Here is a 57,671-nt window from a genome sequence, read left to right on the forward strand (position 1 = left end):
CATCCCACCCGCTATATGTTACGACCTATGCTCGGTCGCTCCAGGAGTCTCCCCCTTCCCCACCACCCCTTGCCATACATTTCCATTAGAATGCACCGTTTACCGCTGCTTACCCTCCCTGTTAAAGTATGAGATATCTATTATAAACACGATTTAGCTTTGCCAGTACAGGTCAATAGTACTGGCAAAGCGGGTCAATTTTATATCCTGAGTGGATTCAATTTCAGATTTAAGAGAATAAGTACCAAATTAATCAAGATTTAGAGGGGGATCACCGATGTATAGTTGGTGATCTCCTTGTTTTATTCTTTGTACAGACTTGTTCAGTGCCTCCTTCATACAGATGACGAAACAGCCACACAATCTCGGAAGCAAGTCTTCAACAATACTGCTCTTTAATGGAGCAAATTCAACGCCTTAATGGTTTGTTATAACTCACCCATCGTCGCTCCTGTTATAAAGGTTGTCACAATCATGGGTGTGTATTTTCACCCTAGTGACGGTTCCGTTCATCTCAATGTTGTAAAAGGGCGTAGGGGAACGATGAGACTCCTGCGGAAAAACGCACAGGTCTAGACCCCGTAGCGCAGCGAGGAGGCTTGACCGTTCGTCCGCGGAAAGCGAATCGTTCCCCGAAGCCTGTTCTCTATTTCTAACGACGGAACCATGATGCTGTTCCTAACTTTTATTTCAGATCACTGCTTAATGGAGCAAATCCAACACCTTAATGGGTAGTTATAACTCACCCATCGTCGCTTCTTTTATAAAGTTTAGTATGAATTCGTTGTCACAATCATTGGTGTATATTTTCACCCATAGTGACGGTTCCGTTCATCTCAGTCTAGTAAAAGGGCGTAGGGGAACGATGAGACTCCTGCGGAAAAACGCACAGGTCCAGACCCCGCAGCGCAGCGAGGAGGCTTGACCGTTCCGTCCGCGGAAAGCGAATCGTTCCCCTACGCCCGTTCTCTATTTCTAACAACGGAACCATGGAAATGTGAATTTTCACGAACCTGCTATTTTTTATGGACGACACACCCCACTTCCATTCTCTTGTATCATTAAAATACGTTCCATCATTGTTGGATGACCATATCTTAACAACTTCACTAAAGCAGGTGGATTGACTTCACTAAGACCGTTAACTGTAAGCTCTTGAAACGATCCAATAGCCGCTTCACTGTCTGGCAACATTTCTAACGCATACTCATCTGCAGCAGTTTCTGCTTGGCGGGAAATGGCTAGTTCCACAGGGCTGGATGCTATCGATAAAACAGTCAGCAAAAGAAGTAACATAGGCAGCGAGGCAATATCCGATACCCGTGTCACCCCAAGGTTCTCACCCCATCTACGAACCACCACATGCATTAGACGATAAGTAACATAAAGACCGATAAAGCTCGAGGCGATTACACCTGCTAAATTCATGTACAAGTGATTCATCACATAGTGACCAATTTCATGCGCCATAATAAAGAGGGTTTCCTTTTCATCAAGTTTATTTAGTGTCGTATCCCATAAAACAATACGTAAATTATCACCAATCCCGTTAACATAAGCATTCATAGCATTCGTTTTTTCTGACATATCCACTTGGTACACACGATCAGCCGGAATATCTGCTTGATCGGCGAGCGCTAAAATTTCTGCCTCTAAGTCTGGGTCTTTTAATTCGGTAAATTCATTATAAAGAGGATCGATGAGTACAGGTTGAATATACATCATGAAAGTAAAAAATGGGATAAGCAGTGCCCAGGCGAGTAACCACCAGCGTTTTTGATATTTTTTCATTAAAAAGTAAAGCACAGTAATGAGGATTGCCATAATAATAAAGCCGATCCAAAAACTGAGGAGTTCATCACTCATCCAACTAGAAAAGGTTTGTGTGGAAATTCCATAATGGGCAGATAAGCGATATCCTACATAATCCAAAGGAAAACTGAAAATCCACACAACGGCTGATACTAATAAGACATAAATGGGAATACTGAGAAAAGATATTCGTTGCCCAAATCTTTTAAAAATTGGTGACCAACCGAAGACGAGTATCCCTATGTAAATAAGTGCTTCTAAGGGTATTCCTATAAAAAAAAGTAAGTTTCGATACCTTGAATATTCCTGGCTGAGTTCCACCTCTTGCGCTGTCATGAAGGTAACGGGGTCAGCTACGGTTCCCTGATAAGCTTCTGGTACGCCAGGAGTGGTCCAATGAAATAAATAGACATAGATAAGACACACATAAATTGGAAATAAAATGATTGTTCCAAGAACGAACCGCTTTTTCATTACTTTCCCTCCAGCCATTTTCTTCTCTATATTACTTGTACGAGTTCTTTTCTTATTTATACCATTTTCAAAAAAATCCATTAGATTATCTTTTTTAAAACCTAGTCTAAATGCCCTTCTACATATTCATGTTAAAATAGACATAAAGATAGTATGTGACCTTAACTTTAAGTGATCAGGCTCGATTTAACACATAATCTATATTAATAAAGGGGCACTAAACTCATGATAATAGTTAATACCGACTATATTCCCGGCTATGAGATCACTGAGGTGTTAGGGATAGCTCAAGGAAATATTGTACAATCTAAACATTTGGGTAGAGATTTTATGGCAGGGTTAAAAACAGTAGTCGGAGGCGAAATTAAAGGGTATACGGACATGCTGACAGAAGCTAGAAAGATAGCCGATGAACGACTCATTCAAGAAGCTGAAGAATTAAAAGCAGATGCCATTATTAATATAAGATATACCACTTCTCAAGTGATGCAAGGGAGTTCAGAACTTTTAGCATACGGGACGGCTGTAAAGATTAAAAAAGTATAATAAAAAAAATAAACGTAATGATAAGGAATAGCTCAGTATAGAACTGAGCTATTTTCGTACGCATTAAGCGGCCTCGTGAGCTCTTTGCTCCTTCTTACGACTTCGGACCACGTTCACCTCCGCTCCGACCATCAAAATAATACCTGTGATGAAGAACCATAACATCAAGATAATAATTCCTCCTAAGCTTCCATACGTAGCTGAATAATTGGCAAAGTTGCTAACGTAGAACGAAAACGCAAGAGAAATTAACTGCCACAGAATAGCTGTGATTATCGCGCCTGGCAGGATTTCTTTAAACGGAAATTTTTTATTTGGTGCAAAGTGATATAAAGCCATTAAAATCGTACTCATAACGACAATACTTATAACCCAGCGTAACACTTGGAACAAAACAACCGTTTGACTAGGTAAATTGAATGCATCGCTAACCATAGTAATAATCGCGTCACCAAAGATTGGCAGTACGAGCGCTATACCAATGGCTATAATCATCCCTATTGTAAGTAAAATAGACATGATGCGAACCTTGATAAACGACCGTGTCTCTTCAACGTTATAAGCAATATTGGACGCTTGAATAAAGGCATTCACCCCGTTAGAAGCTGACCATAGTGTACCAATAATACCAATCGTCAATAGTCCGCCTTTTGGCCGCTCGACAAGATCAATAATATTATTTTGAAACACTTCAGCCGTACCACCTGGAAGCACATTTTGCATAAAGCTCATCGCTTCTTCTGCAGTAATATTTAAATAAGGTAAAATAGATAATAGCAAAATTACTAAAGGAAAGATCGCCAGTAAATAATAGTAAGCTTGTGCAGCACCTAATAACGGCACATTATCTTTTTTGAATTCAGAGAAAATTTCCTTTGTGTAGTTGATGATTTTTTTCATAAAAGGGATCCTCCTCTAACCATTTCTATTGGTCTATCCCCTTTTCCTGTACTTTTCTAACCTATCATTCGACTTTAATCGTTTCCTTAAATGCAATTTCTTTCTGATTATAAGTTAGAGGCTGATGATTGTTCGCATATAATGCAACTTTCACAGTATGATTGCCTCGATCAAGCTCATCCAAATTATAGTATTCTCCATACAGACGATTAAGTTTTTCACCATCAATACAAATATGGGCGTGGCCTTCATTCACATTCGTTGGCTTTTCACCGGCCTTTTCTGGAGCAAATTGGAAGTTAGTCAGTTCTACTTGTAATAACCAGCTTCCTGATGGATCCTCCTTCACCGACTAACAATTTGTCCAGCACGATCCGTTTGCATAATAACACTATGCCACTGTAAGATTTGGTGAAAAACAATCCCGTCCATAGCCCCTAAGAAGCCAAACCCTAATGTAAAACTCCCAATAGTAATTAGTTTTTTTCTCATAGGATTACTCATACTAATCTTCCTTTCATCCAACCATCTATGAACAATTATATCCAAACTCTAGTAGTACTAACCTTTCAATGCTTTCAAAAGTTTACTAGATATCTGAAGCATCAATCTTTATTCCGAGTAATATAATCCGTATAATGGGTTATATATGAGAAGGAGGTTTCCATATGAGTATTCCAAAACCACTTGTGCAATTAAATCAAACATTTATCGTTGTCACTGTTTTAATGGGCATTTTTATTAACGATTTGATTCTGTTTTTTCCATTTTTTATAGGTGCATATACATTACAGACAAGGCAAAATCCTGTCATTTTATTCGGTAAACGATTTTTGAAAAAACCACTTGACCGATATACTCCTAAAGATCACGAACAACAACTTTTCAACCAATGGATTGCTACGATTTGCTTAGGTCTTTCGATCATCTTTTTCTTCACAGGTTGGTCGGAACTGCTTGGCTATGTATTTAGTATCATGGTCGTTGCTTCCGCTAGTATGGCTCTTACAGGCTTTTGCATTGGCTGTGTGATTCGCTATCGATATATGATGTGGAAACACAAACGTGTGCATTCCTAAAAAAAGAAGCAACAGCCTCCAAAGTTCCTGTGACAGAAGCTTTTTGGGCTGTTGCTTTTTTAGGTTGAAAAGTCGTTGGCTAAATTCTACACCCTAACAGTTTGTGAAACATAAGCAGTGCTGACCATTATTTGCGCTTAAATTTACTTCCTTTGCTGCGTTTCTTTAATCTTTCCCGTTTGCTTCTCACTTTTTCTTTCTGTATTGCCGTTGTTTTGTGATCGGGAATGATCTTAGCAATCTCATTATTCTCAATCGTCACTTCAAACCAATCATGTGTCTTACTGCCTTCAGGAAGTTGATCTTTTGTAAGAATAAATTCCTTTCCCACTTCTTCCACGAGCAATACACCATATTGATTCTCTTCAATTCGATCTAAAACAGCCTTCATGAATTACCCTCCTACACAAGCAATACCTTGTGCTTTAATATCATCAATCCGAGCAGGACCAATTCCGCTTATATCTGTTAAATCATCTATCGAATTGAATGGTCGTAAATCAATAAGGTCCTCGGCTCTTGCTGGACCAATTTGCGTGATTTCCTGAACTTTTTCAACTGAAGCGCTGTTAATATCAATGCAGGCTCCTGACGCTTCTTCTCGTTCAGGTTCAGAATCTGTTTCTTGAGATGAATCTTTTTCATTTGATGAGCTGGACGGGGTAATGGTACCATCTTCCCTCGTCGCAATTTGATAGCTTTCTCCGTTGGTCGTTACTTCAATCGTGCCATGGACGTCTGTTCCATACAGGTCAATACCAGCATCCTGGACGCGGTTAACAACTTCGGCATTCGGGTGGCCGTACTGGTTATCTGCCCCAGCGCTATAGATGGCGACTTCCGGATTTACACGTTCAAGAAAAGCTGAGCTCGTAGATGTGGAAGAACCGTGGTGACCTAGCTGGAGGATTTCCGTATCTAGATTGGTTTCTCCATTAATCATCTGAGACTCGTCTCCCGTTTCCGCATCTCCCGTAAAAATAAAATCTACTTCTCCGTAGGACATTTTTAATGAAATCGATTCCTGATTTGTTTGCCCCGTTACTGCCTCTGGATACAGCACATCAACTTCTAAAGCACCAATGTCAAAAGTATCTCCTGCACGAGGTTCTTCAAGCTCCGCTCCAGATACTTCAATCATATCCATGACACGAGCATAGGTGTCCGATGTGCTTTCGTTACCTGACATCCAAACTTCATCGACATTAAACTGTTTAATGACCTGATCGAGTTGGCCAATATGATCAGCATCCGGATGGGTTCCCACAGCAATATCAATTTGATCAATGTCCTGACTATCTAGATAGTTAACTACATTATCACTATTCCAATCCCCCGCATCCACTAATATATGAAACGGCTGCCCGTTGTCCTGGAATTCTAGTAGCGTAGCATCTGCTTGCCCTACGTTAATATAATGGGCAGTAAGTTCAGAAGTAAGCTCTGTTTCTTCCGTCTGTTCCTCCTCTGAACTAGCCGATTGATCGTCTACATCCTCTTCATTTTCTATTGACTCCTCTTTGGCTTCCAGCTCAGCATCGCCATCTGAGTCACTAGAATTTGTGGAGTTCTCCGCTTGTTTCTCCGTCTCTACTTGTTCTGTTTGCTCTTCCTGTTGCGCTTGTTCGTCAGTTGATCCTGGAGAACCCTCTCCACATCCTCCTGATAGCACAATAGCTACAACGCTGAAAAATACTAAAAATGGATGTTTGAACATACCGCACCTCCTATTTCATCTATTTTATCATAGGAAAAGTGGGATTTTCGCGGGGGATGTAGGATGAATTTTTCAAAATCTAATGGTACAAACATAAAAAAGTATTTGGCATATACTATAAAGAAAGGAGGTCATTATATGGAGTGGGAAAAGAAAAGTAGAAAAAGAGTAGCAGAAGATATACTAGATTCATTTTCTCAACGATGTTGTGTTCGCAGAAAACCTAAACGAAAACATCATCATCATCACTGTGGTGGCTGTCGTCGTCATAAACACCATTGTTATGATTGATCGTCTGGTAGAAATGCTGATTAAATCCCGCGAGTCTATCGGGGGATTCTTATTTTTCTCTTTGCTATTTTGATTTTGCGAGCGATTATCAAAAAAACACCACCTCCTGCATAACACAACAGGAGATGGCAACTAACTTATTACGCTTTTGTTTTATACGATGTAATATGGGGTTGTAAAGATTTATCTGTTCCAAATAAAAAGTGTTTTTCCATATTTGGAGAATACGTCGAGTTAACAGTAGTCCGTCCAACCGTTTCAGCCACTTCACGCAACATGCTTGGCGAAGCACCACAGCATAACCCTAAGAAGTTTACACCGATATCATGTGATGCTTTTGCCCATTCTGCCAATTCATAGCGATTGCAATATAAGGGATCAAGGGCTGTAGGGAATGTCGTCTCTGTCGGTAAATTACAGGAACACCCTCCATCTGGCAAGTTAAAGAATGTTGGATGCTCTTCAGATGTACGATAAGGAATAGGTAAGGCTCCTACATATCCATCGACCTCAGCACGAATTTTTTCAATGTATGGTTGCATTGTCGCAGGCCCACGGAAACAGTTCATACCTACGACTAATGCACCTTGTTCTTGTAAAAGTCGACAGGCCTCTTCGACCGTATATCCATCTCTCAATACATTTTCACCCATCATTCCAAAAGTAATGACAGCAGGCAAATCATGCTTTTGAATTTCTTCTAAGGCAATTTTTGCTTCTTCATAATAGTAGTAGGTTTCCCCGTTTATAAAATCAACACCTTCTTCTTTACACCATCCCACCATTTCAGCAAACATATTGCGTACGCTTTTAACTGCTTCAGGGTCGTCTGGATTAAACAAGTTCGTATTTGATATATTGCCAGCTACCAACGCCTCTTCCTCAGGATGCTCTTGGGCGACTTCTTTTGCCAAACGAATGGCCTGTCGATTCAAAGGCTCCAGAAGATCTTCCTTTCCAATAATACGCATTTTCTCACGATGTGCGTTATACGTAAAAGCTAAAACAACGTCCGATCCGGCGAGCATATAATCACGGTACGTCTGTTTTAATGCTTGAGGATTATCGAGCGCAACTTCAGGTACGAAGGAGCCAGCTTGTAAGTAACCCCTCCGCTCTAATTCAAATAGGTATCCTTCCCCACAAATCACCGGTCCATCTTGTAAACGTTGTTCCAAACTTCTTTTCATTGCCTAACACCCTCTCCTAGTTTATTCACATATAAAAAGATCCCCATTCGATAAGAAGGGGGATCCGTAAGTACGTTATCCTCTTCTTATCTTCCAGATCATTGACCTGTAGGAATTGGCACCATCTTCAAGTGATTACTTGAAAGGTTGCCGGGCATCAAAGGGCCTAATCCCTCCGCCTCTCTAAATAAGAGTGATTTCATATGTAATTATCTACGCATTATAGCGAATTTTCAAATGGAAAGTCAACCTTTTTTCGAATAATTCTGAAATATGAAATCATATACTTGTCAAAAGGGGGACAAACCGTGACGCATTCCTTTTCAACTTTAAAAACGATCAAGTTTATCATCGCTTTTGTGTTTATTACTTCTGGGATTATGAAACTCATCAATGCTGACCTAGCTGATTTCTTCGTCAGTCTCGGCCTGCCTTATCCGCTAGAAGTCATGTATATAGTCGCTTGGGCAGAAATTGGCTGTGGCATTTTACTATTACTAAATAAGTACATTCGGCAAGCCACATTAGCTCTGCTTCTTATTATAATTGCAGCTATCCTGCTTACTAAAATTCCTGCCTTACATGATGGGTTAATTCCGGCTTTATTTAATGCCAGATTAGACATTGTCATACTCGCATTGCTTATTGTTCTATATAGACAAAGGGGGGTTAGCCATTAAAGAAAAAAAGTGCAAGTCTCCGTTTATTAAACATGCTCGTCTACAAAAAAAGGTAAGGTTGTTCGACTACGAACGGCAGATCCTATGCCAACACCGAACGATCTTGCAGCGCTTCAGAAACCACCCTACAAGACAGGCGTACTACTAGTCATCGTTTATCTTTCAATTCATTTAAGTTTTTTTCAGGCGAAAAAAACCACCTCAAGTACGATGGATACAGTCCGTTTGAGGTGGTTTCTTCATTATAAATTTTCAAAAAATAAACGTAACACATCAGCACCGCCAATGGCTGTTCCTAGAGAACTACCAAGGTTTGCTAAAACAATGATTAGTAGGATACGAGTTACTTTGTTGTTCCAAAATCCTTTGAGACTTGAAACATCTTCAGAAAGCGTTTCAAAATCTTTAACATTTGGACGTCGGAAGTAAGCTTGGACAAACCCTGCAAACCACCCGGCCGCAATCAGCGGATTCAAAGAAGTGATTGGGGCGGCAATAAATGCCGTCAGAATGGCTAGTGGATGGCCTAAAGCCACAGCTGTTCCTATTGCTGAGAACGACCCATTCCATAAAACCCAGCTGATTGTCTGCTGAGTTCCTGCAGCTGGATTCGTATAGAATGTATAGGCAATGATGGAAATAATCAACACGGGAATGGACCAGCCAATCAACTTAGGAACCTTGGACTTTGAAGGCTTTTTATTCAGTTTCTCTAAGTCATGTTCCTTATGTATCTCCTCTTTAATTCCAGGAACGTGAGCAGCACCTAACACGGCAACAATTTTGTTACCAGGAGCTTCTTTAATTTTTTGAGATAAGTACTGGTCTCTTTCATCAATTAAAGGCTTCTTCAGTCTCGGAAAGCTTTTCGTAAAATCCTGAAGCATAGCATCCAGCATATCTTTAGATTTGAGTTTCTCTAGCTCCTCTTCCGACATTTTCTCGTTACTGAAAATACTGAAGATAATTTGCATAAGAAGTTTTGCTTTTCCCTTAAATCCAAGATTACCCCAGATTCGTGCAAAGGTGATTTGAATATTACGATCTGCCAGAACAAGCGTTGCACCTGTGTCATTAGCTGATTCAATACCTTGGATCATTTCTTGCCCTGGTTTAATTCCCATCTGTTTCGCCATTCGCTTTTGAAATGAGGATATTACCATATTCATTAAAAGCAATGTCGCTTTTTTTTGCTTGATGACTTTAAAAATATCGGTTTCCTGCCATTTATTACCGTCTTTAATTGACTGGTATCGTTGTTCATCCAATTCTACACATACAGCGTCCGGCTGTTCAAATTCAATTACTTCTTTTACTTGTTCTGCACTCTTTCTAGATACGTGGGCTGTCCCTATTAGGATCAACTCTTTATTATCTAGATGAATTCTTGTGATATTCTCATCATTGATAGACATAAGGACCTTCCTTTTTTGAACGTTCTTTAAAAAACTACCTCTCTCCATATTAAACTACAATCGAGCAAATGAGAATTATTTTTGTTTGTTTTCCTCATCACACTTCCTCACCAATTGTAAAACAACGTTATTCTTTCCAAAAATTTGGGCAAGCTATCACTACAAGAAAAACTTGTGAACATTATGTGTCTTTTTAAAGAATTTTTTGTTACAATGAATACAATAAAAGTATGCGCTTACAAACTAAATTTAATTGTCCGATAAAGGAGTTGTTTTAAATGGGGATCATAATGATTTTTCTAATGCTTTCAACCGTTACACCTTTTCTCTTTATGAAATTGAGAAAAATGCCGTTGGCTATTGTTCAGTCCGCTTTACTTGTCGGTATGTGGATCTACTATTTTGAGGCGGTTTTCAACGTGGCACCTGCTACATTTTCTCCATTATGGGTTATTTTCTATGGAGGTTTAATTGTTTCCCAAGCCGCTTGGATCATGTTTATCATTTACGTTGTAAACACACAAGACAAGTATCAAAAAAGTTATCAATAAAACAATAACAGGTAAAAATCTCAGTTCACTGAACTGAGATTTTTTAAATGTATTTTCAATTGCTTATTCAACTAAAGCCCCAGATTGTGGAATACTCAGATTCGAGACATTCTGGTGGTTTCCGTTAACAAGGATGGCGTTAGAAGGTCCGGGAAATCACTCGCTTTCCGTGGGCATGAGGTGAGCTTCCTCAGGCTACGCCTTGCGGGATCTCACCGATCATGTTCATCCCACAGGAGTCTTGCGATTTCCCGGACCTTCTTGCTTTTATGAGGAGAACGGAAGCATCAGATGTGGTGATTCAAGTGAAAAGCACTCCCTATGAGTGAGAATTGTGCTAGAAGGTGCTTTCTTGCATATCGCTTAAAGCCTCGGATTATTCAATAAAGGAATGGCGGTTCCGTTGCTTTTCATCGGAGCATGGGGGATGGGAAACCACTCGCTTTCCACTGGGAAGACGGCAAGCCTCCTCGCTCTAAAGCTGAGGCCACTGAAAAAGTGAATTTAATAAGAGAATTAACTCAACCAACAACTATATACGCGAGTGATTTCTTCTTTAACACCAACATGTTGACTGTGATTCTCTGCCTGTGTTAAATGTAAACACTTTTTCAGTAACCTCCTAAAGCTCTGCGGGGTCTCGCCAGTCTATCCTTTCCCGCAGGAGTCTCATGGTTTCCCATCCCCCATGACTATGAAGAGTGGAACGGAACCCTTTTTATGAAAATTGGGGTGTTGTGTGAATATTGCCATTGAAATGATCTACTTATGCCATGAAATTGATCCACTTCTGCCATTAATAGATCCTGTACTATTGATCTGTACTATAAATTCAGAAACGGTTTTCACAAGGAGAGATGGTGATGGTAGGCATACATACCGGGTAAGCTCCTTCTCTTCATATAAACAGGCTATCACACCCGATTTTTAACTTATCTAATGGCGCAATCTGTAATGGCCATATTCCCTGACTGTATCAGTCTTCAATTGGCGTTATATCAGATATCTCATTCTTTAACAGGGACTGTAGAACAGCATGATTCCGATAGAAACATACGGGGTAAATTGGACTTAATCCTCCACTTTGACAGGAAAAAACAATGTGATTTTGGGTAAATAGTTCGGTTTTGGAGTACAAAAACATATGTAGAGGGAAAAATAGTAACAGAATTATCGAACCAATTAACATACTAAATAACATGACAATTGGTAAAGAAAAACGCTTGGACATTTTAATATCCAAGCGTTTTTCTTTATATTTTCTTCTTCAACTAAAGCATCATTTACTTGAAGACTCAGCTTCGAGAAATGTAGGCTATTCATAGATGGGAGTTTGCAACTGGCACACTTGTTCCATATGGTGTAGCGAACACGAAGGCGACTTATGGCAGTAGGGCCGTTCATTAAAAGCAAAGGATGGGTGGCTAGGAAACGGGGAGATTCCCAATCCCCCCATTCGATGTGTGAGAAGCGAATCCCTTTCCCAGAAGGGACTATCTTCCACTATCCGTGTTCTATTGCAATGAACCTCTCTATATAAAGGATTTTAATAGGACCGCCCGCTTTCAAGATTTGCATGCAAACTTAGGAATGGCTGCCTTTTCTTGAAGGGGTATCGAGACACTTATATGGCAAAGGGGCGGAGGGAAACGGTGAGACTCCTATGGGATGTGCGGGACAGATGAGACCCCACAGGACGAAGTCCGAGGAGGCTCAGCGCCCGCCCCATGGAAAGCGAGCCGTTTCCCGCAGCCACAAAATTCACACAAACATATCGAATTCAAGTCTTCAACAATCCTTCTGGGTTTAAGTGCATTTCTTCACAAACTTTAATTATTATTTGCAATAGGTAAGAACTTGTTAATAAAAAATGCCCTCTTCCCCGTTTTCAACCGGAAAGAGGGCATTTGTTTTATTTTATAGCCTTTTTAGGGGCTGATTGAACACAAAGCAACTGCATCATCGCTTGAGAAAAAGCAAAGGCTGCTAGGACAAATAACAATGGTCTCGGTGTATAACTTGAATATAAAGCTCCCCATAAGGAAAAAGATGTCAACATAATGCAAAGTATAAAACCGATCATGTGTTTCCTAGACAAAATCTCGGCCGCATCATCATTCTCTTGGTTGTATAGATTTTCATTAATTTTCAACTACATCACCCACCAAATTTATTAAAAAAGCTTAATGCCCAACAGTTAATGACTTTCGTGTTCTCCCTGTTCTTCTTGTTGCTCATGCTGTTCATGTTCGCCATCATCATGATCATGTGTGAACCCAAACGACATCGTAAAGAGAGAACCGGCAACAACAATGGCCGCTAGAACGGCTCCGTGAAACATCATATTCCATGGAACATGACCGTTATGGCTGTCGGACTCGACGACATGCATAAACATAAACAGCTGGATCCCTGCCTGAATAACTGCAAGAATCATGATTCCAGAGATCACCCACATCTGAGATAGATTAGATTCTAAGGCCACCCAGGCAGCCAAAAGCGTTAAAGCAATCGATAAAATAAAGCCTATGACGTGTTTAGCAGGAATTCGTTTATTATGATCTGTCATATTAAACCACCATCCCAATCAAATAAACACTTGTAAAAATAAAGATCCATACGACGTCTAAAAAGTGCCAGTATAGGCCGATAATAAAGAACTTCCGACTCGTCCTTGGTGTAAGGCCTCGTTTTGTTAATTGGATGAGTAACAGGATCACCCAGCCTATACCAAGCGTTACGTGTAGCCCGTGAGTACCAGCTAATGTGAAGAAAGCAGACCAATAAGCACTGGACTGAAGAGTCGCTCCTTCGTGAACATAATGGACAAATTCATAGATTTCAAAGCCAAGGAAGCCAAGACCAAGAACTAATGTAACGATCATCCAGTTCCTTAGTGCTTTCACCGATCCTCTGCGCATTTCGTGAATCGCAAGACCACAAGTGAAACTACTCGTTAACAGAAGGAATGTCATCATCAGCACAATACCAGGTTCAAATAATTCCCCTGGAGGTGTAGCATCAGCTGTTCTTCCGAATAATACGGCATAAGTGGCAAAGAGCGTTGCGAACAATACAATTTCAGCCCCTAGGAATATCCAGAAACCAAGAATACTCATTTGACCTTCCTGTGTTCTATATTCCAATGGGCCAGTTTTCAGCTCATGAGAACTCATATTATAACCTCCTTGCCGAGCGTTCGGTACGCTTAATTTCGTCGACTTCTACATGGAAGCCTTCATCATAATCAAAGGAACGGATAACCATCATGACAATGACGGCAGCTAAACCTGCAATCGCCATCCACATCCATTCAAATACAAGTCCAAAGCTTGCAACGAACATAAAGGACATCATAATGAATGGTTGACCTGTATTACTAGGCATATGAATCGGTTCAAGTTGATCCTCTTCATAAGTTGTTTTTCCTTCATCTTTCAATTTTACATAAACATCATGACTATCAATATGCGGAAGCGTTGCAAAATTGTAAAAAGGTACGGGAGTTGGCGTGGCCCACTCAAGGGTACGTCCTTCATCCCAACTATCACCAGTTTTCTCGCGTTCACTGTAGCGATAACTATAAACAATCGTGAATACAAATATGGCAAAACCAACACCCATTCCTAAAGCACCTACAGTAGAAATGATGTTAAGCGGCATCCATTCCGGAATAATTGTAAACACACGACGTGGCATACCATTTAGCCCCGCAAAATATTGAGGGAAGAAGCAAACATGGAAGCCAATGACAAAGAACCAAAAGCTGTACTTCCCAAGTCTTTCATTAAGTTTGTGGCCAAACATTTTCGGATACCAAAACACAAGTCCTGAGAAACAAGCAAATACCGTACCGGCAATTAGTACATAGTGGAAGTGTGCCACTAAGAAATAGGAGTTGTGGAACTGATAATCGGCAGAAGCCATTCCGAGCATTACACCTGTAACGCCACCGATAACAAAACTCGGAATAAACGCAAGTGCCCACATCATTGCTACTGTGTTTTTTATTCGCGATTTATACAATGTCCCTAGCCAGTTGAATATCTTCACACCAGTAGGAACTGCGATTAACATTGTCGAAATAGAGAATACTGAGTTAACAAATGCGCCGGCACCCATGGTAAAGAAATGGTGTACCCATACGAGGAAGCTTAACCCAGCAATCAAGATAATCGCCCATACCATCGCTTTATAACCAAACAACTGCTTACGCGCGAAAGTTGAAATCACTTCAGAGAAAATACCAAACGCAGGCAAAATAACGATATATACTTCAGGGTGTCCCCACATCCAGAATAGGTTCGCCCACATCATTGGCATCCCTTCACCTGTTAACGTAAAGAACTGCGCACCAAAGATTCGGTCAAGCGTCATAAGGGCTAGAGCTACAGTTAAAATTGGAAAAGCAAAAACAATAATAAATGAAGTAATCAGAGTTGACCAAGTGAAAATTGGCATCTGAAACATTTTCATTTTAGGAGCTCTCATTTTAAGAATCGTCACCATAAAATTAATCCCTGTGGCCAAGGTTCCAATCCCGGAAAGTTGCAATCCGAGTAAATAGAAGTTCTGCCCGGGCCCGGGGCTCATCGCAGCACCGGCGAGTGGCGTATAACTTGTCCAGCCTGCATCTGGTGAGCCACCAATAACAAACGAAATATTGAACAACATCGCACCAAATAAAAACGACCAGAAACTAAGCGCGTTTAAATAAGGAAACGCCACATCCCTTGCTCCAATTTGAAGAGGGATAATAAAGTTCATCAAACCGATAAGAAAAGGCATCGCCATAAAAATAATCATGACCGTACCATGTGTTGTAAAAATTTCATCATAGTGTTGCGCATTCAAAAAATTCATATTTGGAAACGCTAGTTGTACACGCATCATGAGCGCATCTGCTCCACCGCGGAATAACATCGCAAGCGCACTTAATATATACATAATTCCTATTTTTTTATGATCAACAGTCGTTAGCCACTCACGCCATAACCATCCCCATTTTTTAAAATAAGTTAAAATAAAGAGAATAGCTATTGTAACAAGGGCAATTGAAACCATTCCCCCATAGATAAGTGGTTCACCAGTTACAAAAAATTCATCTAGTTGCATAGTTGCTCACCTGCTTTCTCTTCTATCTTAATGATTTTCATGGTCTTCATCATTCTCTTCATATATAAAATCTTCAGCATCTTGATGACTTTCTAAGTGCATCAAATCACCATACAAATCATAGTGTCGATTAACAGCGTAATCGCGTCCATCATTTGTACCATGGTCTACCCATGCTAAGTGAGTGGAAGAGTATTCAGCCTCTGTAGTCAGTCCTGGTTCTAACAATTCATCGTACTCTTCTTGAGTCAACTCAGGAGCTTGAGCTTTCGTCTCTTCAACCCAGCTATCGTAATCTTCTTCACTTTCGGCATAGACTTCAAATGTATGCTTCGTAAACCCTTCACCGTTGAAATTGGAATTTCTTCCGTCATAAACACCTTCTTCATCGGCTTGTAAGTACAGAGTGTTTTCCATCCCGGCCATATTATATTTCTGACCACCGAGACGCGGAATCCAAAGAGCTGCCATTGAATCAGCAGAAGATAATTTAAACTCAATCGGTCGATCCGTTGGAATGTGTAAATAATTGACGGTTTCTATGTCTTCTTCAGGATAACTGAAGAACCATTTCCAATCGGCAGCCGTTGCATAAATAACTAAAGGTTCCTGTTGTTCTCCATCCGAAGCTTCTGGAGGTTTTTCTAATTCATACAGTGAGTCAACGGTTGGAACACTCAAGGCAATAACAATAACCAACGGGATAACCGTCCAAATGATTTCGATCTTGTTATTTCCATGCATATCAGGGTCATAATCACTATTCTTACGACCTGGTCTATTTTCTCTGTATTTAATGACTACGTAGGCGAAGGCACCGAACACTACGACCACAATAAACAACATAAATATGAGGGAGTACAATATAAGATCATTTTGCGTTTGAGCGACTGGGCCTTTAGGGTCAAAGACGGCGAGTTCACTACATCCGCTCAAAAATAAAACAAGGCTGAGTGGCATTAAGAGCAGCCCTTTTATCAAAAGTTGTTTCATATTTTTCACTAGGGTTCACACTCCTTTATTCCTTTATATTTAAAGGCGTTAAGCCGAATATCATATTAACTCAACGTAGTATAGCAAAAAAAATCCGATCATAGATGACGTTAATAAAATTGTCATTTAACCATCACACTTTATTAAAAAATTAGACGCAAAATATTCACGAATTTGTAAAATCGTCATAAATTACATAGAGGTGCTTGTGAAAGGCCCATCGTTCTCTGAACCTTTTATGTTTCACATGAAACAATACCTTCCCCCTTATAAAAATCAAGAAAAATAATCACCCATGGCTTGTATCAGACGAGAATTTCTGTTATAGTTCAGTCAATTAAATACTTTCTTCCTTCATTTAATTGAAGAGAGGATAGAGGTGCAAACACCATCAGTATACAATAAGAGGATAATGAGATCCGTTGATTATTGTAAAAAGGGGTATTTGCCGAAGTTTCAAGAATCTCATATTCTTGAAATTGGTTCTGCTATTGAATAAAAACAGGACTGTCATATAGGAGACTATATGGAGGGCTATCTTACGGTGAAACAATGCAATAATTATTTGTTTCTACTGCAACAGCGAACCCTCGTTGTTGTTTTTTTTGTGTTTACTAGAGAATGGCCTTATCACCTCTATATTTAAAAATTTTACAAAAGGGTGTGAAGTTATGAATTTCGGCCAAGTCTTAACTGCCATGGTCACTCCATTTGACCAGAAGGGCGAAATTGATTTTAACGCTACGAGGACTTTAGTCAATCATTTAATCACGAACGGTTCGGACGGCTTAGTTATTGGTGGGACGACAGGTGAATCCCCTACCTTAACGACAGATGAAAAAATAGAGCTATACAAATTCGTTGTAACCATCGTTAATCGGAGAGTTCCCGTCATTGTCGGAACAGGGTCCAACAATACAAAGGCTTCTATTAGCTTAACGAAACAAGCTGAGGAAGCTGGAGTCGATGCCGTCATGCTCGTTACTCCATACTATAACAAGCCTTCTCAGGAAGGTTTATACCAACATTTCCAAGCAATTGCACAAGCCACACCCCTCCCTGTTATGCTTTACAACATACCTGGAAGAAGTGCGGTTAATATGGCTCCAGAGACGATCATTCGTCTTTCAGAGATTCATAATATCGTTTCTGTTAAGGAGTCAAGTGGTGATCTAGATGCAGTGTCAAAAATCATTGACCAAACACCAGAGGACTTCTCCGTTTACAGCGGAGATGATAGTATGACCTTGCCGATCCTATCGATTGGTGGAACAGGTGTTGTTTCTGTTGCTTCCCATATCATTGGGAATGACATGCAGCAAATGGTTCACAGCTATTTAGAGGGAGATGTCCAATTTGCAGCGACAACTCACCGTAAATTACTGCCAATTATGAAAGCATTGTTTGCTCAACCAAGCCCTAGCCCTGTAAAAGCAGCGCTTAATATGAAAGGGATCGTTGTAGGTGATGTTCGTTTGCCGATGCTGCCTTTGAACGCTGAGGAGAAAAATGAGTTAGAAAAATTTATACCTTTTGATCCGATAAAAAGTGTAGGTTAAATGTAGTTGATATTTATATGCAAAAACAAGGAACTTCCTAATTGTGTAAGTAGTTCCGATACCGTTTAGCACCATAAATAATAGTTGAATAGTAGGAAAAAACGCTTGGATTAAAATCCAAGCGTTTTTTATGGCTCTACAATATTTAATTAAATTGTGTGGTACCAGGTACCACACAATTTGGATTTTAATCTATCGGGTTCAGTTTTCGAGTACAAAATATGAAATAACATACGATTATCGGTATTTAACATATAAATCAGCATACAAAATCAGAGATAGTGCTTGAATTCGAGATGTTTGTGTGAATGTAGGGGCTGCGGGAAACGGTTCGCCCCTTTACCATATAAGTGTCTCGATACCACTTCAAGGCAGCCATTCCTAAGTTTGCATGCAAATCTTGATAGCGGGCGGTCCTATTGAAATCCTTGATATAGAGAGGTTCATTGCAATAGAATACGGATAGTGGAAGATAGTCCTTCTGGGAAAAGGATTCGTTTCTCACACATCGAAGGGGGACTTGGGAATCTCCCCGTTTCCTAGCCACCCACTCCCATCTATGAATAGCCTACAATTTGAAGAACTGAGGTTTCCGTCTGCCTCACAATGGCAAGGAGGGCCGGGAAATCGCGAGACTCCTATGGGATGAACATGATCGGTGAGATCCCGCAGGGCGCTAGCCCGAGGAAGCTCGCCACATGCCCATGGAAAGCGAGTGATTTCCCGGACCTCCAAACGCTTTCAACCATAACGGAAACAATATCTCTCGAAGCTAAGTCTTCAAGTAAAAGATGCTTTATTTGAAGAAGAAAATAGTCAGTTCTCTTTCCTGTCTTCCATCAGTGCGGAAGCTAAGCCATACAAAATTCCAAACACAGCACCTCCAATTACTTCAGTTGGCTGATGTCCAAGGAGCTCCTTTAAGTCTTTGTCTCGCTTTACATATTCCAAACTAGGAAAGTCACCTGAGATTGTTTCAATATTATCTTCAAGATCGTTCACGAGTCGAGCAATCTCACCAGTATGACGTCTAATCCCCTGTGCATCATACATCACAATGGAACCGAATACGACGGCTAATGCGGTCTCGATATGCCTTGTCCCACGGTTAGCAGCTACATAGGTGGCAAGGGAAGCAACCCCGGCAGAGTGTGAACTTGGCATCCCACCGGTTTGAAAAAGGGGTTTCCAATCCCAATCACCTGTGTCTTTTTTATGTGTAAGTATTTTTAGTCCCTGTGCAATTCCGATTGCTGATAATGCTGTGACGATTCCTCGGTTCATAAAAACATTCCTCCGTTTGACCTTTTTATGAAAGGACTTTCTACTATGTTTTAGTGTCTCGCTTTTAAAGAAATTTATTACAAGAGAGGGCGTTGAGAATTGTGTGGTACCTGGTACCACACAATTTTTAGGGCAATATATCCAAAAAGGACTTCCATAGAATTGGAAGTCCTTTTTTGTGGGTATATCAACACTAAACTTTAACAAATCCTTAAAAATAAATCTTAACCATTGTTATATTATTTGACCTCCTTTTATATACTTTATTGTTAAAACTTTTTTATAGAGGGAGGTGATTACTATGAGAATGGGAATCCTTTTTCTTAAACTTGCAGCCCTTTACTTCCTAGTTGGGGTAGGTATGGGGATTGCAATGGAAATTATGCAAGACCACAGATTAGCTGGCGCGCACGCTCATATCAACTTAATTGGTTGGGCTTCCATGGCCTTATTCGGTGTCATTTATGTACTTTTTCCAAATGCGGGGGATACAGTTTTAGCAAAGCTTCACTTCTGGCTTTATAACATTTCTTTACCTTTCTTTATGCTTGGGTTGTGTTTCTTGCTTGTCGGCAATACATCCTTCATGTTTCTGCTTACAATTTTCCCTAATATACTCGTTCTAAGTGTCGTGTTTTTTGTTATTAACGTATTTAGGAATGTGAAGTTGGGTAATATCAATTCCTTTATTCAAAAGGGGGACTAAGCGTAATAGTTCCGTTTCGATGGAGAAACATACGAAATAGCATAGTAATTAGCGGACAAATCGCAAGTCAAATAACATAATGACACTTGCGGTTGTCAACGTGCTAATTACTATGTTAATTGGTATGCTATTTGCTATGTTGATTTTTATAGACCAAGTAGATAATTGTTGAATACTCGATTCCGAGTTCATGGGGGTTCGTTACCGTATAAGGGATAGGGGTGGCTTTGAAACAACTCGCTTTCCTGCGGGGGACTAGGCAAGCCTCCTCGGTCGTTGGCACTCCCCCCGCCATAGGAGAATGCGTCTTATCTATGCTATAGAATAAAGCCTCACCCCATACGATTCTCGAGTCCACTGAAGAAGTTTAATAAGAGAATTAGCTCAACCAACAACTATATACGCGAGTAATTCCTTCTTTAACATCAACATGTTGACTGTGATTCTCTGCCCGTGTTAAATTTAAACACTTTTTCAGCGGCCTCCACGATTCTAGCGCATGAGGTATTCTGCTCACGTGAAGTAGCTTATTCGATGCTTCCGTTCTCCTCACAAAAGCAAGAAGGTCCGGGAAATTGCGAGACTCCACCTTTAAAAGCGGAGGCGCCTTGGTCAGCGGCGTATGGACTGGACTGAGCTGTCGGAGATAAAGGAAACACGAAGAACATCGTGATTCGATGTTGACTTATCGTACAGAAGCGAGGGAAGTCTCACTAGCCGCTAGGCGCCGGAGCTGGATAACGCCCGATAGGATTGATGAACTAGATTTTGCCTTCGTCCTTATAAAACGTAAGAGCTGGGATGAACATGGTCGGTGAGATCCCGCAAGGCGTAGCCTGAGGAAGCTCACCACATGCCCACGGAAAGCGAGTGATTTCCCGGACCTTCTAACGCCATCCTTGGTAACGGAAACCAACGGAATGTCTCGAAGCTGTCTTCCACATAAGGGCAGAAGTGGATCATATCAATGGCAATATTCACACAGCACCCCTATTTTCATAAAATGGGTTCCGTTCCACTCTTCATAGTCATGGGGGATGAAAAGCAACGGAACCGTCATTCTTTTTATTAAACAATCTGGGGCTTTAATTTAATAAAAAAATCTAAACAAGTACGGGAAATGGAAAACGTTACCGATGACTACGTTACAATGGGATACCAAGTATTGTCTCGTGGTGAAACATCAATAAGTTTACGGCAAAATGGAGGATGGGGCGCAGTAGGTCCTCATATTCTTATTGCTGTGCTAACTATATGGTGGACTTTTGGCATAGGAAATCTTTTGTATGCATTATATAAACGTTACAGCGGTGAAAAGATCCTTATTAAATTAGAAGATCTTAAGGAAGAAGGTTAGTATGCTGATCGAGATTATTATTCATTAATTGTACATGTCCCTCTCCATAAAAAAACCTTTATTTCAGACGAAAACGTCCAAAATAAAGGTCTTTTTTATAACCTATACGATCAATCACTACCCGTGATCAGTAAGTCATCTCTTAAAACAGTAAGTACAGATTCGGGCGTAACTTCTTGTCCAGGCACCAAGTCTACTTGCATGATTGTACCACTAACGCCTATACAAACTTCAACGACCTCTTGATCTTCTGCTTCAATTAAAAACAACGGCTCCCATTCGTATACATAGGATTCGTTATCAATCAAAACCTCCTTAACAAAGCCAAAACAAGGGCTATACACCGTTTCGAGTACTTCTTTCATGGTTTCCCTCCTTTTCATTTTCTAGCTCAGTTCAAGTGAAATTCATTCACTTAACCTACTATATTCACTTATCGACCAACTATCACCTGAATTTCGTAAAAATGGTCATTAGCCAAGACATATTATTTGGCAACCATTGTACAACCCACGTGTTGAGTTCTTATACACTTTTCCAAGGTAGAGTTGTCACATATCAGGGATGGAGTAGTTAATTAATATTACAAATAAGACATCCTCAAAAGGTCAGGAACAAATAAAACGATTAGAAAATCAATCTTTCTTCCTTACAAGCTTTACATTATAAAATCTCATTCCTTTTAAAACACCTTCGATCTCAAAAATCTCATTCATTACCAAATTCCTCACTCGATATTCAATAAATTGATCACCTATATACTCATTTAAATGACCAATAACTTCACCGATTATTGCCGCTGATTTGATGAAACTTTGGTCTTCACACTCCTTTTCCAAGGATCGAGCTGCATTTATGATAGCCTCATCAAAATAATCCTCAGTTACGCTAATAATTTGCTGATCCTTCCATATTCTCAGAACACTTTTAGAATTAGCTATTTCCCTCCACTCTTCTTCCCACTGCATTCGTTCATTTTTCGATACTGCTTTATGATTCTCTTTATTTTTATAAATCGCCATCAATTTTTCTGGGATCAATTCGCCCGTATGACTGGCAACATAAGGGCAGTCACGGCCATGATCCAGCTCTGGTTGCATAAGATAGATGTCATGATCTTGCTCATTTAACAGATACATAACTAATCGTAATCCGACCTGCTCATGAGCATTATTTCCAGTCCATATGTAAATAGGAAGATGACTAGGAATTGATTGAGTATTTAATAAGCTGGCATGTAGTTTATCTTTAAGATCTCCTACATCTTCACCTTCAAAAATAAGATGGTCCTCCAACCATTGATACCGTTCATTTAAGCCTTCTTTTTCGCTTAATCTCCATGTGGGACCAATAGAAAAGGTGTCTGGTAGAGCAATTACTTCCTCTTCGTCTCGTAATTCCATTTCTGATAATGCGTTCTTTAAGCTACCTGAAGTTGAATCACTAAAGACAATATGTACAGCTTGATAGTCTTGATCAACCGTTTTTTGCGTCGCTTTATAATAATGAAGGAACTCCCGGTACATCAGTTGAAGTTCACTCACGAACCGTTCCTCTTGATGCCCCTGCTTTTCAAAAGTTTCTATTCTTAGAAGTAGTTGAAATAGTAACGATTTGGCGTCTTCCTCCTCCAAGTGATTGACCATTCTTTTTAACTCATCGATTAACATACCCATCCCCCGTTTCGCAATTTCTGTTTTAAAATTGAAATACCTCTATGTACTCTCCCTTATGCTCTTTATCATTATTTCTATTTTTCAACATTAAAACCCTTCTTTTCTCAGTTGTTTCCCCTAAGAGACCCCTTATGCTTTCGTTCACAATTATGCTAGCAACCTTCAGAAAGTAGGGAATATTTTTTATTTACAAGTAATAAGCCGTATTTATTATATTACAAAAACATTACAATTTGATTTATTGGTAATTTATAGGTTTATCTACCAATAAAAAGGTGGTATTGAATAGTAAATCATTTTAAGGAGGTTGATGACATTGGCTAAAAACAACAATCAGATCAACAAACAAAAAATGAGTTATGAAGAAGCAGGTCGTAAAGGTGGAGAAACAACTAGTCAGAAGTATAGCCAGGAACACTTTGAAAACATTGGACAAAAAGGTGGCAGCAACTCCGGTAATGGTTCTATGACAAATAAACAATATAAGACAGGAGAAAAAGCTCCTGAATCCGGTAAATATAAAGTGTATCAATTGGCTAATAGAAACAATACGAAGGATAATACTGAAATCAACTTGAACGAAGGAGACCAATTCCCGCCTTCTCCATCTGAAAATGAAGCCGCTTATTGGGTGAAATCCTCATAACGAATAAAAACCCCTTGAACTCAAGGGGTTTTTATTCGTTAACATTTAATATTCTATCATTCTAAAGAGGAAGTAATGAGGTTTTGTTAAAAAAACCTCCATATAAACAGTTCCTAAAAGAATGCGGGTTTTCAGATTCAGTCACAGTAATGACCGCTTCTGCTAATTTTTCTGGATCTCCGGCCTCTTGGCCACTTGATTGTTCTATTCTTTTCCAAATATACCTACAGGAATGCTCCTCGCACATTCCTCCCTCATGCACCATTCATAGCATTGAAGAATACTAGTTTGATAACAAAGTTACATATAAAACATCCAAACAAATAATGGCCCTAGTACCGAACCCAAAATGGCACTTAAACTCATAGAAACGGAACTCATGGAGGCCGTCTCTTCACCATACTCTAGAGCTTTAGAAGTACCAAGCGCATGTGAAGCACTACCAAAGGCAAGACCTCTTCCTAATGACGTTCGAATACGTAATGATTTTAATAGAATTGGTCCTAAAATGATTCCAGTAAATCCAGCAACCATCGTAAATACGACGGTCATAGAAGGGATTCCCCCGATTCCCGATGAAACGGGAATCGCTACAGGTGCTGTTAAAGACTTAGGTACCATGGAAAGAATAATCGTTCGATCGATCCCCAAAAATCTGGCAAGGAACAAACCACTTCCTAGAGCCGTACACAACCCAGCTAAAACTCCTGTAATAATCGGAAGCATATAACTCACTATCACTTGTCTTTGTTTATACATCGGATAAGCTAAAGCCACGACGGCCGGTCCTAAAAATGAATCAATCCACTGGCCACCAGTCATATAACTTTCATAGGAAATATCGAAAACTAATAATAGGACAACAATGAGTATAGTAGAAGTTAAAACAGGGACTAGAAAGGGATATTGAAAGCGAGCGTATAATCGACTCATCATTAAGAAAGTGCCGATCGTTACTAGGATAATCAAGATGACATAGACTTTTTGTTCCACTCCCCTTCCCCCTTTCTTTTAATCTGAAATAACTGACTGACTGTTCCAGCTGCAGCCATCGTTATCAACGAGCTTAACACCACTACTAGAACGATTAGCGCGCCGCTCCACGAAAGCAAAGAGGGATAATTTATCACTCCAACTGTTGCTGGAATAAAAAACAATGGTAAATAGGCTAATATAAAACCTGCTCCCTCTTGAATCCATCGAACTGGAATAATATTCAGCGTTAAACCAACAAATAACAGGATAAGCCCTAGAATGCTCCCTGGAATTGGCAAATGTAAGAGATCCCGTAGAGCTACTCCGATATAGTAAATAATAAATATAATAGCTATTTGTAACATAATTCTTAAAAATTTCATCTAATATCGTCGTCCTTCTCAAGGAGAAGACATCTTCCCCCTTTCTATTCTGTACTTAGTTTTCATACGAATTACTGTAATAATGGTTATATAACATGTCCACCCTCTCCACCTACAAGTGACGGTTCAGTTCATCTCAATATGGTAAGAGGACAAAGGGTAACGATGAGACTCCTGCGGAACAGCGAATCGTTCCCTTGAATCCCATACTCTTGTTCTAACAACGGAACCATGGTTATTTTCGGACTTTCACTCCAGATAACTAAGTTTTAATGGAATAAACTCGACTCCTAATTTGGTAACAATAACCCCTCTTTTTTTAATATAGTATTTCTATTTACATTAGCATAGAAAAAGATAAAGAACGAGAGGATCTCAAGTCGACATTTCATCAAAGCCAACGGTAGATACATTCATTAAACTATTCCTTCGGTTTTGCGGTATCTTTCGAGTTCAGTCTTTTTTGAGAAAACAACCTTAATCTTTGGCGTTTTATAATTAGAATGGCCAAGAGTGTGCTTACGATTGTCAGAATTAAAGATATTTTAAAAAACGGTGGATAATATTGTAGTTGAATATCATTCATCCCTTTTTTTATCGGGAATCCCACAAACGCATAATTCACCTTTTCTAATGGTTGTTTTTTATTGTTTATACGTACTTGCCATCCTCTCTCATAAGGAATCGGCAACATCATATAACGATTGTTATCTTGGTTATTATAGTTAATGGTTAATTTATTGTTTTTCCAGTTTAGCTGGTCTGTTCTAGTAGCATTTTTTTTCGCCGTTTCTAATGTGGTATAGCTTTCGCTGAACAATTTGAGGTCTTTTAAAATGTACTCACCTTTTGGGACACGAATTGAAATTTTATCTGCTTTTGGCACACGAATGGTAAGGTCGTCTACATTGGTTTTGTAAAGAGATTGATTATGCTTTCGTGTTGCTCTGTAGTCATTCACTTTCAATGCAAACCCTTGACTTTTAGCTAAATTTTCAAGATGAAAACTAACATAGTAGTCCTTCGTATCTTTATCGGGTGCGTTGATAACTAGATCAATCCCTCCCTTTTTTCCACTGACAGACAATTTATTATTTTCAAAGGAGGCATCGACCATTTCCATCGATGTCTTATCTAAGATATTAGGAGCATCTGGTATTTCATTGGCTGTTGGGTTCATATTTTCTACAATGACTCCTTCTAGCATCGCCTGCTCTCTTTCTAGAGCATTAGCGTCTTCCATATCTTCCTCAGCATAAACTTGATTTGTCGTGCGGACGAATGGTAATACATTTGTATTTTTATAGACGACATAGTTTTCTAATTTCAAAATTTCCTTAAATCCATACGGTATTTTTGCTGTATCATCCTTTTCTTTCATCATATATTTACCTTGCAACAGGCTGTATAAATTCGCACGACTGCCAAGGGTTGCGTATCGACTGACACTTTCCCGTCCCGTGTTAATATTTAAGTCATATAAATAAAAGAACAGTAGATGTCGATTTAAGATACTAGAATATACACTCATACCATTAAAGTCTTGAACGATTGGCGTATTATTTAAGTAGCCAATTTTCCAATCGATCCGGTAAAAGGGACTAGATTCTCGATCTTCAATTTTTTGCAATAAATTACGTTGTTCCTCTCCATTATAGTCATCACTTTGCAAATAACTTTGAGACACTTTATGAACGTTACCCATTTCCGAAATCACATATTGCGTAAGGTTTGCGATCACTATACAAGTTAGTAAAACCCCTGCATGCAAGCAGAAATACCAAGTTTTATTACCTCTCCAAATAAAACCTATCACTAACGTTAGAATTAAAATCATAATAAGAAACGTTCCAATGCTTTCGGTAGAAATGAATTCAATCGTCCTGTCCGTGAAAAAAAAGACAAGATATGTAGCAATCACCATAATACAAGCTATTATGACGTTCTTTTTACTTATCTTGTTGACATATTGTAAACCTATCGATACAACTCCACCAATCGTAAAAGACAATAAGTATTCCCAACGGTACTGAGGTGCAGAGAAACCATTAAAGGCACTTGCCACAAGCGGACTAAAATGCAGAAGAATAAAAAAAACACTAAGCAAAGCAAATAAGCCAAATGTCACAATTTTATATAAAGAGAATGTGAAAATAAATAATAGAAATAGTGCAGGCACAATAACTAAGCGACTGGTAAACAAAATGTTATCCGAAAAGTCAACGATTTCAATAGGGAATGAATAAGCTGGCCTGTGGTTATTTAAGAAACTGTAAATAGCCGGAATAAATCCTACAGCACTTATACCTGATCCAGTTAGACCACTAATAACAACTAATTTAAATTGTCTCCATCTGCTTACTTCATTAGCATCCAAACGGATCATTAAGCGGAAAGCGAAGTAAATTAAAATGAAAATGAAACTAACATAAGCAAAGTAAAAATTGTTAAATAGCGTCAACGCCACAGCAAAAATAAACCATCCGACTTTTGCTTCCCGCATGATTTTTTCTATTCCTAAAACTAGTAGTGGTACCCAAATCATAGCATCAGCAAAAAATTCCCAATAGGTTACATGTCGATAATATATGACCGATAAACTATAAACACTCGCCCCTACAAAAGCAGCTAACCAGCGACTTTTCATATAACGAAAAACATAGGTTGTTAAACATAGAATAAGAGTCATCCGGCACACGCTTATTAACACTGCCGCCTTCGCCCAAAACACGATATCTGGCCTTCCTATTAAATGAAGTGATTCTAATAAAAAAGTAACAGCTGTTGTGAGAATGAAAACTAATGAGGTAGAGAAATAAAAAGCTAATTGACTATACGTCCCTCCTCCTAAACCAAATGAATAGGAGTAGAAGAAACTCCCACTTGTATATTGCTCGTAAAGCAGTTTTTTAAATGTGACCATTTGCTGTAAGCCGTCGTTTGGTCCTACCATGTATTGCCCCTCGATCCATTCTTTTAAAAAGAACAAGTGGGCAAGGACAGCAAGAGTAAGGCTGGCTATAATAAGGATTAAAAAATCACGCTTTTTATTCATATTAAATCCCCGCTACTTTTTTAAGATTTTTCCGGTTATTATAAAAGTTAGTGGAACGGTTATGAACACAGATAAGATCGGGGCTGTTGTACTATCCATGCTGAAATGTTCAACAAACAAATACACAAATAATGAGGATACGGCGATGTTAAACAGCTGTGTTAACGGAAATTGCAAAAACTTTGATAACGTAGGTTTCACCTTAAACGTAAAATAAGCATTTAAGAAAAACGAAATAATGAAACTGATTAAAAACCCAATGATATGAGCCACCATATAATTAATTTCCATAGTTACATGTAAAAGTAAATACATAATGTAATAATTAAATGTATTAATAATCCCCACTACGATAAATCTTATAAATTCCTGACTGTTTGTTTTCATCACTTTCTCCACTTTTTATATTCGTCTCCTGTATTAGATAATGAGGTCGCTTTTTGGTTTCATAGTAAATTCTTCCGATATATTCACCGATTACACCAAGGCTAAGCAATTGAATACCACCTAGTAAAAGAACAGCGGAAATTGTTGTGAAATAACCATGTGCCACGATACCGTTGTTCATAATCAAAAATAAATGAACAAATATATAAATAAGGGATAATAATAAAATTAAGCTTCCCGTATAAAAACACATTCTGAGCGGACTATTATTAAAAGAAATAGCACCATCAATACCATAATTCAATAATTTGGAAAAAGCCCATTTTGTTTTTCCATTTTTCCGTGCGACATTATCATAATTAATAATTTTCTGGCTCAAACCAATCCAAGAAAACAATCCTTTAGAAAATCGACTACCTTCATTCAATGTTAATAACGAATCGACGGCTTTTCGGCTCAGAAGTCTAAAATCACCCACACCATTCCTTATGTCCACATCGACAAATTTATTAACCAGGCAATAATACAGGGAGGAAAAGCACGAACGCAGCCAACCATCCCCTTTTCGATTACGCTGAGCAATAACTTGATGATACCCTTCTTCGAATCCCTCAATAAAAGGTTTGATTAAGGAACAGGGATGCTGTAAATCTGCATCCATTACAATTACGGCTTCCCCTTTAACATGTTGAAAGCCAGCTAAAAGCGCTACTTCTTTTCCAAAATTTCTAGTGAACGAAATATATTTCACTTTTGAACTAGAGAATACGAGTTTCTTTATACGAAATAATGTATCGTCCGTGCTGCCATCATTAATAAAAAGAATTTCATAATCATAATTGAGATCTTCAAACTCCCTATCCAACGCTTTATAAATGAGTTCAATATTACCTGCTTCATTAAAAGATGGAATGATAAAAGAAATAAGTCGAGCTGTCATTTTTGCACCTACTTTATGTTATCTGGATAAAGACTAAAATAATAACTTTAATACTTATGCTCGACCTAATGAACAAATATTATACAATGTCCTTTCACTTTATAATTTATTCTATCAATTTAGAAATTTGCCACACCTCACCGCTGAATTTCGGCCAATAAAAAACACCCATCCTCCGCTATTTTATCAATACAGCAAAGGCAAGGTGCTTATCTCATTCCGTTAAATCCCCAGATTGTTGAAGACTAAACTTTGAGACATTCCGGTGGTTTCCGTTACAAAGGATGGTGTTTGAAGGTCCGGGAAATCACTCGCTTTCCTGAGGAGAACGAAAACATCTTCACGTGAGCAGAAGCTTCATACGTGAGAATCGTGTGGGGTGGTGATGCTCTCTATAGCATAGGTAAGACACATTCTCCTATGCCGGGGGGTTCGTTCATTTCCACCCCTATCCCTATAATGAACCACCATGATCTCGGAATGAGCCTTCCTTCCAGATAACTTACCCGCTAGTACAAGCGATAGCAACAGTGCAGCTATAGCCCCAGATTATGAAAGACTCAACTTCAGATATTCCGTTGGTTTCCATTACAAAGGATGGCGTTTGAAGGTCCGGGAAATCACTCGCTTTCCGTGGGCATGAGGTGAGCTTCCTCAGGCTACTCCTTGCGGGATCTCACCAATCATGTTCATCCCACTGGAGTCTTGCAATTTCCCGGACCTTTTTGCTTTTGTAGGGAGAACGGAAGTATCAGATGTGGTGCTTCAAATGAAAAGCATTCCTTATGAGTGAGAATTGTGTTGGAGGGTGATTTCTACCATCGCTTAAAGCCCCCGATTATTCAATAAAAGAGTGGCGATTCCGTTGCTTTTTATCGGAGCATGGGGGAAGGGGACCCTTTTTATGAAAATCGGGGGTGCTGTGTGAATATTGCCATTGAAATGATCCACTTCTGCCATTAATAGATCCTGTACTATTGATCATGTAATATAAAATCAGAAGAGGTGGTGATGGAAGGCATACACACTAGGTAAGCTCCTGACTGCTCTTTATGGACTGAAATTATTACCACAGAGGCTTTAATTAAATAGACCATCACACCCATTTTTAACAACTTACCTAAGTGCTCATAGATATAACAGATCCCTCATACTTTAGCAAAAACGGAGAACAGTATGATTCCATAGAAACATTCGGCAAGGGGCGGTGGGGAAGGGGGAGACTCCAGTGGGATACGCGGGTTAGATGAGACCCCGGAAGGCGCCAGCCTGAGGAGGCTCAGCGCACGCCCACGGAAAGCGACTCCTTCCCCACCGCCCCTTTCTCCACACCATGCTTCAACAATCCTGCTGAGTTAGAATCTAATTGGGTACTTTTTCAAACTCTGAGAGAATACGAGATTCCTAATTGTTACATTAGTTTTCTATATCACGCTTCTTAAAACCAATAAAGCCTGCAGCAATCAGAGCAACAGCAAGTACGCTTAATAGAAACATTGGCATAAACGTCACTTCCTCAATAGGCGCATCAGGAACATAACCAAACGGGGAAAGTTTCCCTACCCATTCTGGAAATTGAAACATACCTCCCAAATATAGAACAATAAATGAATAGAAAACATATAACCAAATAAGGTTTGTAAGTTTTGGCAAGAAACCGAAAAGTAATACTGTAATACCAATCATCACAAGGGTTGCTGGATAATAAGCTAGTGCAGCACTATAGATCGTACCGAAACCCAGACCTTCCTCCATTACTGCTGCACCAGCAGACCAAAGCCCAATTGCGGCAAGGGAGAGCATCACAAAACCATTGAGAACCGATAAGATTAAATATCCACCTAAAAGCTTATGACGTGACACAGCCCTCCCCAGCAAATGATCAATCCGTTCCTTTTTCTCTTCCCCTCGCAATTTATTAATTGCCACAAGAGGAGGAATCGTTGCCATCAGCGCGATCACTAACATTAACATTGGAATAAACTGCTCGGTTAGTGAAACACCTTCAACAGGTTTGAGCATTTGTGCCATCATTTCATTACTATTAAAAAATGATTCCATATCACCTAAAACAGAACCATAAGAAGCACCCAGCACATACATACCAATAGCCCAGGCTATCAATCCCGTACGTTGTAATCTAATAGCAAGACCTAGTGGACTTTGCAAAAAGCGCGAGGCATACTTCCTTCCTGGTTTCGAAGGTAAAAAGCCACTTTCGAGATCACGAATGGCGTTCAAATAATTGGCAATACAAAACAGAAGAAACGAAACACCAATCAATAACACAATAGGCCACCAATTGTTGGAGGAATATACTTCCGCCTTCGTAACCCAGCCTAACGGAGAAATCCAGGATAGCGCTTCATTACTCACGTCTCCAACAGCACGGATAAGATAACTAAAAAGTAATACTGTAATGGATAATCCAAGCGTCCCACGTGAACTTTCTGATAGCTGAGCGAAAATCGCCGTCACACCCGCAAAAAACAAACTCGTTGCACCTAAAGTCGTGCCATAAAGTAATGATCCCGTAAGATCTAAACTTTCTATTCCCAGTGCATATAAACCTATACCTGTTATTAGTGCTAAAGCCACACTTGTACCGCCTACTACAATTAAGGTTGCATTGAGATAGGAAAGCCGACCGACTGGCAAGGAACGGACCATCTCAATGCGTCCATCTTCCTCATCTGCTCTTGTATGACGAATCACAAGGAAAATACTCATTAATCCGACAACAACAGCCGTTATAAGTAACATTTGATGAGCTGTCATCGCCCCGATGGTGTAATTATCTAAATCACCGGGACCAACCATAGCCGTCATCGCTGGGTTAACCATTGTTTCTGCCATACCATCTCTTTCCTGCTGTGTTCCATATAAGTTCATAAAAGAATTGGGTACGATTAACGTAAAGAACGTTAAACCAATTAACCATAACGAAATTCGAATGCGATCGAGTCGGATAATGAATCGGGATAACTGACCTGTTTTTGCAACTGCATCCTTAGCCATTAGTTTACACCCCCAGCTCCTGTATCCGTGGATTTCTCGGTTCCCTCATAATGACGCATAAATAAATCTTCCAATGCAGGTGGAGCACTTTCCAATTTAACAATGCCAAACTGACTAATATGTCGGAGGACATGCTCCATTTCATTCGAATCCACTTGGAAGGATAGTGCTTGATCTTTTTCTATTATTTCATGAATCCCATTTAATTCATGTAGCTTTGTTATGGGCTGCTTTGTCTGCACAAGCATTTGAGTTCGGGTTAAATGACGAAGCTCATTCAAGGAACCCGTTTCAATGATCTTACCTTGGCGAATGATACCAACCCTATCGCATAATTTTTCTACTTCAGATAAAATATGGCTGGACAGCAACACACTTTTCCCTTGCTTTTTCACGTCCATAACACAATCCTGAAAAACCTGTTCCATTAATGGATCGAGACCTGAAGTTGGTTCATCTAATATATATAAATCTGCATCCGAGGAAAAAGCAGCAATTAAGGCGACTTTTTGCCGGTTTCCTTTTGAGTAAGTTCGACACTTTTTGGTTGGATCCAAATCAAATTTCTTAATCAATTCTTCTCTTCTGCTTTTATTATTGGATCCACGTAATTTCACAAATAAATCTATGACTTCCCCACCTGTTAAATTAGGCCATAAATTCACATCTCCTGGGACATAGGCCACTCGTTTGTGGATTTCCACCGCATCATCCCATGCATCCTTCCCAAAAATCTTCACTTCTCCATTTGTTGGCTTTAAAATACCGAGCAACACACGGATTGTCGTTGATTTCCCCGCTCCATTAGGACCAATAAATCCAAATACTTCTCCACTTTTCACTTCAAAATTAACTCCATCCAAAGCAGTAAATTTCCCAAATTCTTTCGATAGATTGTTTATTTTTAATAAGCTCATTTCAATCCTCCCCTTTGGTTGGAAATTCAAATTATGAAATTTATACACCATCATAGTTCATAATATATAAAAATTAACAAAATTACAATATGTTTTGAAATGGATTATTTGTTTTATTTCATATTTTTTATTAAACTAAAGAACGAGGTGAAAGATATATGGACGGATTCCAACGTCGTAGAGAACTCAAAAAAACTGAAATATTAAAAGCAGCCTTAGATTTATTTATGAGTCACGGTGTCCAAAAGGTTTCGATTGCGGAGATCGCCAAAAAGGCAAATGTATCCCAAGTAACCATTTATAATTACTTTGAAAGTAAAGATAATTTAATCCATGAGACAATTATTTTTTATGTAGATCAAGCATGGTTGGAAGCAAAAGAGGTCATTAATAGCGATATGCCTTTCCCAGATAAAATAAAACAGCTTATCTTTAATAAAAAAGAAACAGCCAATAATATACATGAAGATTTTTATCTTTATTTTATGAAGGAATATACATCTGGCTTTAGTTATATAGAAGAATTTTACGAGAAAAAGGCAATCCCACAGCTTACTGAATTATTTAATGAAGGAAGAGAGAAAGGTTTCATAGATCCTGAACTCTCGAACGAATCTATTTTATTTTATGTTCATATGATCCAAGAATATATGCAGCGAGAGGATGTTTATGAGAAGGTTTTACCATATACCGAGGATATTACTAAGCTTTTATTTTATGGAATCACCGGAAAAAGTAATAATTAGTTAGGAACAACATTATGGTTCCTTTGTTGAATCGAATAGGCCACCGAAAATTCAAGTGATTTAGTCAAATGAAAGAAACCTTGTAAGGAAGAAGGATTGAATTCTAATCGTTTCATTTGTTTCCCGGCTGTTTGAAGGTCTCCTGTACTATTTTGATATTAGGGGTGAATTCCACAGCTCTCAGAGTATTGACTATATACACACTGCTAGGATAAAGATAACGCGCCGATATATAAGCCCTTCTGTTATTTACTTTATCTTCATGGCGTTGACACTATCTAATTACATCATGGCTTCTTTCTAAACCCGAATATGTTTCACGTGAAACGTTTTCATTTATATATTTATAACTTTATTCAAAATATTTTCGCATTAAGAGATGAAGTTGTTATCTTCCTTTGAAATCCTATACTATTGAATTAACACGTTATGAAAAGCAGGTGCTGATGATGACAAAAGTAAAAGAAGTCTATAACAATGAACTTATTGAAAAACTAGCTAGTTCTCTTCACGGTCAAAGTTGCGAATTTAATAAAGAACTTTTCATAAAACTTGTTTATTCCAATGATTGGGATCAGCTTGAATTTAAACAGAGAGTACGCCGTTTATCTACGTCCATTCATGAGGCCCTTCCCCTACCTTACATAAAGTCCTTAGAGGTTATTAAAAGCGCGGCACCTGAGTTTAAAGGGCTGTCTAGTATTATTTTTCCTGATTACATTGAGCAATATGGTTTGCATGATTGGGAGGAATCCATGGTGGCTTTAAAGCAAGTCACACAGTTTTCAACTTCAGAATTTGCTGTACGTGCTTTTTTACTAAAGGATCAAGATCGGATGCTTCAGCAAATGTACAAGTGGTCGGAAAGTAATAATGAACACGTAAGGCGCCTGGCGAGTGAAGGTTCCCGTCCCAGACTTCCTTGGGGACAATCTGTTCCGTCACTTAAGAAGAACCCTGAGCTACTCCTCCCTCTATTAAGGAAATTAATGGAAGATCAATCGCTTTATGTTCGAAAAAGTGTAGCCAATCACTTAAACGACATCTCGAAGACCCACCCTGAACTTGTGATCACCATGTTAAAACAGTGGCAAGGGCATAATGAACGATCAGACTGGATCCTCCGCCACGCAAGCCGCACACTTTTAAAGCAGGGAAATCACCAAGTCTTAAAACTATTCGGCTATGATTCAAGTGAATTCCTTCATGTAGACCAACTTATTCTTAAGAACCATTCTATATCAATTGGGGAGAGTCTATCTTTCTCTTTTCATGTTGAATCCGAGGCCAAAACAAAACTTCGGGTTGAATATGCGATCGATTATGTAAAAAAGAATGGAAACCGAAATCGTAAAGTTTTCCAAGCAAGTGATACTAAGGTTAGTAAAGGTGATAGAAAATACTACAGCCGACATCAATCATTTAGAAATATGACGACTCGCAAACACTACCCTGGAACCCACACACTGTCGATTATAATCAACGGTGTGGAAAAGGCCAGCTGTGATTTTGAACTGAATGACTCTTAAACTAAAATATAAATAAGACGATCGTTGCCTCTGTTCTAAAAAGCAACTTGATTAAACACTATGCCTTAACAAACACTGAAGTTTGTTAAGGCATATTTTATTTATTCATGCATTCCTGTATTTGGATTTAATCCATGTATGAAATGGCAGTATATTTTTTGTATAAAAAGACCTTCAATATATCACAAATGTATTAAATTGTGTATGATGAAGATCTTTTGATGACGTTTGTTAAAGTAAAGCCCAAGATTTGTTTAATAAAAAAGAATGGCCGTTCCGTTGCTTTTCATCGGAGAATGGGGGAAGGGAAACCTTTTTGTTAATATTGCCATTGAAATGATCTACTTGTGCCCAGAAATTGATCCACTTCTGCCATTAATAGATCCTGAAAATAAATTCAGAAACAGTCTTCACAAGGAGAAGTGGTGATAAGCTCCTAACTGCTGTTTATATACTGTAATTATTACCACAATGGCTTTATGTCAAGGCCCTTAATAGGCAGGTTTATTTTAAATAGACCATCATACCCGTTTTTTAATTACTTATCTAAGTAGCTCAATAGATATAACAGATCTCTCATACTTTAGCAAAAACGGAGAACAGTATGATTCCGATGGAAATATACGGCAAGGGGCGGTGGGGAAGGGGGAGACTCCTGTGGGATACGCGGGTTAGATGAGACCCCGGAAGGCGCCAGCCTGAGGAGACTCAGCGCACGCCCACGGAAAGCGACTCCTTCCCCACCGCCCCTTTCTCCACACAATCATCTCGGAATCGAATCTTCAACAATCCTGCCCTTATATGGTTACCTCTCCATTCATTTAAATACTCATTTATTTATAACACTTATCTAATAAACATGCTGCCAAAACCTGCAAAGAATAAATACCATATTCATGCATTCCTATCTTTTGTTTATTTTTCTATTAAACAGTGCAGTATTAAGGTAACAGGTTATCAATAATAGTGGAGGGGTTTCACATGGATACGGATTCAAAACAAGATATCATGATTGGTATTTTAACTGGGATCATGCTAGTTGCTGGATTTCGGTTAGGATTGGATCTCACTAATCATACGATGATCAGCATTGTCATTGCTTTAATTTTTGGTTTAGGGACTCGGTTTGTTTCTCAATTTTTGTTAAGAAGGTTAAGTTCACAATAATTATTCATGCAATGAGGATGACAATCGCTTAGGCTATTGTCATCCTCATTGCATGATCAGAATCTATTAAATTTACTTCGCATACCTCCTTTCCATAAATCCATTTCTTTCTTGACGAATCACACATTTAGTATTATGGTTATATACATAACTATATAACCATATAACAGAGGATTAAGGTGGTGATTTCCTGTTGCGGCCATTTGATGATAAAAAACCAATTTTTTTACAGATTAAAGACCGAATTGAAGACCAAATCGTGAACGATCAGCTTAAGGAACAAGACCAAGTTCCCTCAACCACCCAGTTAGTCAATTTTTATAAAATTAACCACGTGACTGTGGCAAAAGGTATGAACTTACTCGTAGATGCTGGGATTATTTATAAAAAACGAGGCGTAGGTATGTTTGTTGCTGATGGCGCAAAAGAAAAGTTAGTAGAGCAACGTAAGGAAGCTTTTGTAGACGAATATGTCGTACCTATGCTGCAAGAAGCCGAAAAATTAGGGATAACCGAACGTGAGTTGACCGCATTTATGAAAAAGGTAAAAGGATGTGATCAGTAATGACGCTAAATGTAGAATTTAATAACGTCTCGGTAGATTATAAAAAGTTTAGTGCACTTCATGATATTACATGCAGACTTGAAGGTGGCAAGATTTATGGATTAATTGGAAGAAATGGCGCTGGAAAATCAACACTTCTTTCTTTATTAGCATCCTATCGTGAGCCAACAGGGGGTAATTTGAGAGTTGCCGGCGAAGATCCGTTTGAAAATACATCAATTATGGCACAGGTCAGTTTTATTTATGAATTTGATTACAGTGATGAAAGTGAAAAGGTAAAAGGAATGCTAGAGGCCGCTTCACGTTATCGTCCACACTTTGATATCGATTATGCCATGGAGTTAGTTGAACGATTTAATCTTCCGCTAGATAAGCCAATCAAAAATTTATCCAACGGTATGCAGTCCTCCCTTAATGTGACTCTCGGTTTAGCAGATCGCTCTCCTATTACCATTTTTGATGAAGCTTATTTAGGAATGGATGCACCAACGAGAGAAATTTTTTATAAAGAGGTGTTGGAGGATCATGCAAGACACCCGCGTACGATGATTCTATCTACTCACCTTGTGTCGGAAATGGATTATTTGTTTGAAGAAGTGATCATGATTCATAAAGGCAAACTATTGCTTCATAAACCGTACGATGAATTAATTGAACGTGGAGCCTCGATCACTGGAGCGTCTTTGCAGGTTGATGAATTTGTCCGTAATTTAACTCAACTGAATAATCAACAACTTGGCGACACAAAATCAGTTATGGTTTACGGAGATTTATCTGAAGAAAAGCGGGATGAAGCCAAGAAAAAAGGGTTAGACGTTGGACCTGTATCGTTGCAAGATTTATTTATTCATTTAACTAGTGAGGAGGTTTAAGATGAAATCAATTTCAAATATTCCTAAAATCACACTTGATATGTATTGGTTTAATATGAGATCTGCCCTCTGGTTCAGCATATCCGTATTTATAGTCTATATCTCATTGCGTTATTTTCTAGGTCATGAGATAGGGAATGAGTTTCAACAGAACTTCTTTAGCTTTGCTTATCAACCATCAAAAATTTATATGCTTATTATGGGCATTCTTTCGGTTTTTGCGTTTCTAACTTTTTATATACGACATGGTGTTACTCGGAAAGATTACTTCATTGGGACGGCCCTATCTTCTCTAGGTATTTCAATTACGTTATTAATCATTATGGGGGGAATGGCAGCTGTCCACCAAATGTTTGCAACTACAGATACAATTATGCTCTTTGGTGAAGATACTTCCTGGCTCACTGCCGTTCTTGCTTTTGGCTTGAATGTTTTTATGTACTATATCGCAGGTTGGCTGATTGGGGCTGGATTTTATCGTCTTGGAGGTTTAGGTGGAACAGCATTTATCCTTCTGGCAATTGGTTTTGTAGCAATGGTTGATAATCTTTGGGAATATGAATTGGGAACACCTGTAAAAATTTTAACAGGGATTAATTTAGATGAAATGCCCCTTTATATTTCGTTCATAGGGACTTTACTTCTCATCGGACTTGCATTGTGGATTGTTCGTGTATCGACGAAAAGAATAGTTATTAAGATGAAATGAGAGACGGGTTCAATAGCACTTGTTTTAACAAGATGATATAAAAACTTGTCCTCCGCATAATGGATAGGTTAAAGCAAACACCTGTAAAAATAAGTATAGAGGTTGTGAAGCAATATAATTAAGCTAACGGGCAGGATTATGTAATAACACGCTTTCAATAGCTAGCCGTTCCGTCATTAATATGAGAAGAAGGGGTCGGGGAAATAGCTCGCTTTCCGAACCACCTTTCTCTAATGAAATAACGGAACCGCCATTTTTTTATTCCACAATCGGGAGGCTTTCGTTGAATAAGATAAGAAAAAGAAACGCTCTGAGCTTTTTCCCCTCAGAGCATTTTTGCTAATTATAATGTTTTTTACCTTGTCAATTAAGTTGGTGATTCTGTTGTTGTCTTACAATCTAATTGCAACTTTGCACTTCAAAACCGAACACGTTACCTCAGTAGAGAACACCCATGTCTTAGACTTTAAACTGACTGACCTGTTTAGTTAACTGTTCGGATAGCTGTGCTAATTCATCTGCACTGTGAGATACTTCTTCCATCGAACTATTGGACTGTTGAGCAGATGCAGCAGCTTGCTCGACCCCTGCGGCTGACTCCTCAGAAACGGATGCAATCTCTTCTATTGAAGCATTCATATCGTTACTATTTCCTACAATGGTTTCTAAGTTAGTTGAAATGCTTTGTACCTTATTGACCACCTCAGATACGGATGCATTAATCGTTTCAAAAGTTTCACCTGTAACTTCAATTTGTTTTGTACCTTCGCCCACTTCTTTGTATCCGTGCTCAAGGGAATCAACCATAGTACCTGATTGAGACTGAATGTTCTGTACAATTTCGGTAATATCTCCAACAGAGTGAGTCACCTGTTCAGCAAGTTTTCTAACTTCATCAGCAACTACCGCAAATCCTTTACCGTGTTCTCCGGCTCTTGCCGCTTCGATCGCTGCATTTAGTGCTAATAAATTTGTTTGTTCAGCAATACCCTCAATCACCTGTACAAGTTTTGAAATTTCTTTGGATTGTTGATCTAATCCTTTTACTTTTTCAACTGCATCTTTAACGATTTCATCAATGTTATGCATTTGTCCTATCGATGTTTTCATCAATTGTCTTCCTTCTTCTGTCATGGAAAGAACTTCAGTTGTCGTTTCGGAAACAGATTTCCCATTTCGATTTGCTTCTACAATTTGCTGAACAAATTCACTCATTTTATCCGTTAAGTCGGTTGCCCCATTTGCCTGGGATTCTGCGCCTGCAGAAAGTTCCTGCATGGTGGAAGCAATTTGATCACTGCCTTCTTTTACTTCATTCGCCGACTGAGTCAACTCTTCACTCTGGCTAGAAACACGATCAGACGTATAAGATACGTGATGAATCACTTCATTTAGTGATCGCTGCATTTCGTTAATCGCTTCAGCAAGCTGGCTAACTTCATCCTTAGATTTTACGATAATTTCATCTTGGCTTATATCGCCTTCTGCAATTTCCTTCATACGATCAACAACTCTTTTGATAGGCTTCGTTATGCTATTAGCCATGAGAAGAGCTGAAACAATGCCAACTATAACAACAGCAATAGAGATTATTATACCGATCGTCACCATATTCTCACCACTTTGAAGAACAGTCTCTCCCTCTTCCTGAATCATATCCTCTCTTGTTAATGCCATCTCTTCAAATCCATCCATCACTTCACGACCTAATGGCGTGACAGTATCTTCTAAAGCAGCTAATGCCGCCTCTTCATTACCGTTGTCGTAATTTGTAAATACTTCACTTTCTACAATCTCTCTCCATTCAACACTTCTTGCCACCAAATCTTGGGCTTGTTCTGAATCTGAATGGGCTAGCAGATCTTCTTGAATACCTTTACTCTCCTCAGTATATTCATTAAATCTTTCTAGATAGCTTTGGTCACCAAATAGAACATAACCCCTAGTTAATGCAATTCGTTGAGCTAGATTAAACGCCAGTTTTTCGTCAGCGATCAATAAAGGTAACTGCTCATTAACAATATTTTCCGTGTCTCCATTTGATTTAGAAGTAGCAAAATAATTAAATCCAGCTAAAATAACAGTTAATAGTATAACTGCGGAAAACCCTAGTAAAATCTTAATCCGTATACTTTTCATATGTCTCCCCCTAATAACCTCAGTAGATTCTAATCTCTGTTGCTCTTATATCGGCTAAAAGATACATTTTTGAAGGTTTAGTAGAACTTTATAACTATTATATTTGTCCCCTGTAACGGATTAGGATCTAAATTAAAAAACATCCCTACTTTTCAAAAGTAAAGATGTTTTCAGAAAAAATAACGATCACAGACCTTATACCTTTCCTTATTAGGGGGATGATGGTGTTTTATCTTTAGATGACTAAAAAATCAATTTTTCTCATTATTAGATTTGGATAACCTATTCGATTCAGTTACTAACGGTTCCGTTTATCTCGATGGGGTAAGAGAGGGAAAGCGAATCACTCTGCTGAGACATGGTGCCGTTCCAAACTTAATCCATTAATGGAAACCCAAAAAAAGACTATGATCCCCTGCCAAATGCAGAAACATAGTCTTTTCAAATTCTATCAATATGTGCGAACTGGCTCAAATCCATGGATAATAGCTAATAAAAGTCAATCCTTCAGCTTCTCAAGGGCAGGATTCATAGTCTCTTTTAACGTTTGAATACTGTGGTCAAATTTCTGCTGTTCTTCATCTGTTAACTCCATTTCTAAAATTTCACGAACTCCTTGTCGGTTAACGATCGTCGGCACCCCAGCATAGACGTCATGTCCACCATATTCTCCATTTAAATTCGCGCTAACAGTGAGAATGCTATTTTCATTTCCAAGAATGGCTTTTGTAACACGGACGAGACTCATAGCTATTCCGTAGTGGGTTGCACCTTTTTTCTGGATAATATGATAGGCTGCATCTCTCACATTTTCAAACAGATCCTTAAGGTCTTCAGCACGATAAGCATCCTTCATTTCTATATATTTAGAAATAGGTACACCGCCAATCGTTGCATGACTCCAAACAGGAAGCTCTGTATCTCCATGTTCGCCAATAATATATGCGTGGACATTTTGCGTAGCGACATTAAAGTAGTCACTTAGCATAAAGCGAAACCTTGCCGTATCTAAAGTGGTTCCACTGCCAATCACCCGTTCTTTAGGCAGTCCACTAAACACTTGGGTTGCTTGAGTTAATATATCCACAGGGTTTGTTGCAATTAAGAAAATCCCATCAAATCCACTCTTCATTACGTCGCCAACAATACCTTTAAATATTTTCATGTTTTTCTCAACGAGGTCTAAACGGGTTTCCCCTGGCTTTTGGTTTGCTCCTGCACAAATACAAACAATGTCAGCATCTACACAATCACTATAATCGCCATACCAAGTATTTGTTGAAGAAGGAGAGAAAGCTTTCCCATGATTTAAATCCATTGCATCACCAATTGCTTTTTCTTTATCTAAGTCAATAATCACTAATTCTTCGGTAACAGCTTGGTTTATTAACGCAAAGGCATAACTGCTACCTACAAGACCTGCTCCTATTAATACAACCCGATTAACTTTTTCTTTTCTAGGCGTTTTCATAGTGACCACTCCTATCAGTATGTTTGTGAATCACTTCACATTTATATTGTGCAACAATTCACAAACTTTATCAACCTTTTTTTGAAAAATCTCTCTGTTACATAAAATAATGGCGGGGCTATGGAACTAAAATCCCCATGAAAATGTTTCACGTGAAACATTTTTTTATAAGAAGGTACTCCATTTCTCCTATAGCGAAGCAAGAACGCCTAAATAAATACGACGAATCACTTTCATTGTTGAGCGACTTCCTATCTGATGACAAATTTCAAAGAAGGCATGGACCTGATTCAATTAGTATTTTCAGCAACCATTCCTTCAAGTTGACCACGACCATGTCTTCCACCATGGTAGCCTTGTTCTCTCAATTTAAAGTGGTTATGTACCCTCCATATGGCATGGGGGAAGGTCCCCCGACCCCATTCCTCTGTTTTCATTACGGAACCGTTCTTCACTCGGGAAAATACTTACATTAAGGTTTTACAAAGCATCAGCTACATATCCTCTACGATAATATATGTGGCCTTCACGGGACCATGCACTCCAACGATCAAATTCATCTCAATGTCAGCGCTGTTACTCGGTCCTGTGACAAAACTTACACACGACGACACAGGGTTTCCTTTCAATTCTTCTGAATGAATCAGATGGCCAGCTTGGGTCATACGCTGAACGAGTGTGTTTTTTGGAATAATAGCAATAAATGTCTCAGGTAACAGGCTAATCGAACGGCCATTGTAGCGATCGTTAAAGAGCGCCACGGTTCCCGATTCTGCAAGCGTTAGGTCGCTAAACACAATGCCCGCTCCTGCTTTTTCTGCAAAATTGACGTTCTGGCGTCCTTTATGTTCATCCCATATATGGACATCATATCCTTCTAGACCTAATTGCTTGTAAAACTTGCCCATACCACTTTCTAGATTACGAGGGCCACCTGCCGCTACTACCCGGTGTGCACTATACCCGTCAAGTACTGTATAAACGGTTTCTGGCAGTGTCTCAAGCGTTGCTTTTTCAATGCTTGTATGGATTACCTGGCACTGCTTTTCTAATACATCAACAAGTTCATCTGCTGTCGCGCCAGCTAGCACACGTTCCTGCGGTTTTACCGAATACGTTGGCGATTCGACCTGTGTGCGCCTTGGACGTCCAAGCTGCTCTGCTACCCCATCTAAAAAACTTTCGCGGTGGTGGATTGTCATTCTTTTGGCCTCCTCTTTTCTCGTTCTTTGTACCAGTTCCGGAAATTTTGCCGAGCAGGAGCCGGGAAATCTCGGGACGCTGTCCATCCCTTTAGCGGTCCTGGACCATTTTTGATGAAGTCATCCTCAGTCCATGGCTTAAGAGCCGTATGTGCCATTTTTGTACTCAGCTTGTAGGCAGCTGAAGTTGAAGCCCATTTAGCATAGCCTTTCATCATTATGCCCTCGGCTTTTGAACCCATGTTTTCTCGTTCCACAATAATTTCACGATGCCGAATCAAGTGTTCATGGAGTGGAATCTTCACTGGGCATGCCTCTGTACATGCGCCACACAATGTGGAAGCATATGGCAAGTCCTTGTGATCTTCATAACCATCAAGCAATGGAGTGAGCACAGCGCCAATTGGTCCCGGATAAATAGAGCCATATGAATGACCGCCGACGTGTCGATAAACTGGACACGCGTTTATACAAGCTGCACAACGAATGCAATGCAATGCGGATTGAAATTCCGTTCCGAGGATTTTCGAACGACCATTGTCAACGATAACCAGATGGAAGTCTTCTGGACCGTCCACTTCATCTTCTAGTCTCACACCCGTTAATGCGGTAATATAGCTTGTTAACTTTTGCCCCACTGCCGCACGGGTTAGCAAACTAACGACAACCTCAAGATCCTCCCATGTTGGGACAATGCGTTCCATGCCCATTACTGAAATTTGAGTCTCAGGCAATGACGTGGCCATCCGCGCATTCCCCTCATTTGTAACCAGCGTGACAGCGCCAGATTCAGCGACCGCAAAATTGCAACCTGTCACACCAATATCAGCAGAAAGGAAGTCCTTTCGCAGTTGTTCTCGAGCAAACGCTGCCAACTCCACTGGATCATCCGTTCCTGTATAACCCTTTTTCTCTACGAACGTCTCACGAATTTGTTCTTTATTTTTGTGTAGGGCTGGGGTGACGATGTGAGAAGGAAGATCTTCATCCAGTTGCAAAATCCATTCCCCTAAGTCGGACTCCACCACTTCACATCCACTTTCTTCTAGCGCTTCATTTAAGCCAATTTCTTCAGTGACCATCGATTTTGATTTGACGATTTTTTTCGCTTCTTTTTCGCGGGCGACTTTCTGAACGTATTGATTCGCTTCCTCTGCTGTTTTTGCAAAAAAGACGTTTCCACCGCGTTTTTCCACTTGTTCACTCAACTGGTGTAAATAATAGTCAAGGTTCTCCATCGTATGGCTACGAATCTCTTCACCAAGTGTCCGCCAGTCTTCCCAGTCGCCAAGCTCCTCTGCCGCTTTTAGCTTTCCTGAACGGAACCGCCCTTGAGCTGAAGAAACGGCTTGGCGCATAAACGTATTGTCGATGCCATCCTGAATCCGTTCTGCATACGTCTTTTTGCCAATCTTTATGCTCACATCTTTCCTCTCCTTTCTACTGACTGTTTAATACTTGAGCAATATGGAGAACTTTGACATCCTGATCGTTACGCCGCAAACGTCCACCCATGTTCATAAGGCAGCCCATATCACCACCAATTAAATATTGGGCTTTCGTCTCTTTGATATGCTGGCTCTTTTCTTGCACCATCTGCCCAGAGATTGCAGCATTTTTCACTGCAAACGTTCCACCAAATCCACAGCAATCTTCTTTTAAAGGAAGATCAATAATCTCAAGACCCTTTACATTTTCGAGTAAAATTTTCGGTGCATCTTTGACTCCAAGCAAGCGCGTCATGTGACAGGATGGATGGTATGTGGCCGTTCCTTGAAAAGTTGAACCAACGTCCCTTACACCTAAGACATCAACGAGAAACTGCGTCAGCTCATACGTCTTTTCATATAAGTCTTCTGCACGCTCTTTCCATTCCTGATCATCATGAAACACCTTTGAATACTCCCTTAACATATGGACACACGAACCCGATGGCCCAACAACATACTCACTTGCTTCAAATGCTTGAATCATCTGCTTCATTGCCTGCTTTGCTTCTTTTACATACCCACTGTTATAGGCCGGTTGCCCACAGCATGTCTGTCCCTCAGGGAACTCTACCTCACAACCAAAACGCTCAAGTAACTCAACCGTATCTTTTCCGACTTCTGGCGTAATCGTGTCACACAAGCACGTAATAAATAGAGAAACTTTCACCTTTCCACCTCTCCCTTTTAGTTGACTACAACTCTAAATAAACTGCTAACAACTGTTCTACATTAGCTAAATGCTCATACATCGCCTGCCGTGCCCGTGTCTCATCACGATCAGACACCGCTTCAAAAATCTTCCGGTGCTCTTTAAGCAGCCGCTCTGCCCCTTCTTCTGTATGAAGGAGTTTCCGTGTTTCCCTCATCGCCTGTACCATAATATCTGCCACACTTTTCATCAGTTGGGTAAGCATTTGATTATGGGTTGCCTGAACGAGAGCAACATGGAAATCAAGGTCCGCCTGCTCTCCAAGTTCACCATGCCCCTTCGCCTCTTCCATCGCAACTAAAGCGTCCTCCATCGGCTTTAAGTCATCCTTTGTATAATGATGCGCCGCTGATTCAGCAGCTCCGACCTCAAGAATATGACGGACCTCAAGCAAATCCTTCAAGTCATTACGTGTCATTAAAAAAGCAACTGATACAGGCAGCGAAAACCTCGTTGCATCGAAAGCCTTCACATATGTTCCCTCGCCTTGATACATTTCTAAAATCCCCATTGCCCTTAGTGCACTTAACGCCTCGCGAATCGCCGACCTGCCAACATTAAAGCTCTTTGCCAAATGCTCCACGCTATCAAGCTTATCCCCAGGCTTTAACTCTCCTTTTTTTAATGAATCTAGCAGCACATCAGCTACCTGTTCATAAATTTTCTTAGAACGAACTGGTTGATATTCCATGATGACGATCTCTCCTACCTATTAAACTATGGTCATCAGATGACCTGATTTATATAATTGTAAGCCTTTTCAGTGAGAATTACAAGCATTTAAAAAACTGCAGAGTACTTCCATAACGAGTTAAATATATAGATTGTGGACGATTACAATTAAACTAACGAAACCGTATTGTTGAAGACTTGAATTCGAGATGTTTATGTGAATGTAGGGGCTGCGGGAAACGGTTCGCCCCTTTACCATATAAGTGTCTCGATAGCCCTTCAAGAAAAGGCAGCCATTCCTAAGTTTGCATGCAAATCTTGATAGCGGGCGGTCCTATTAAAATCCTTGATATAGAGAGGTTCATTGCAATAGAACACGGATAGTGGAAGATGATCCTTCTGGGAAAGGGGTTCGTTTCTCACACATCGAATGGGGGCTTGGGAACCTCCCCGTTTACTAGCCACCCACTCCCATCTATGAATAGCCTACAATTTGAAGAACCCATTACTGAGGTTTCCGTCTGCCTCACAATGGCAAGGAGGTCCGGGAAATCGCGAGACTCCACTTTTAAAAGCGGAGGCGCCTTGGTCAGCGGCGTATGGACTTTAGTTGAAGAAGAAAATATAAAGAAAAACGGTTGGATATTTTAATATCCAACCGTTTTTTCTTTACCAATTGTAATGTTATTTAGTATGTTAATTGGTTCCATAATTCTGTTGCTATTTTTCCCTCTACATATGTTTTTGTACTCCATAACCGAACTATTTAGTACTTCCATAAACAGTTTTTCGTAAAATGTAACTAAAGCCAACCTATCTTCCTTCTCATTTGAAATAGACCTACTTGACTGGTTTTACATGAATAGGCTAAGCAGCAGTGCCACAACCCCTGCTACAGCTCCATACAATAATGCAGGACCGAGCGTTTTCCGAATGATGTCGCCCTCTTTTCCAGAGAGGCCAACAACAGCACCTGCTGCCACAACATTATGAACACAAATCATATTACCTGCAGAAGCACCAATCACCTGAAGAGAAAGAACCGTATTAACATCAAGTCCTGTTCCATGTGCGATAGTGTATTGAATTGGAGAAAACGTTAATGTTGAAACCGTCGCACTTCCGGTAATGAAAGAACCTAACTCCCCTAAAAATGGAGCAACAAGCACCCACATGGGCCCAAAACTCCCCGCTAACGTTTGTGCAATGTATTCAGGCATGCTCATAAGATCGACTCCATTGAAGCCTGAGTTTGTGAACACTTGAACAAGAGCAAGCGTAGCAATAAGTGCAACCGCTGCATCCTTCATTGATTGAACGGATTCTTTAGACGCTTCCGCAAAATGACGGAAAGAAGTACGTTGTAAAACAATCGCTAGTAATGCAGCTACGACGAGTACCGCCCCCGGTGAATAAAGGACCTCCCAACTTGACGAAATCCCTTCTACTCCAAGTATGTTAGTCCACGTCAAATCAATCCAGTTCATCGTGGCATTTTTTACGAAAGGAATAATTCTTGTCACCAATAATAAAGCCACAATAATTAAGTAGGGGGACCATGCCATAAGCAGTGACATAGAAGGTTGCTCCTCTACTTTCACTGCGTCATCAGACAAAGCATCTTTCCATGCTGATTTTGGTAAAAGGAATCCTCTCTTAGCAGAAGTCGTTGCCACAACAAGACCAGTAAGCGAAGCTAATATTGCGACAAACTCATGACCAAATAACGTTGCATATATAAAAGCAGAAGTTGTATATATAATCCCGACAAAAAATGCCCATGGAAATAATTCAAATGCATCCTTCATGCCTTTCTTTTTACCAAAAAACAATGTTAAAACAACCACTAATACGAAAGGAATAAATGTCCCCGTAAATAAATCCAAGAATGCCACTTGTGCGCCAATTTCTTGATATAACGGGACACCAGCATTCGGTAAGTTGCTCAACCCTATTTGAATCGGTGTTCCAACAGCTCCATAAGAAACAGCCGAACTATCTGCAATCAAGGCTAGCGATGCTGCTGCCATTGGCGTGAAACCAAGAGCTACCATCAATGGGCCAGTTACCGCAGCCGGCGTACCAAACCCAGACGCTCCTTCAATAAGTGATCCGAACAAAAAAGCAACGATGATCACCTGCACACGCATATCTGCGGAAATACTACGGAACCCTTGATTGATCCGATCCACAGCCCCCGTCCGCCTAAGCGTATTCAACAGTACAATGGCCCCAAATAAAATAAATAAAATTGTTAGCGTTTTATGTGTTCCTTGTAGAACAGAAGCAACGATGACCTTCCCATCCATCCCCCATACAAAAAATGCTAAAGTAAGAACAATTAAAGCACTCAAGAACATTCCTTTTTTTGCTGACATTCTTAAAAGAACGAGAAAAACGAACGGTGTGATGATTGCACTAAACGCTACTAACAACAGCATAAAAACCCCTCCTATTGCACTATTTCCTCTCATGGAACGAAAGTCATCAGATGACCTGATTAATTTCATTGTAATCCTTTTCATAAAATAAGGCAATTAAATAGGAATTAGTAGTTTCAGATATTGATTTACAGTATGGGAGTGTTGATTGGATAGAGTCTCTGCTCACTTTCCACGGACGAAAGTAGCAGGAAGCGAACTTACTGTTATATATCCATCACTAATGTAAGTCGTGCGTATGACAGATAAGGAACTTTAAGCTAATCGTTTTGGAATTTAAAAACTTTATATTAAAACTGCGGAGTGATTTGATACTATTCTAGGTTTCTTTTAGTTATTCACTCGAAGATTAACTTTTTAACACCTGTGAAACAAAATTCAGACTTGTTTAAAGCACATACCAAATCAATGTTAAAACAAGTATAGAGGTGGTGAAGCAATGTACTTAAGTTAATTTGGCAGGATTGTTGAAGACTAGATTCCTAGATGATTGTGTGGCTGTTCCGTCATCGGTATGAGAGAAGAGGGACGGAACATCTACGAATCTAAGAAGTCGGCACGTAGCTCTTGTTATAACAGCATATTTATCCTCTATTTTCATTATGGAGGCCCTTATTCGGGTCCGTTTGTGATCAAGCAGAGAGGGGCGGGAAAAGCGGACTAGACGAGCCCCACAGAGCAAAGTGAGGCCAAGTCTTTACAAAGAAAAATACAATGAGACCACCCACTATATCAGTGATCCCATCGACTTTGCCTTCTTTATATTGATTGATTTAGTTATTGTTCTCTTATATTACGTTTTTCAGTTGCCTTAGCAAAGCTCGAGAAGACTCGGCGTCTGCCCGTAGAAAGCGAGTCGTTTCCCATCCCCATTCTCCGATGAAAAGCAACGGAGCCACCATTCTTTTATTGAATAATCCGAGGCCTTAAGCGATATGCATGAAAGCACCTTCCAGCACAATTCTCACTCATAGGGAATGCTTTTTCACTTGAATCACCGCATCTGATGTTTCCGTTCTCCTTACGAAAGCAAGAAGGTCCGGGAAATCGCAAGACTCCTGTGGGATGAACATGATCGGTGAGATCCCGCAAGGCGTAGCCTAAGGAAGCTCACCTCATGCCCACGGAAAGCGAGTGATTTCCCGGACCTTCTAACGCCATCCTTGGTATCGGAAACCACCGGAATATCTGAAGTTGAGCCTTTCATAATCTTGGGCTATAGATGCACTGTTGCTATCGCTTGTACTAGCGGGCAGTTATCTCTAAGGAAAGCTCATTCCGAGTCATGGTGGTTCGCACTTGAAGATGTTTCCGTTCTCCTTACGAAGCAAGAAGGTCTGGGAAATCGCAAGACTCCTGTGGGATGAACATGATCGGTGAGATCCCGCAAGGCGTAGCCTGAGGAAGCTCAACACATGCCCACGGAAAGCGAGTGATTTCCCGGACCTTCTAACGCCATCCTTTGTAACGGAAACCATCGGAATGTCTCAAAGTTGAATAAGATAGTTAAAAAGTTCCTAGGACAACATCCCAATTTTCATCCATAGAATAGGCTAATGAGGGTAGTTTTAGAAAGGAGTTCAACAAATGTATCATCATCAAAATTCGGATCAACTAGCATGGGAAGCTGCGAAATACGATTTGAAGGCAAACTATTATAAATACACCAACCCTCAAAAGCATATCTATTATTATCAAAAGCATCTCGAGTGCATACAGAGACTTATGGATGAACGCCAGAACGGGATGCCTGGGATGAATGGAGAAACGATGGTTCGCGTCCTTCACGCGTCCCCCAATGCACAGGCAGTCGATATTTATGTAAACGGTCAACAAATTTTACAGGGCGTTTCTTATAAACAAAGCAGCGAGTATTTAAGGGTACCTGCTGGTCAATATCAAATTGACATCTACCCTGAAGGCCAAACCAAGAAGCCTATATTATCACAAATGGTTGAAGTCGAGTCTGGCAATATGTATACAGTAGCCGCTGCAGGAACAGTTGATAACTTACAGCTGATTCCTGTCATCGATAGCGAAAGCGTATCACCAGGAAAAGCAAAGATTCGTTTCTGGCACTTGTCACCGAATGCACCATCTGTTGATATCGCCATTAAAGGAGGCGAGGTCCTGTTTAGAAATGTGCCATTCGGAAAAGCAACGCGATACCTTACTTTATCACCAACAACAGCTGATTTAGAAGTACGTGCAGCTGGTTCCAATCAAGTCGTGTTAAATGTTCCAAATGCAACATTAAATCCTAACCAGGCTTACACTGCTGTTGCCGTCGGTTTTACCGAACAGAACCCTCAACTAGAGGCCATATTTATCAAGCCTTAAATAGATTTAAAACATGGGTCATTACTTGTAAGTAGTTCGGTTTTGGGGTGCCAAAACGTATTTAGAATGGAAATTAGCAACAGAATTATAGAACCGATTAACGCACTAGATACATTACAATTGGTAAAGACAAACGCTCGGATATTAAAATATCCAAGCGTTCTGTTTTATATTTTCTTATTAAACTAAAGCCCTAGATTATGAAATACTCAGCTTCGAGACATTCCGGTGGTTTCCGTTACAAAGGATGGCGTTTGCCTCGAGAATCGTGTGGGGTAAGGCTTTATTCTATAGCATAGATACGACGCATTCTCCTATGCCGGGGGTTCGTTCATCCATGTCGAATGGGGTAGGAGGTTTGCCAGTTCCCCGCAGGAAAGCGAGGTGTTTCAAAGCCATCCCTATCCCTTATATGGTAACGAACCCCCATGATCTCGGAATCGTTCGTAAAACCTGAACTTTAACCATGATATTAGCACTCGTTTTAACATAAGAATTCAAGTGATGACAATAAGTTGTGTCATCTCACTAAAAGGGGAGGTGAACTCCTATACTAATTTGCTTTATTTTATATTTTGTACTCTATAACTGAACCCGATAAAATGAGTAGGAGTGAATAAAAATGCCGATAATCCGTAATTCCCATTTGATTTATACCGTACAACCAGGTGATACACTATACTCCATCGCCAATAAGTTAGGAAGCACGATTCCTCTAATTGAACAATCAAACGCACTTTATCCCCCGATAACCGATCCAGGCCTAATCTATCCAGGGCAAGTACTTATCGTATCAAAGTTAGGTGGCCATCAAGTCAAACAAATCGTTGCACCTGGAGATTCTCTTTATCGATATGCCCAGAGATATTCGACTAACCCTGATTCACTTCAAGGCATCAACCCTCAATTAGGTGATCCCACTTTCGTTTATGTTAATCAAGCCTTACTCGTCCCTGCCTTCGTTTACGAAGTAGCCCAAAGAGATACGCTCACTAAAATCGCAAACCGGTTCGGCCTTTCTCTAACTGCTTTATTAGAAGCCAACCGTGAGCGACCTGGTTTGTCCCCTGATGTCATTTATCCAGGATTTCGATTGATTATTCCCCTTCCATCCTCAGCAAATATAGTTGTTTTTCGTCCACTTCCGAGCACAACACTTCGTGAAGGTCAAAGATTACGAGGGTTTGCCCGCGCCTTTGAAGGTACGGTACTTTACCGCATCATCGATGATAATGATCAAGTAGTGACAAAAGAAAAGTCAATGCAAGCCTCTGCCGGTGGGCCGGCTTTTGGATCCTTTTCAACTTCAATTAATTTTGACCGTTCCCCCTCTACTACTGAAGGTGAAATCTGGGTGTACACGAGAAGTGCAAGAGACGGCAGTATTCAAGATTTAGTTCAAGTGAAAGCTTTGTTTGAATAGATTGTATTTAGCCAAACAATAAAAGCTGAAAAGGAAGAGTTTCCTTTTCAGCTTTTATCTTCTATGATCAATCCTTATGACTGCCTCTACGAATAACCGCGATAACCACTAGGCCCAAGACAACAATCACGCCTATACCTACGACTATGATATTGGATAGGTTAGGGGCATCAGCTTCCACCACTACATCTGTACTTCCCGTCGGATTAATCTCCCACGTTAACACCTTACCATCGACTTCATCAGCATTATGTTCTTTTGCTTTCACAGGTAAATCAAGCGTGAATGTAAAATCCATTTGGTCGGCAATCATACCTTCCATACCACCTAAAGACTCTGAGTTTTCAAGATCTATTTCACCTTCTAAGGTATAAGTGGTCGTGAAGAAACCTTCACTAACATTCATATCCATTGGGTTGCTTTCTTCATTTCCTTCTGACTCCGAATTTTCTTCGCTGGCTCCATCAGTTTCCGGGATCACTGTCATTTGACTAACATCGTCAAATTCTTTTGTTGCTTTAAAGCCTGTATAGCCATCTTCGTTAAATTTTTCAACCATATACCCTTGTGTTTCAAGCTCATCATTAGAGGATGAAAGGGTATCCTCCCCGCTTCCCCCAAACTGTTCATAGTTATCTTCCTCTACCCCTAATGTTATGGTATTTACACCACTTCCGTCTTTGTTGATTTTCACACCAAAGTCCCCTTTGACGCAGCCTGTCAAGATGAAAATCAATGATGCACACAAAAATAGTAAGTTTTTGTTCATATATAAATCTCCCTCTACTTATCTAGAAAATACAAATAATCTTATGTTATGTACCATGAACATATTACGAGAAATCGTACCATAAATTTTTCCAAAAGGTAACCAGTTACCCCAAAAAACCAACCTTTTTATAATTAGTTCAGACGGAGCAACAAAGATATGTAAAACACAATGGAGCAATGTCAAAGTTCTCAGTCCCCACTTTTAAAAAAGTGGAGAACGGAACTTATTAATATTAATCTTCATCCCCAGAACCTGGAACAATTCCTATTAATTGAGCAATTGAATAGATCCCTTCACGATCAGGTCCTCCAGATAGCTCAAGTACAAAAGTAGCACAATTAACCTCTACTACTGTTCCTCTAATATTTGGCGGCCGTCCAGCCGGCGGGGTTGCAGCTGTAATTATTTCAATTGTTTCACCTTTTTTCTTCGCCTTTTTTAAAGCTTTTCTTAATTCTCTCAAGTTTCCATTTAAAGCAAACATTAATCTCACCTCCTATTATATATAATTCAAATAAGGAGTAGATTGGAAGGGCGAGATGTATAGTTTTTTAATAAATGGATGATAGATATGAACTTATTCCACTATTAAAGTAGGCTGTTTTTAAGGATAAGATTGATAGTTTTCCAGAGTCTAGGGACGAGGTATCCTTGTTTTGATCAATGACATTTGTCGACTTCCTTTTCCTCCTGTGCACGGAAAGCGAGCGATTTCCCGGACCTTCTAACGCCATCCTTGGTAACGGAAACCACCGGAATGTCTCGAAGTTCAGTCTTCCATAATCTAGGGCTTCAGTTTAACAAGAAAATGAATTCTAACTTTCTCTTTCCACACCCTCTGCTTCTGTTACAAGTCGCCTTTCTAATCTTCATATTTCACACTATTTCGTATAATAAAGGCGTAATCCTTTTGAAATTACGCCTTGGTTGGTATTAATTATTTAATTTCAACTTAACAAATTTTCTTTTTCCAACTTGCACAATAATTCCATCAATAACTTGAACTGTTGTTAATGGATCAATTATCTTTTCTTGGTTTATTCGAATACCACCATTCTTTATCATTCTCCTCACTTCACTCTTGGAAGGTAACAAATCAAGTTCCGTTACTAGATCTAATATACCGATGCTTAATTCTTTACCCCAAACTACTTCGGGCACCTCTTCAGGCATTTTATTTTTTTGAAATATATTAGCAAAATTAACCTGACTTCTTTTGGCTTCTTCTTTGTCATATAGCATCTCAACAAAAGAATGTGCTAAGCGAATTTTTGCATCTTTGGGGTGAAGTATACCGTTTTCAAGTTGAGTTCTTATTTGGGACACCTCATCTATAGTAAGGTTTGAAGTTAATTCAAAATATTTAATAATAAGTTCATCTGGAATAGACATCGTTTTGCCAAATATGTCGTTTGGGCTTTCATCTATTCCAATATAGTTGTCCTTAGATTTTGACATCTTCTCAATTCCATCTAGTCCTTCTATTAAAGGTAGAAGTAAAACAACTTGTTTTTCCTGACCAAATTGTTCCTGAACTTGACGACCGAATAGCACATTAAATTCTTGATCAGTCCCACCTAATTCAATATCTGATTCTAAAATATGTGAATCATACCCCTGCATAACTGGATAGAAAAACTCATGAAGGTAAATAGGTTTGTTTGATTGGTATCGATGATGAAAGTCTTTTCTTTCTAGCATACGAGCAACAGTAACATTACTCGCAAGTTGAATTACTTCAGTGAAATCCACTTTGGATAACCATTGAGAATTATAGTGGAGTTCTACTGCGTCTATATCTATTACTTTTCCAAATTGTTCATAGTAAGTTTTCGCATTATGACGTACTTCTTCATCTGTAAGAGCCTTTCTTGCTGTAGCTTTCCCAGTAGGATCTCCAATTTTACCTGTGAAATCACCTATAATGAGTTGAATCGTATGGCCGAATTGTTGAAATTGTTTCAATTTATTCAAAACAACTGTATGACCAATATGCACATCTGGTGCAGTTGGATCCAGTCCTAATTTCACCTTAAGAGGTTGGTTCTTTTTTATAGACTTAGCGATTTTGTCTTTAAACTCTTCTTCAGGAGCAATAGTATCTACTCCATAAGATAGTACTTCATACTGATTTTGAAGTTCTATTTGTTGTTCTTTATTTAATTGATCTACATATTTCATATATTACCCCCCTTTTTAAAATACAAAAAGGCACGCCCCTACCATGGGACGTGCCTTTATCACGCGTTACCACCCAAGTTAAAGAATGAGATTAACTCTTCTTTCACTCAAAAAGATATCGGGTTTACCGTCTAATACTACTAACTATTAAAGAATTCGTATCAGAAGCTCAAGAAAGTAATTCATACAAATATATGTATCGATTCACAGCACCATCGACTCTCTGAAACATTGATATTTATACTACTTAGTTCCATCATTGCAACTTTTATTAAATTTAGAATAATATTACTTTTATTTTTGGGGTCTGTCAAATTTTAGTTTTATACAATTCCATTAAAATTATCTACCATTCATTGATTTCTGTTCAACCAATATACAGGGTGTATATAGCATTTAATATATGTAGATTTTGACAGTATGATCATTATATTTAATGTATAATTAAGATATGTATTTATTGCATAATGAGGTGTTTTTATTTAACAAGGCAGGATTGGGAAGATTCAATTCCAAGATTGTGTGGTTGTTCAGTCATCGGTTTTTATATTGGAGGCAGGCCCACTACATGAAAAATAAAGCAGGGAGGGCGGGAAAAACGGACCTTCTTGTTATTGAACAATCAGCTCCTTAAAGTAAAAGAAGTAACCTGGATGATTGAAGAATAATAAAAAAAATATAAAGGAGATCACTATGACAATCACCAATAAACTGAAACTCGAACAATACAACAACTTGGCCGTGATCAATCAACCACATGACTATGACGTTTTTACAGAACAAGCTACCAATCTATCTAGCAAACATGATGCGATATTTATCTTCGTAGAAAACGTTGAAGAAATGGTTACCCATACAGAACGGATCGCAGCAGATCAACTACTTCTTGAAAAAGGCTATCTCTTTTTTGCTTACCCGAAAAAAGGCAATAAACGCTATGAAACCTATATCCATCGAGATGAAATTTTTCCGGCTATGAAGATTGAGAAAGACGGTTACATAAGGGGGAGTGACATCAAATTCTCGCGGATGGTTAGTATGGATGACGTCTTCACAGTAGTCGGATTAAAGCGTCAGAAAAAGAAAACATCGAAGTCTCCAGCAGCGAGTCAATGTGTGGCCGATTATGAGGAGAATGTAAAGGATATAGAAGGATTATTAAGTAAACATTCGGAAGAACTTGCCTTCTATCAGAATTTAACACCAGGCTATCAGAAAGATTGGGCTCGTCACATTTTCTCCGCTAAACAGCAGAAAACGCAGGACAAACGTCGCGAGCAGATGATCGATATTTTGTCGCAAGGATACAAATCTTTAGATCTATATCGACAAAAGAAAAAATAAGAGCCCGTTCGTTGATTTTATCGGGCTCAGTAAATTAAGAAGTCATTGTTCACTTTTACGACCTATCCCCTCATGCCTTCCTAGCAACCACCTGAATAACATGACCAAGTCCTGTATGCCGATCACCTTCACGACGAGTGGCTTCTCCGTAATAAAAATGAATAACCAGGATACCGGCCAGCCAATCTAGTACATCTGCGGGATGATAAAGCAATTCCTTTGATGGCGGGCCA

53 protein-coding genes, 2 riboswitches and 1 other annotated feature (1 of these 56 running past the window's edge) are annotated in these 57,671 nt (G+C 39.5%); of the genes, 18 read left to right on the forward strand and 35 right to left on the reverse strand.

The annotated features are described in order from the left end of the window. Positions 1 to 1,023 precede the first annotated feature (1,023 nt). On the reverse strand, positions 1,024 to 2,367 hold the full coding sequence (locus ACFQIC_RS18175; RefSeq protein WP_390217605.1) for a M48 family metallopeptidase: 1,344 nt from the start codon (positions 2,365 to 2,367) through the stop codon (positions 1,024 to 1,026). Positions 2,368 to 2,511: 144 nt separating this feature from the next. On the opposite strand from ACFQIC_RS18175, the gene ACFQIC_RS18180 reads away from it, so the two are divergent. Beyond that, positions 2,512 to 2,832, forward strand: a complete 321-nt coding sequence (locus ACFQIC_RS18180) for a YbjQ family protein (RefSeq protein ID WP_204710277.1) — start codon at positions 2,512 to 2,514, stop codon at positions 2,830 to 2,832. Between the two features lie 63 nt (positions 2,833 to 2,895). Here the strand turns inward: ACFQIC_RS18180 and ACFQIC_RS18185 are convergent, their stop codons facing one another. From ACFQIC_RS18185 to ACFQIC_RS18195, 3 genes are all read right to left on the reverse strand, one after another. Further along, complete coding sequence (locus ACFQIC_RS18185) at positions 2,896 to 3,732, reverse strand: YihY/virulence factor BrkB family protein (protein ID WP_204710276.1); 837 nt, start codon at positions 3,730 to 3,732, stop codon at positions 2,896 to 2,898. A gap of 64 nt (positions 3,733 to 3,796) precedes the next feature. Continuing rightward, complete coding sequence (locus tag ACFQIC_RS18190; RefSeq protein WP_204710275.1) at positions 3,797 to 4,081, reverse strand: hypothetical protein; 285 nt, start codon at positions 4,079 to 4,081, stop codon at positions 3,797 to 3,799. Further along, positions 4,078 to 4,224: a DUF2243 domain-containing protein gene (locus ACFQIC_RS18195; protein ID WP_390217607.1), complete on the reverse strand. Its 147-nt coding sequence runs from the start codon at positions 4,222 to 4,224 to the stop codon at positions 4,078 to 4,080. Before ACFQIC_RS18195 ends, ACFQIC_RS18190 begins: the two co-directional genes overlap by 4 nt. Positions 4,225 to 4,400: 176 nt before the next feature. Here ACFQIC_RS18195 and ACFQIC_RS18200 point away from each other — a divergent pair, with 176 nt between their 5' ends. Beyond that, positions 4,401 to 4,811, forward strand: a complete 411-nt coding sequence (locus ACFQIC_RS18200) for a DUF4395 domain-containing protein (RefSeq protein ID WP_204710273.1) — start codon at positions 4,401 to 4,403, stop codon at positions 4,809 to 4,811. A gap of 127 nt (positions 4,812 to 4,938) precedes the next feature. Here the strand turns inward: ACFQIC_RS18200 and ACFQIC_RS18205 are convergent, their stop codons facing one another. Both ACFQIC_RS18205 and ACFQIC_RS18210 read right to left on the reverse strand, forming a co-directional pair. Then, a complete protein-coding gene (locus ACFQIC_RS18205) occupies positions 4,939 to 5,202 on the reverse strand; it encodes a DUF3006 domain-containing protein (RefSeq protein WP_204710271.1) in 264 nt (87 codons plus the stop codon). A gap of 3 nt (positions 5,203 to 5,205) precedes the next feature. Then, positions 5,206 to 6,528 carry an MBL fold metallo-hydrolase gene (locus ACFQIC_RS18210; RefSeq protein ID WP_204710269.1) on the reverse strand — a complete coding sequence of 441 codons (1,323 nt, stop codon included), beginning with the start codon at positions 6,526 to 6,528 and terminating at the stop codon, positions 5,206 to 5,208. Positions 6,529 to 6,666: 138 nt separating this feature from the next. Between ACFQIC_RS18210 and ACFQIC_RS18215 the strand changes: the two genes are divergently transcribed. Then, positions 6,667 to 6,819, forward strand: a complete 153-nt coding sequence (locus ACFQIC_RS18215; RefSeq protein ID WP_204710267.1) for a hypothetical protein — start codon at positions 6,667 to 6,669, stop codon at positions 6,817 to 6,819. Positions 6,820 to 6,959: 140 nt separating this feature from the next. Here the strand turns inward: ACFQIC_RS18215 and ACFQIC_RS18220 are convergent, their stop codons facing one another. After that, a complete protein-coding gene (locus tag ACFQIC_RS18220; protein WP_204710265.1) occupies positions 6,960 to 8,009 on the reverse strand; it encodes a homocysteine S-methyltransferase family protein in 1,050 nt (349 codons plus the stop codon). 83 nt (positions 8,010 to 8,092) lie between these two features. Further along, a riboswitch (SAM riboswitch) is annotated at positions 8,093 to 8,203 on the reverse strand. Positions 8,204 to 8,317: 114 nt separating this feature from the next. Here ACFQIC_RS18220 and ACFQIC_RS18225 point away from each other — a divergent pair. Then, complete coding sequence (locus ACFQIC_RS18225; RefSeq protein WP_204710263.1) at positions 8,318 to 8,689, forward strand: DoxX family protein; 372 nt, start codon at positions 8,318 to 8,320, stop codon at positions 8,687 to 8,689. 242 nt (positions 8,690 to 8,931) lie between these two features. Here ACFQIC_RS18225 and ACFQIC_RS18230 read toward each other — a convergent pair whose 3' ends face one another. After that, positions 8,932 to 10,104 carry a TraB/GumN family protein gene (locus ACFQIC_RS18230; RefSeq protein WP_204710262.1) on the reverse strand — a complete coding sequence of 391 codons (1,173 nt, stop codon included), beginning with the start codon at positions 10,102 to 10,104 and terminating at the stop codon, positions 8,932 to 8,934. Positions 10,105 to 10,382: 278 nt separating this feature from the next. Here ACFQIC_RS18230 and ACFQIC_RS18235 point away from each other — a divergent pair, with 278 nt between their 5' ends. Further along, positions 10,383 to 10,655 (forward strand): hypothetical protein, encoded by a 273-nt coding sequence (locus tag ACFQIC_RS18235; protein ID WP_204710261.1) that lies wholly within the window; start codon positions 10,383 to 10,385, stop codon positions 10,653 to 10,655. A 1,912-nt stretch (positions 10,656 to 12,567) separates the two neighbouring features. Here the strand turns inward: ACFQIC_RS18235 and ACFQIC_RS18240 are convergent. Genes ACFQIC_RS18240 through qoxA form a run of 5 tightly spaced genes read right to left on the reverse strand, consistent with a single transcriptional unit; the run spans position 12,568 to position 16,763 of the window. Further along, complete coding sequence (locus tag ACFQIC_RS18240; protein ID WP_204710260.1) at positions 12,568 to 12,807, reverse strand: cytochrome C oxidase subunit IV family protein; 240 nt, start codon at positions 12,805 to 12,807, stop codon at positions 12,568 to 12,570. 45 nt (positions 12,808 to 12,852) lie between these two features. Next, positions 12,853 to 13,224 carry a cytochrome aa3 quinol oxidase subunit IV gene (qoxD, locus tag ACFQIC_RS18245; protein ID WP_204710259.1) on the reverse strand — a complete coding sequence of 124 codons (372 nt, stop codon included), beginning with the start codon at positions 13,222 to 13,224 and terminating at the stop codon, positions 12,853 to 12,855. A gap of 1 nt (position 13,225) precedes the next feature. Beyond that, entirely contained in the window at positions 13,226 to 13,831 is a 606-nt protein-coding gene (gene qoxC, locus ACFQIC_RS18250) for a cytochrome aa3 quinol oxidase subunit III (RefSeq protein WP_204710258.1), read from the reverse strand. Between the two features lies 1 nt (position 13,832). Beyond that, positions 13,833 to 15,770, reverse strand: a complete 1,938-nt coding sequence (qoxB, locus tag ACFQIC_RS18255; RefSeq protein ID WP_204710257.1) for a cytochrome aa3 quinol oxidase subunit I — start codon at positions 15,768 to 15,770, stop codon at positions 13,833 to 13,835. 27 nt (positions 15,771 to 15,797) lie between these two features. Continuing rightward, positions 15,798 to 16,763 carry a cytochrome aa3 quinol oxidase subunit II gene (gene qoxA, locus ACFQIC_RS18260; protein ID WP_204710290.1) on the reverse strand — a complete coding sequence of 322 codons (966 nt, stop codon included), beginning with the start codon at positions 16,761 to 16,763 and terminating at the stop codon, positions 15,798 to 15,800. Positions 16,764 to 17,129: 366 nt separating this feature from the next. After that, positions 17,130 to 17,308, forward strand: a riboswitch (Lysine riboswitch). A gap of 126 nt (positions 17,309 to 17,434) precedes the next feature. On the opposite strand from qoxA, the gene dapA reads away from it, so the two are divergent. After that, on the forward strand, positions 17,435 to 18,322 hold the full coding sequence (gene dapA, locus ACFQIC_RS18265; protein ID WP_204710256.1) for a 4-hydroxy-tetrahydrodipicolinate synthase: 888 nt from the start codon (positions 17,435 to 17,437) through the stop codon (positions 18,320 to 18,322). 816 nt (positions 18,323 to 19,138) lie between these two features. On the opposite strand, the gene ACFQIC_RS18270 is transcribed toward dapA, so the two are convergent. Continuing rightward, positions 19,139 to 19,606, reverse strand: a complete 468-nt coding sequence (locus ACFQIC_RS18270; protein ID WP_204710254.1) for a divergent PAP2 family protein — start codon at positions 19,604 to 19,606, stop codon at positions 19,139 to 19,141. 301 nt (positions 19,607 to 19,907) lie between these two features. Here ACFQIC_RS18270 and ACFQIC_RS18275 point away from each other — a divergent pair, with 301 nt between their 5' ends. Together ACFQIC_RS18275 and ACFQIC_RS18280 are read left to right on the forward strand one after the other, a co-directional pair. After that, positions 19,908 to 20,312: a cytochrome-c oxidase gene (locus tag ACFQIC_RS18275; RefSeq protein ID WP_390217612.1), complete on the forward strand. Its 405-nt coding sequence runs from the start codon at positions 19,908 to 19,910 to the stop codon at positions 20,310 to 20,312. Positions 20,313 to 21,432: 1,120 nt separating this feature from the next. Next, positions 21,433 to 21,669, forward strand: a complete 237-nt coding sequence (locus tag ACFQIC_RS18280; RefSeq protein WP_204710252.1) for a DUF8108 domain-containing protein — start codon at positions 21,433 to 21,435, stop codon at positions 21,667 to 21,669. A gap of 110 nt (positions 21,670 to 21,779) precedes the next feature. On the opposite strand, the gene ACFQIC_RS18285 is transcribed toward ACFQIC_RS18280, so the two are convergent. Both ACFQIC_RS18285 and ACFQIC_RS18290 read right to left on the reverse strand, forming a co-directional pair. Continuing rightward, positions 21,780 to 22,034, reverse strand: a complete 255-nt coding sequence (locus ACFQIC_RS18285) for a biotin/lipoyl attachment domain-containing protein (protein WP_204710250.1) — start codon at positions 22,032 to 22,034, stop codon at positions 21,780 to 21,782. A 270-nt stretch (positions 22,035 to 22,304) separates the two neighbouring features. Next, positions 22,305 to 23,339: a DUF1835 domain-containing protein gene (locus ACFQIC_RS18290; protein WP_204710248.1), complete on the reverse strand. Its 1,035-nt coding sequence runs from the start codon at positions 23,337 to 23,339 to the stop codon at positions 22,305 to 22,307. Positions 23,340 to 23,661: 322 nt separating this feature from the next. On the opposite strand from ACFQIC_RS18290, the gene ACFQIC_RS18295 reads away from it, so the two are divergent. Then, complete coding sequence (locus ACFQIC_RS18295; RefSeq protein WP_390217617.1) at positions 23,662 to 23,991, forward strand: YjzC family protein; 330 nt, start codon at positions 23,662 to 23,664, stop codon at positions 23,989 to 23,991. A gap of 300 nt (positions 23,992 to 24,291) precedes the next feature. Here the strand turns inward: ACFQIC_RS18295 and ACFQIC_RS18300 are convergent, their stop codons facing one another. The 7 genes from ACFQIC_RS18300 to ACFQIC_RS18330 all read right to left on the reverse strand — a co-directional run bounded on the left by ACFQIC_RS18300 (position 24,292) and on the right by ACFQIC_RS18330 (position 33,666). Beyond that, positions 24,292 to 24,984, reverse strand: a complete 693-nt coding sequence (locus tag ACFQIC_RS18300; protein ID WP_204710247.1) for an LrgB family protein — start codon at positions 24,982 to 24,984, stop codon at positions 24,292 to 24,294. Further along, the gene (locus tag ACFQIC_RS18305) at positions 24,957 to 25,349 is read right to left on the reverse strand and encodes a CidA/LrgA family protein (RefSeq protein ID WP_204710245.1); all 393 of its coding nucleotides are present in this window, start codon (positions 25,347 to 25,349) and stop codon (positions 24,957 to 24,959) included. Before ACFQIC_RS18305 ends, ACFQIC_RS18300 begins: the two co-directional genes overlap by 28 nt. Positions 25,350 to 25,770: 421 nt before the next feature. Beyond that, positions 25,771 to 28,404, reverse strand: a complete 2,634-nt coding sequence (locus ACFQIC_RS18310; RefSeq protein WP_204710243.1) for a YfhO family protein — start codon at positions 28,402 to 28,404, stop codon at positions 25,771 to 25,773. 12 nt (positions 28,405 to 28,416) lie between these two features. After that, entirely contained in the window at positions 28,417 to 28,791 is a 375-nt protein-coding gene (locus tag ACFQIC_RS18315) for a GtrA family protein (RefSeq protein ID WP_204710241.1), read from the reverse strand. Beyond that, positions 28,739 to 29,731: a glycosyltransferase family 2 protein gene (locus tag ACFQIC_RS18320; RefSeq protein WP_204710239.1), complete on the reverse strand. Its 993-nt coding sequence runs from the start codon at positions 29,729 to 29,731 to the stop codon at positions 28,739 to 28,741. Before ACFQIC_RS18320 ends, ACFQIC_RS18315 begins: the two co-directional genes overlap by 53 nt. 1,416 nt (positions 29,732 to 31,147) lie before the next feature. Further along, the gene (locus tag ACFQIC_RS18325) at positions 31,148 to 32,749 is read right to left on the reverse strand and encodes an ABC transporter permease (RefSeq protein WP_204710237.1); all 1,602 of its coding nucleotides are present in this window, start codon (positions 32,747 to 32,749) and stop codon (positions 31,148 to 31,150) included. Next, the gene (locus tag ACFQIC_RS18330; RefSeq protein WP_204710235.1) at positions 32,749 to 33,666 is read right to left on the reverse strand and encodes an ABC transporter ATP-binding protein; all 918 of its coding nucleotides are present in this window, start codon (positions 33,664 to 33,666) and stop codon (positions 32,749 to 32,751) included. Before ACFQIC_RS18330 ends, ACFQIC_RS18325 begins: the two co-directional genes overlap by 1 nt. Positions 33,667 to 33,824: 158 nt before the next feature. Here ACFQIC_RS18330 and ACFQIC_RS18335 point away from each other — a divergent pair, with 158 nt between their 5' ends. The 6 genes from ACFQIC_RS18335 to ACFQIC_RS18360 all read left to right on the forward strand — a co-directional run bounded on the left by ACFQIC_RS18335 (position 33,825) and on the right by ACFQIC_RS18360 (position 39,254). Beyond that, positions 33,825 to 34,412, forward strand: a complete 588-nt coding sequence (locus tag ACFQIC_RS18335; protein WP_204710232.1) for a TetR/AcrR family transcriptional regulator — start codon at positions 33,825 to 33,827, stop codon at positions 34,410 to 34,412. Between the two features lie 449 nt (positions 34,413 to 34,861). Next, positions 34,862 to 35,941 (forward strand): DNA alkylation repair protein, encoded by a 1,080-nt coding sequence (locus ACFQIC_RS18340; RefSeq protein WP_204710230.1) that lies wholly within the window; start codon positions 34,862 to 34,864, stop codon positions 35,939 to 35,941. A 981-nt stretch (positions 35,942 to 36,922) separates the two neighbouring features. After that, a complete protein-coding gene (locus ACFQIC_RS18345; protein WP_204710228.1) occupies positions 36,923 to 37,108 on the forward strand; it encodes a hypothetical protein in 186 nt (61 codons plus the stop codon). Between the two features lie 190 nt (positions 37,109 to 37,298). After that, positions 37,299 to 37,673 (forward strand): GntR family transcriptional regulator, encoded by a 375-nt coding sequence (locus ACFQIC_RS18350; protein WP_204710285.1) that lies wholly within the window; start codon positions 37,299 to 37,301, stop codon positions 37,671 to 37,673. Further along, on the forward strand, positions 37,673 to 38,545 hold the full coding sequence (locus ACFQIC_RS18355) for an ATP-binding cassette domain-containing protein (protein WP_204710227.1): 873 nt from the start codon (positions 37,673 to 37,675) through the stop codon (positions 38,543 to 38,545). The genes ACFQIC_RS18350 and ACFQIC_RS18355 overlap by 1 nt, the downstream gene beginning before the upstream one ends. Before the next feature lies 1 nt (position 38,546). Further along, a complete protein-coding gene (locus tag ACFQIC_RS18360; RefSeq protein WP_204710225.1) occupies positions 38,547 to 39,254 on the forward strand; it encodes a hypothetical protein in 708 nt (235 codons plus the stop codon). A gap of 459 nt (positions 39,255 to 39,713) precedes the next feature. Here ACFQIC_RS18360 and ACFQIC_RS18365 read toward each other — a convergent pair whose 3' ends face one another. The 8 genes from ACFQIC_RS18365 to ACFQIC_RS18400 all read right to left on the reverse strand — a co-directional run bounded on the left by ACFQIC_RS18365 (position 39,714) and on the right by ACFQIC_RS18400 (position 49,378). Beyond that, positions 39,714 to 41,393 (reverse strand): methyl-accepting chemotaxis protein, encoded by a 1,680-nt coding sequence (locus ACFQIC_RS18365; RefSeq protein WP_204710223.1) that lies wholly within the window; start codon positions 41,391 to 41,393, stop codon positions 39,714 to 39,716. Between the two features lie 499 nt (positions 41,394 to 41,892). After that, positions 41,893 to 42,864 (reverse strand): L-lactate dehydrogenase, encoded by a 972-nt coding sequence (locus tag ACFQIC_RS18370; RefSeq protein ID WP_204710222.1) that lies wholly within the window; start codon positions 42,862 to 42,864, stop codon positions 41,893 to 41,895. Positions 42,865 to 43,358: 494 nt separating this feature from the next. Next, entirely contained in the window at positions 43,359 to 44,066 is a 708-nt protein-coding gene (locus ACFQIC_RS18375) for a LutC/YkgG family protein (protein WP_204710221.1), read from the reverse strand. Beyond that, positions 44,063 to 45,490, reverse strand: a complete 1,428-nt coding sequence (locus tag ACFQIC_RS18380) for a LutB/LldF family L-lactate oxidation iron-sulfur protein (protein ID WP_204710220.1) — start codon at positions 45,488 to 45,490, stop codon at positions 44,063 to 44,065. Before ACFQIC_RS18380 ends, ACFQIC_RS18375 begins: the two co-directional genes overlap by 4 nt. A 16-nt stretch (positions 45,491 to 45,506) precedes the next feature. Continuing rightward, positions 45,507 to 46,223, reverse strand: coding sequence for a (Fe-S)-binding protein (locus ACFQIC_RS18385; protein WP_204710219.1), 717 nt, complete (start codon positions 46,221 to 46,223; stop codon positions 45,507 to 45,509). A gap of 25 nt (positions 46,224 to 46,248) precedes the next feature. Continuing rightward, entirely contained in the window at positions 46,249 to 46,956 is a 708-nt protein-coding gene (locus ACFQIC_RS18390; protein WP_204710218.1) for a FadR/GntR family transcriptional regulator, read from the reverse strand. Positions 46,957 to 47,584: 628 nt separating this feature from the next. Then, positions 47,585 to 47,749, reverse strand: a complete 165-nt coding sequence (locus ACFQIC_RS18395) for a hypothetical protein (protein ID WP_204710216.1) — start codon at positions 47,747 to 47,749, stop codon at positions 47,585 to 47,587. Positions 47,750 to 47,791: 42 nt separating this feature from the next. Continuing rightward, positions 47,792 to 49,378 carry an L-lactate permease gene (locus ACFQIC_RS18400; protein ID WP_204710214.1) on the reverse strand — a complete coding sequence of 529 codons (1,587 nt, stop codon included), beginning with the start codon at positions 49,376 to 49,378 and terminating at the stop codon, positions 47,792 to 47,794. 1,587 nt (positions 49,379 to 50,965) lie between these two features. Here ACFQIC_RS18400 and ACFQIC_RS18405 point away from each other — a divergent pair. After that, positions 50,966 to 51,718: a DUF4397 domain-containing protein gene (locus ACFQIC_RS18405; protein WP_204710212.1), complete on the forward strand. Its 753-nt coding sequence runs from the start codon at positions 50,966 to 50,968 to the stop codon at positions 51,716 to 51,718. Between the two features lie 622 nt (positions 51,719 to 52,340). Further along, on the forward strand, positions 52,341 to 53,141 hold the full coding sequence (locus ACFQIC_RS18410) for a LysM peptidoglycan-binding domain-containing protein (RefSeq protein ID WP_204710210.1): 801 nt from the start codon (positions 52,341 to 52,343) through the stop codon (positions 53,139 to 53,141). A gap of 67 nt (positions 53,142 to 53,208) precedes the next feature. Here the strand turns inward: ACFQIC_RS18410 and ACFQIC_RS18415 are convergent, their stop codons facing one another. The 3 genes from ACFQIC_RS18415 to tyrS form a co-directional block, all read right to left on the reverse strand. Then, complete coding sequence (locus ACFQIC_RS18415; protein ID WP_204710209.1) at positions 53,209 to 53,910, reverse strand: LppM family (lipo)protein; 702 nt, start codon at positions 53,908 to 53,910, stop codon at positions 53,209 to 53,211. 235 nt (positions 53,911 to 54,145) lie between these two features. Further along, entirely contained in the window at positions 54,146 to 54,397 is a 252-nt protein-coding gene (locus tag ACFQIC_RS18420; RefSeq protein ID WP_204710208.1) for a hypothetical protein, read from the reverse strand. Between the two features lie 449 nt (positions 54,398 to 54,846). Next, positions 54,847 to 56,094 (reverse strand): tyrosine--tRNA ligase, encoded by a 1,248-nt coding sequence (tyrS, locus tag ACFQIC_RS18425; RefSeq protein WP_204710207.1) that lies wholly within the window; start codon positions 56,092 to 56,094, stop codon positions 54,847 to 54,849. Positions 56,095 to 56,135: 41 nt separating this feature from the next. After that, positions 56,136 to 56,363 (reverse strand) — a binding site (T-box leader). Between the two features lie 424 nt (positions 56,364 to 56,787). On the opposite strand from tyrS, the gene ACFQIC_RS18430 reads away from it, so the two are divergent. After that, positions 56,788 to 57,438 (forward strand): YdeI/OmpD-associated family protein, encoded by a 651-nt coding sequence (locus ACFQIC_RS18430; protein ID WP_204710206.1) that lies wholly within the window; start codon positions 56,788 to 56,790, stop codon positions 57,436 to 57,438. 70 nt (positions 57,439 to 57,508) lie between these two features. Here the strand turns inward: ACFQIC_RS18430 and ACFQIC_RS18435 are convergent, their stop codons facing one another. Further along, positions 57,509 to 57,671, reverse strand: partial view of a class I SAM-dependent methyltransferase gene (locus ACFQIC_RS18435; RefSeq protein ID WP_204710205.1) — the 3' end only. The gene runs 440 nt beyond the window's last position; 163 of the gene's 603 nt are visible here — the last part of the coding sequence; its start codon lies off the right edge, out of view; it ends in the stop codon at positions 57,509 to 57,511.

The organism is Halobacillus seohaensis (assembly GCF_042663045.1).
GTDB classification, from domain to species: domain Bacteria; phylum Bacillota; class Bacilli; order Bacillales; family Halobacillaceae; genus Halobacillus_A; species Halobacillus_A seohaensis.

Coding starts and splice junctions, on each gene's coding strand:
- ACFQIC_RS18205 (WP_204710271.1), bottom strand. CDS start 5,202: ATGAAGGCTGTTTTAGATCGAATTGAAGAGAATCAATATGGTGTATTG.
- ACFQIC_RS18210 (WP_204710269.1), bottom strand. CDS start 6,528: ATGTTCAAACATCCATTTTTAGTATTTTTCAGCGTTGTAGCTATTGTG.
- ACFQIC_RS18330 (WP_204710235.1), bottom strand. CDS start 33,666: ATGAGCTTATTAAAAATAAACAATCTATCGAAAGAATTTGGGAAATTT.
- ACFQIC_RS18325 (WP_204710237.1), bottom strand. CDS start 32,749: ATGGCTAAGGATGCAGTTGCAAAAACAGGTCAGTTATCCCGATTCATT.
- ACFQIC_RS18230 (WP_204710262.1), bottom strand. CDS start 10,104: ATGTCTATCAATGATGAGAATATCACAAGAATTCATCTAGATAATAAA.
- ACFQIC_RS18215 (WP_204710267.1), top strand. CDS start 6,667: ATGGAGTGGGAAAAGAAAAGTAGAAAAAGAGTAGCAGAAGATATACTA.
- qoxC (WP_204710258.1), bottom strand. CDS start 13,831: ATGAGTTCTCATGAGCTGAAAACTGGCCCATTGGAATATAGAACACAG.
- qoxB (WP_204710257.1), bottom strand. CDS start 15,770: ATGCAACTAGATGAATTTTTTGTAACTGGTGAACCACTTATCTATGGG.
- ACFQIC_RS18180 (WP_204710277.1), top strand. CDS start 2,512: ATGATAATAGTTAATACCGACTATATTCCCGGCTATGAGATCACTGAG.
- ACFQIC_RS18235 (WP_204710261.1), top strand. CDS start 10,383: ATGGGGATCATAATGATTTTTCTAATGCTTTCAACCGTTACACCTTTT.
- ACFQIC_RS18335 (WP_204710232.1), top strand. CDS start 33,825: ATGGACGGATTCCAACGTCGTAGAGAACTCAAAAAAACTGAAATATTA.
- ACFQIC_RS18270 (WP_204710254.1), bottom strand. CDS start 19,606: ATGAACCGAGGAATCGTCACAGCATTATCAGCAATCGGAATTGCACAG.
- ACFQIC_RS18290 (WP_204710248.1), bottom strand. CDS start 23,339: ATGTTAATCGATGAGTTAAAAAGAATGGTCAATCACTTGGAGGAGGAA.
- ACFQIC_RS18285 (WP_204710250.1), bottom strand. CDS start 22,034: ATGAAAGAAGTACTCGAAACGGTGTATAGCCCTTGTTTTGGCTTTGTT.
- ACFQIC_RS18315 (WP_204710241.1), bottom strand. CDS start 28,791: ATGAAAACAAACAGTCAGGAATTTATAAGATTTATCGTAGTGGGGATT.
- ACFQIC_RS18400 (WP_204710214.1), bottom strand. CDS start 49,378: ATGCTGTTGTTAGTAGCGTTTAGTGCAATCATCACACCGTTCGTTTTT.
- ACFQIC_RS18345 (WP_204710228.1), top strand. CDS start 36,923: ATGGATACGGATTCAAAACAAGATATCATGATTGGTATTTTAACTGGG.
- ACFQIC_RS18310 (WP_204710243.1), bottom strand. CDS start 28,404: ATGAATAAAAAGCGTGATTTTTTAATCCTTATTATAGCCAGCCTTACT.
- ACFQIC_RS18420 (WP_204710208.1), bottom strand. CDS start 54,397: ATGTTTGCTTTAAATGGAAACTTGAGAGAATTAAGAAAAGCTTTAAAA.
- ACFQIC_RS18280 (WP_204710252.1), top strand. CDS start 21,433: ATGGAAAACGTTACCGATGACTACGTTACAATGGGATACCAAGTATTG.
- ACFQIC_RS18430 (WP_204710206.1), top strand. CDS start 56,788: ATGACAATCACCAATAAACTGAAACTCGAACAATACAACAACTTGGCC.
- ACFQIC_RS18355 (WP_204710227.1), top strand. CDS start 37,673: ATGACGCTAAATGTAGAATTTAATAACGTCTCGGTAGATTATAAAAAG.
- qoxA (WP_204710290.1), bottom strand. CDS start 16,763: ATGAAACAACTTTTGATAAAAGGGCTGCTCTTAATGCCACTCAGCCTT.
- ACFQIC_RS18175 (WP_390217605.1), bottom strand. CDS start 2,367: ATGGATTTTTTTGAAAATGGTATAAATAAGAAAAGAACTCGTACAAGT.
- ACFQIC_RS18410 (WP_204710210.1), top strand. CDS start 52,341: ATGCCGATAATCCGTAATTCCCATTTGATTTATACCGTACAACCAGGT.
- tyrS (WP_204710207.1), bottom strand. CDS start 56,094: ATGAAATATGTAGATCAATTAAATAAAGAACAACAAATAGAACTTCAA.
- ACFQIC_RS18370 (WP_204710222.1), bottom strand. CDS start 42,864: ATGAAAACGCCTAGAAAAGAAAAAGTTAATCGGGTTGTATTAATAGGA.
- ACFQIC_RS18275 (WP_390217612.1), top strand. CDS start 19,908: ATGAGAATGGGAATCCTTTTTCTTAAACTTGCAGCCCTTTACTTCCTA.
- ACFQIC_RS18360 (WP_204710225.1), top strand. CDS start 38,547: ATGAAATCAATTTCAAATATTCCTAAAATCACACTTGATATGTATTGG.
- ACFQIC_RS18185 (WP_204710276.1), bottom strand. CDS start 3,732: ATGAAAAAAATCATCAACTACACAAAGGAAATTTTCTCTGAATTCAAA.
- ACFQIC_RS18390 (WP_204710218.1), bottom strand. CDS start 46,956: ATGGAATATCAACCAGTTCGTTCTAAGAAAATTTATGAACAGGTAGCT.
- ACFQIC_RS18405 (WP_204710212.1), top strand. CDS start 50,966: ATGTATCATCATCAAAATTCGGATCAACTAGCATGGGAAGCTGCGAAA.
- ACFQIC_RS18415 (WP_204710209.1), bottom strand. CDS start 53,910: ATGAACAAAAACTTACTATTTTTGTGTGCATCATTGATTTTCATCTTG.
- ACFQIC_RS18200 (WP_204710273.1), top strand. CDS start 4,401: ATGAGTATTCCAAAACCACTTGTGCAATTAAATCAAACATTTATCGTT.
- ACFQIC_RS18375 (WP_204710221.1), bottom strand. CDS start 44,066: ATGACAATCCACCACCGCGAAAGTTTTTTAGATGGGGTAGCAGAGCAG.
- ACFQIC_RS18365 (WP_204710223.1), bottom strand. CDS start 41,393: ATGAAAAGTATACGGATTAAGATTTTACTAGGGTTTTCCGCAGTTATA.
- ACFQIC_RS18220 (WP_204710265.1), bottom strand. CDS start 8,009: ATGAAAAGAAGTTTGGAACAACGTTTACAAGATGGACCGGTGATTTGT.
- ACFQIC_RS18320 (WP_204710239.1), bottom strand. CDS start 29,731: ATGACAGCTCGACTTATTTCTTTTATCATTCCATCTTTTAATGAAGCA.
- ACFQIC_RS18305 (WP_204710245.1), bottom strand. CDS start 25,349: ATGAAATTTTTAAGAATTATGTTACAAATAGCTATTATATTTATTATT.
- dapA (WP_204710256.1), top strand. CDS start 17,435: ATGAATTTCGGCCAAGTCTTAACTGCCATGGTCACTCCATTTGACCAG.
- qoxD (WP_204710259.1), bottom strand. CDS start 13,224: ATGACAGATCATAATAAACGAATTCCTGCTAAACACGTCATAGGCTTT.
- ACFQIC_RS18340 (WP_204710230.1), top strand. CDS start 34,862: ATGACAAAAGTAAAAGAAGTCTATAACAATGAACTTATTGAAAAACTA.
- ACFQIC_RS18195 (WP_390217607.1), bottom strand. CDS start 4,224: ATGAGAAAAAAACTAATTACTATTGGGAGTTTTACATTAGGGTTTGGC.